Source organism: Glaciimonas sp. GG7 (genome assembly GCF_052976905.1).
In genome coordinates this window covers 1-41,239 of the sequence record NZ_JBRIIQ010000034.1, presented here as the reverse complement: position 1 = coordinate 41,239, position 41,239 = coordinate 1, and the positions used below count along the sequence as shown (strand labels likewise).

General features: G+C 48.3%; 31 protein-coding genes and 1 tRNA gene. 2 read left to right on the top strand and 30 right to left on the bottom strand.

Annotation, left to right across the window (positions count from 1 at the left end; all coding sequences use genetic code 11):
- The 5 genes from ACVBEF_RS10275 to ACVBEF_RS10255 all read right to left on the bottom strand — a co-directional run.
- A partial coding sequence (locus ACVBEF_RS10275) for an HD domain-containing protein (RefSeq protein WP_447123840.1) occupies positions 1–1,144 on the bottom strand: 1,144 nt, incomplete at its 3' end.
- 20 nt (positions 1,145–1,164) lie between these two features.
- Entirely contained in the window at positions 1,165–1,515 is a 351-nt protein-coding gene (locus tag ACVBEF_RS10270; protein ID WP_447123839.1) for a RidA family protein, read from the bottom strand.
- A 99-nt stretch (positions 1,516–1,614) separates the two neighbouring features.
- Positions 1,615–2,481 (bottom strand): alpha/beta fold hydrolase, encoded by an 867-nt coding sequence (locus tag ACVBEF_RS10265; RefSeq protein ID WP_447123838.1) that lies wholly within the window; start codon positions 2,479–2,481, stop codon positions 1,615–1,617.
- Between the two features lie 169 nt (positions 2,482–2,650).
- Positions 2,651–3,304, bottom strand: coding sequence for a 3-oxoacid CoA-transferase subunit B (locus ACVBEF_RS10260; RefSeq protein WP_447123837.1), 654 nt, complete (start codon positions 3,302–3,304; stop codon positions 2,651–2,653).
- A 97-nt stretch (positions 3,305–3,401) separates the two neighbouring features.
- Positions 3,402–4,097 (bottom strand): CoA transferase subunit A, encoded by a 696-nt coding sequence (locus ACVBEF_RS10255; RefSeq protein ID WP_447123836.1) that lies wholly within the window; start codon positions 4,095–4,097, stop codon positions 3,402–3,404.
- Positions 4,098–4,450: 353 nt separating this feature from the next.
- Between ACVBEF_RS10255 and ACVBEF_RS10250 the strand changes: the two genes are divergently transcribed.
- Positions 4,451–5,011 (top strand): LuxR C-terminal-related transcriptional regulator, encoded by a 561-nt coding sequence (locus tag ACVBEF_RS10250; RefSeq protein WP_447123843.1) that lies wholly within the window; start codon positions 4,451–4,453, stop codon positions 5,009–5,011.
- 89 nt (positions 5,012–5,100) lie between these two features.
- Here ACVBEF_RS10250 and ACVBEF_RS10245 read toward each other — a convergent pair whose 3' ends face one another.
- A complete protein-coding gene (locus tag ACVBEF_RS10245; RefSeq protein ID WP_447123835.1) occupies positions 5,101–5,505 on the bottom strand; it encodes an acyl-CoA thioesterase in 405 nt (134 codons plus the stop codon).
- A gap of 211 nt (positions 5,506–5,716) precedes the next feature.
- On the opposite strand from ACVBEF_RS10245, the gene ACVBEF_RS10240 reads away from it, so the two are divergent.
- Positions 5,717–7,399, top strand: coding sequence for an electron transfer flavoprotein-ubiquinone oxidoreductase (locus ACVBEF_RS10240; RefSeq protein ID WP_447123834.1), 1,683 nt, complete (start codon positions 5,717–5,719; stop codon positions 7,397–7,399).
- An 80-nt stretch (positions 7,400–7,479) separates the two neighbouring features.
- Here the strand turns inward: ACVBEF_RS10240 and ACVBEF_RS10235 are convergent, their stop codons facing one another.
- From ACVBEF_RS10235 to yaaA, 24 genes are all read right to left on the bottom strand, one after another.
- Positions 7,480–8,034 carry an NUDIX domain-containing protein gene (locus ACVBEF_RS10235; RefSeq protein WP_447123833.1) on the bottom strand — a complete coding sequence of 185 codons (555 nt, stop codon included), beginning with the start codon at positions 8,032–8,034 and terminating at the stop codon, positions 7,480–7,482.
- A gap of 213 nt (positions 8,035–8,247) precedes the next feature.
- Positions 8,248–8,556, bottom strand: a complete 309-nt coding sequence (locus ACVBEF_RS10230; RefSeq protein ID WP_447123832.1) for a DUF2818 family protein — start codon at positions 8,554–8,556, stop codon at positions 8,248–8,250.
- Positions 8,557–8,562: 6 nt separating this feature from the next.
- Positions 8,563–10,074 (bottom strand): NADH-quinone oxidoreductase subunit NuoN, encoded by a 1,512-nt coding sequence (gene nuoN, locus ACVBEF_RS10225; protein WP_447123831.1) that lies wholly within the window; start codon positions 10,072–10,074, stop codon positions 8,563–8,565.
- Positions 10,075–10,139: 65 nt separating this feature from the next.
- Positions 10,140–11,630, bottom strand: a complete 1,491-nt coding sequence (locus tag ACVBEF_RS10220; protein ID WP_447123830.1) for an NADH-quinone oxidoreductase subunit M — start codon at positions 11,628–11,630, stop codon at positions 10,140–10,142.
- A gap of 27 nt (positions 11,631–11,657) precedes the next feature.
- On the bottom strand, positions 11,658–13,715 hold the full coding sequence (gene nuoL / locus ACVBEF_RS10215; protein WP_447123829.1) for an NADH-quinone oxidoreductase subunit L: 2,058 nt from the start codon (positions 13,713–13,715) through the stop codon (positions 11,658–11,660).
- Positions 13,716–13,855: 140 nt separating this feature from the next.
- Entirely contained in the window at positions 13,856–14,164 is a 309-nt protein-coding gene (gene nuoK, locus ACVBEF_RS10210; protein ID WP_447123828.1) for an NADH-quinone oxidoreductase subunit NuoK, read from the bottom strand.
- A gap of 12 nt (positions 14,165–14,176) precedes the next feature.
- On the bottom strand, positions 14,177–14,824 hold the full coding sequence (locus ACVBEF_RS10205) for an NADH-quinone oxidoreductase subunit J (RefSeq protein ID WP_447123827.1): 648 nt from the start codon (positions 14,822–14,824) through the stop codon (positions 14,177–14,179).
- Positions 14,825–14,902: 78 nt separating this feature from the next.
- Entirely contained in the window at positions 14,903–15,391 is a 489-nt protein-coding gene (nuoI, locus tag ACVBEF_RS10200; protein ID WP_447123826.1) for an NADH-quinone oxidoreductase subunit NuoI, read from the bottom strand.
- A gap of 17 nt (positions 15,392–15,408) precedes the next feature.
- Positions 15,409–16,476 (bottom strand): NADH-quinone oxidoreductase subunit NuoH, encoded by a 1,068-nt coding sequence (gene nuoH / locus ACVBEF_RS10195; RefSeq protein ID WP_447123825.1) that lies wholly within the window; start codon positions 16,474–16,476, stop codon positions 15,409–15,411.
- Positions 16,476–18,818 (bottom strand): NADH-quinone oxidoreductase subunit NuoG, encoded by a 2,343-nt coding sequence (gene nuoG, locus ACVBEF_RS10190; protein ID WP_447123824.1) that lies wholly within the window; start codon positions 18,816–18,818, stop codon positions 16,476–16,478. The genes nuoH and nuoG overlap by 1 nt, the downstream gene beginning before the upstream one ends.
- Before the next feature lie 108 nt (positions 18,819–18,926).
- Complete coding sequence (gene nuoF / locus ACVBEF_RS10185) at positions 18,927–20,222, bottom strand: NADH-quinone oxidoreductase subunit NuoF (RefSeq protein WP_447123823.1); 1,296 nt, start codon at positions 20,220–20,222, stop codon at positions 18,927–18,929.
- Positions 20,219–20,722, bottom strand: a complete 504-nt coding sequence (gene nuoE / locus ACVBEF_RS10180) for an NADH-quinone oxidoreductase subunit NuoE (protein ID WP_447123822.1) — start codon at positions 20,720–20,722, stop codon at positions 20,219–20,221. The genes nuoF and nuoE overlap by 4 nt, the downstream gene beginning before the upstream one ends.
- A gap of 215 nt (positions 20,723–20,937) precedes the next feature.
- Positions 20,938–22,191, bottom strand: coding sequence for an NADH-quinone oxidoreductase subunit D (locus ACVBEF_RS10175; RefSeq protein WP_447123821.1), 1,254 nt, complete (start codon positions 22,189–22,191; stop codon positions 20,938–20,940).
- Positions 22,191–22,787 carry an NADH-quinone oxidoreductase subunit C gene (locus tag ACVBEF_RS10170; RefSeq protein WP_447123820.1) on the bottom strand — a complete coding sequence of 199 codons (597 nt, stop codon included), beginning with the start codon at positions 22,785–22,787 and terminating at the stop codon, positions 22,191–22,193. Before ACVBEF_RS10170 ends, ACVBEF_RS10175 begins: the two co-directional genes overlap by 1 nt.
- 9 nt (positions 22,788–22,796) lie before the next feature.
- Positions 22,797–23,273, bottom strand: a complete 477-nt coding sequence (locus ACVBEF_RS10165) for a NuoB/complex I 20 kDa subunit family protein (protein WP_014005578.1) — start codon at positions 23,271–23,273, stop codon at positions 22,797–22,799.
- 3 nt (positions 23,274–23,276) lie between these two features.
- Complete coding sequence (locus ACVBEF_RS10160) at positions 23,277–23,636, bottom strand: NADH-quinone oxidoreductase subunit A (RefSeq protein WP_108439673.1); 360 nt, start codon at positions 23,634–23,636, stop codon at positions 23,277–23,279.
- 157 nt (positions 23,637–23,793) lie between these two features.
- A tRNA-Leu gene (locus tag ACVBEF_RS10155) sits at positions 23,794–23,878 on the bottom strand.
- An 84-nt stretch (positions 23,879–23,962) separates the two neighbouring features.
- The gene (secG, locus tag ACVBEF_RS10150; RefSeq protein ID WP_447123819.1) at positions 23,963–24,394 is read right to left on the bottom strand and encodes a preprotein translocase subunit SecG; all 432 of its coding nucleotides are present in this window, start codon (positions 24,392–24,394) and stop codon (positions 23,963–23,965) included.
- A 131-nt stretch (positions 24,395–24,525) separates the two neighbouring features.
- Positions 24,526–25,272, bottom strand: a complete 747-nt coding sequence (gene tpiA / locus ACVBEF_RS10145; protein WP_447123842.1) for a triose-phosphate isomerase — start codon at positions 25,270–25,272, stop codon at positions 24,526–24,528.
- Between the two features lie 176 nt (positions 25,273–25,448).
- Positions 25,449–28,640, bottom strand: a complete 3,192-nt coding sequence (locus ACVBEF_RS10140) for a hypothetical protein (RefSeq protein WP_447123818.1) — start codon at positions 28,638–28,640, stop codon at positions 25,449–25,451.
- A 559-nt stretch (positions 28,641–29,199) separates the two neighbouring features.
- A complete protein-coding gene (locus tag ACVBEF_RS10135) occupies positions 29,200–35,643 on the bottom strand; it encodes an SdrD B-like domain-containing protein (RefSeq protein ID WP_447123817.1) in 6,444 nt (2,147 codons plus the stop codon).
- Between the two features lie 402 nt (positions 35,644–36,045).
- Complete coding sequence (locus ACVBEF_RS10130; protein ID WP_447123816.1) at positions 36,046–38,571, bottom strand: hypothetical protein; 2,526 nt, start codon at positions 38,569–38,571, stop codon at positions 36,046–36,048.
- 157 nt (positions 38,572–38,728) lie between these two features.
- Complete coding sequence (locus ACVBEF_RS10125; protein ID WP_447123815.1) at positions 38,729–39,289, bottom strand: hypothetical protein; 561 nt, start codon at positions 39,287–39,289, stop codon at positions 38,729–38,731.
- 1,086 nt (positions 39,290–40,375) lie between these two features.
- The gene (gene yaaA / locus ACVBEF_RS10120) at positions 40,376–41,152 is read right to left on the bottom strand and encodes a peroxide stress protein YaaA (RefSeq protein WP_447123841.1); all 777 of its coding nucleotides are present in this window, start codon (positions 41,150–41,152) and stop codon (positions 40,376–40,378) included.
- Positions 41,153–41,239: the final 87 nt, after the last annotated feature.

Genomic DNA, 41,239 nt, shown 5'->3' with positions numbered 1-41,239 from the left:
GGCAGTCGGTGATAGCTTCTCTAAGCGCCCGGTTCATCGAGCACGAATCGATTTCTTTATAGCGCCAGTGTGCGGCGACGCCGTATTCGGCAAAGTGATGCATTTCATTGGTACGAATCTGCACTTCCAGGGCGCGCTGATCGTCTGCCAGTACGACGGTGTGCAATGATTGATAACCGTTTTGCTTGGGCCGTGAAATGTAATCGTCGAACTCTTTTGGAATCGGAATCCAGATGTTATGCACGATACCGAGTACGGCGTAACAAGTCTTGACGTCGTCGACAATCACCCGGAAGGCACGGACATCGTATAACTCGGAAAAGTCGAGTTCTTTGCCGCGCATTTTGTGCCAGATACTGTAGATATGCTTAGGCCGCCCCGATACTTCGGCCTTGATCCCGGCTTGCGTCAACTCGCTGCGCAAGCGGGTAATGGCTACTCCAACAAAACTCTCGCGCTCGATACGCCGCTCTTCGAGCATCTTGGCGATGCGCTTGTAGGTGGCGGGATCAATGAAGCGAAACGACAGGTCTTCGAGCTCCCATTTGAGTTGCCAGATACCGAGTCGATTGGCTAACGGCGCATACAAATCGAGGGTTTCGCGGGCATATTGGCTGGTGCGCGCGTCCTCCATTTTGTGCTCGGCAAAATAGCGCAGCGCAGTCAAGCGGGAGGCAAGCCTAACCAACACCACACGCATGTCGCTGGCCATGGCGAGCAGCATTTTGCGTAGTGTTTCAACTTGGGTGGCCGCTTGCTGTGCAGCATTTTTACCGCGCATGACCTCTTGCGGCAACGCAAAGGTGAAACCATGCAAGCGCATGAGTTGCCGGATGCCGGTCACCAGATCACTGATTTCTTTGCCGAAACGCTGCTCAATGAGCACCGCATGGGCCGGGTCCATCAAGGGCAACTCGAACAAGAGTCCGGCGATACGGGTTTCGACATCGGTGTTAAGCAGTGCCAGCACGCTGGCCACACCTTGTGAAAACTCCAGCGCAGTCTGGCCTGTGGTGACAATCTTGCCCTCATACAAAGGCTCTACAAACGCTAACGCTTCTAACACGCGTGCGCTATCGTCTGCGTTCAAGCTAGCGCAGAGCTGAACTTGAGCGGCGTTTTGGGTTGAGGCAATGGCGACCATCGATTTTATGTATTTCCGATTTATTTCTGCGCTGCAACGATGACGATTTCAACCAAAATTTCCGATCGTGCGAGCTTGGCCTCAACCGTTGCGCGGGGTGGAGAATTGCCGATCGCAACCCATTCGTCCCATGCGGCGTTCATGCCTGCGAAATCCTTGATATCAGCCAGATAAATCTGGCATGAAAGAATGTGCTCTTTATCACTGCCTACCTCAGCTAACAAGCGATCAATGTGACCTAAAGTTTCACGGGTTTGCGCTTCAATATTTTGACTGAGATCTTCGGCTAACTGACCGGCAAGATAGATGGTGCCGTTATGAATTGCCACTTCTGACAATCTTTTTCCTACATGTAGACGCGTGATGCTCATAGGTATCCTTGACGGTGAAAATATTCTTTGAATCAGACTAACTGAGTTAGTTGACAATACAATACTTCAATGCAACATTTATTGTTACATCGCAATTATTTATTCCAGCAAAAAATCGCTGACAACCGCGATCTGATCCGCATGCAGGAACGTCGGGGCATGTCCAACGTGAGCGAACTCAACCAGCCTGGCTTTGGGACCGCGTTGGGTCATCAACAATGCCGCTTCGGGTGACAGCAAATCCGAGTCGGCACCACGAATCAATAATGTCGGACAGGTAATGGCATCATACGCGGCCCATAACATCGCTTCTGCTGCCGTATAAAACGCTTCATTAGAGGTTTTAAATGGCACGGCAAGTCCGAGATCGTAGTGGCGAACCCATTCTCCATCGGCATTTTGGCGCAGCACATCGGCTGCCATTTTGCGCCATTCGACATCGGTATGCTCTCCGAACGGGAGTGAAATCGATTTAATGTAAGCGGCGGCCAACTCAAAAGTAGGGAATCGCAGATCGGTCCCGATGTAATCAGCGATACGGACCAGCGCATCAGGGTTGAGATTCGGCCCGACATCATTGAGGACCAGTTTGCGCAGCGGATTATCGGGCAATGAGGCCAGTCCTAAACCGATCAAACCGCCCATCGATGTGCCCACCAGATCGACTGTATCGGCATTGAGCCTGGCCAGCAGTGTCACCATGTCGCTGACATATTGCGGAACGACGTAATAATTCGGGTCGCGCAAACGACCTGAGCGCCCACGCCCTACTACGTCGGGGCAAACTACGCGGTAGGTATCGCACAAGGCGCGCGCCAGTTGGTCAAAATCATCTGAAACGCGGGTCACACCATGCAAACACAGCAAGACATTGGGATTACGCGGATCACCCCATTCCTGATACGCCATTATGTGCAATCCGCCAGGAGAGAGGCATTGAACAGTCTTGTGTGCAGCTGAAGTCATGAGCGATATCCGGTTGAGGTGTGCAAATCGGCGTGCTAGCAGCGCCTATTTTACCGTCGCTTAGGCTTAAAAACTTGGTCTCAAAGAAAACTCTGCCCATCGACCTCAATAAAAGGGCGTAAAAAAAGCGCTGACAAGATTCGTCAGCGCTTTTTTCTACTGCATCGTCTTAATTCAAGCTGCTAAAGTCCAGCGTCGCGCCGGTCTTTTCGATCAACTCTGCTTGCGTCACGCCGGGCGCTATTTCAACTACTTTCAAGCCGTCCGGTGTCACATCAAGCACACCCAGATCCGTGATGATGCGGTCAACTACGGCAATCCCGGTCAAAGGCAAAGTGCAAGCCTCAATAATCTTATGCGAGGTTGAGCCGTCCTTGGCTGTAGCGACGTGCTCCATCAAGACCACCACGCGCTTGACACCGGCCACCAGATCCATCGCGCCGCCCATCCCTTTGACCATTTTTCCTGGAATCATCCAGTTCGCCAGGTCACCATTTTTCGATACCTGCATCGCACCCAATACAGCAAGGTTAATTTTGCCGCCGCGTATCATGCCAAACGAATCAGCCGAGCTAAAGAAAGACGATCCTGGCAACGATGTCACCGTTTGCTTACCGGCATTGATCAGGTCGGGGTCGACCTTGTCATCTGTGGGAAACGGGCCGATACCTAACAGACCGTTTTCCGATTGGAGCCAGACTTCAATATCTTTCGGTACATAATTTGCCACCAGGGTCGGCAATCCGATACCCAGGTTCACATAAAAGCCATCCTGCAATTCCAGCGCCGCACGGGCGGCCATTTGATCACGAGTCCATGCCATGTTTATTCTCCGTTCTTATACTATTTTTCTTGCCCTGAAAGGGCAAGTGAAGGCGTCGAAATTATTTAAATTATTTAAATTATTTAAATTATTTAAATTATTTACTCACCGTACGTTGTTCTATGCGCTTTTCAGGCGTCGCGTTGACCACAATGCGATGCACGAAAATGCCTGGGGTATGCACTTCATCGGGATCGATTTCACCAACTTCGACCAGATGTTCCACCTCTACGATAGTCAATTTTCCAGCCATGGCAACGTTAGGATTGAAGTTGCGCGCTGTTTTGTTATAGACCAGATTGCCGCTACGGTCGGCTTTATAAGCCTTCACGAGGGAAACGTCGGCCACTAGCGAGCGCTCCATGACATATTGTTCACCATCGAATTCGCGTATTTCCTTGCCTTCAGCAATCAACGTACCTACGCCAGTTTTGGTAAAAAATGCTGGAATGCCAGAGCCGCCAGCACGCAGTTTTTCCGCCAAAGTACCTTGCGGCGTAAATTCGAGTTCTAGTTCACCGGCCAAATACTGGCGTTCGAATTCTTTATTTTCGCCAACGTAGGATGCAATCATTTTTTTGATTTGACGCGTTGACAATAATTGCCCGAGACCAAAACCATCTACACCGGCATTATTCGAAATCGCCGTCAAATTTTGTACACCAGAATCGCGCAATGCCGCGATAAGTGCCTCAGGAATACCGCACAGACCAAAACCACCGACGGCGATAGTCTGGCCGTCTTTGACTACACCTGCCAACGCGCTAGCCGCGTCAGGATAAACTTTATTCATACTGCTATCTCCTTTGAGTAAATTCAGACTTAGCTAAGATTTAGAATTGACGCAAAACTGTTCCTGCAACACGTTCAGCCAACTCTGCCGAAGAAAATACTACGAATCGGTATCCAAACATACCAATTCGCTACTGCGCGCTGAAAAACTAACGTCGCCAGAACGATTTTACGTAGATCTTAAGACTATTATTGGCTTTAAAAGCGTCTAATAGCATATGATGAAGTGAGTGATCCGACAATACCGTAAAAATACGGAGCGCCGCATTTTCCGACGAAAATAGTGACGATTATTTCTTTCATTTGTCTCTGCCTCCTCCTAACTTCATTGCCGACGGCATCCGAATATTGCTCATGAATGACTTACCAGAGATCGATTATCAAGTCATTTTTGACCATGCCCCAGTGGGCATGTGCATCTCCAGACATCGCGTCATGCAAGTCTGTAACCAGGCACTGACCGACATATTTGGCTATCCGGCGGGTGTTCTGAATGGCAAGTCATTTCAAGTCCTGTATCCGACACCCGATGAATTTGAACGCACCGGGGCGCGTATTGTGCCGATTATGAATGCAAAAGGCGCGTATTCCGATGAGCGCATTATGCGTCGTGAGAATGGAGATCTTTTTTGGTGCCATGTCATCGGACACACGTTAGTGCCCAGCGACACACATGTTGCAGGGGTATGGACTTTTGAGGATTTAAGCGGAAAACGTAAAGTTTCAGCAGAATTATCGCCGCGAGAGCGGGAGATTGCCGCCTTGCTAGTGGAAGGAAAAACCAGCAAGCTCATCGGTAAGCAAATCGGCTTGAGCCCACGCACAGTAGAGACGCATCGCGCCAATCTAATGAAAAAATTTACTGCAGCAACTTCTAGCGAATTAGTACACAGACTGCTGGGAGTGGTGAGTTAGCGCAATAATGCTGAGTGCTCCATCAGGTACCAAGTTTGTCATCACCACTCTTTAGAAGTGATGAGTTCAAGCATATTTAATGCATCAAATTAATCCGTCAGCATTTGACGAATATTGTCCGGCAGAGGTATTGATTTTTCATGCTTGAAGTCGATCCATACTAATCTGGCAGATCCTTCCGCAAAAATAACGTCAGGAACATCGACACGACGAATTTCATACGTAGTGTCGAAGCTAGAACGACCGACTTGGCCAATGTAGCAATACACTTCAACCTCACCAGGATACTTTAACTGACGTAAAAAACTGCATTGCGCATTGACCAGTACCGGGCCTTGGATAGGGGTGATGACATTGCCCATTGTGCCCATCCATTCAATGCGCGCCTGCTCCAGATACCTGAAATAGACCGTATTATTGACGTGACCCAGTGCATCCATGTCACCCCATCGAATAGCGATCTTGCTGCGGTGAACTAATTTTTTACTTTCCATGACTTTTTCTTAACAAGAGGTTGGAGGGTTTTACGCAAAGTAATCGGCTACAAATTACGCCTGTACAGAGTGATACTTGCAACTGATGTTGTGGCGCAACAAGGAACACATCCTACGCACTGCATGCGCAAGGCAAGGCCTAGTATTCTGCAGCAAAATCCATGACAATTAGCACAATCGTTCGAAAATTAAATATATAGGTGAAGAGACAATGACCGAAAACCAGACGCAAAGCATCCTCGAGCAATATGGCCCGAGAGAGGCTATGGAATATGACGTGGTAGTAGTCGGCGGCGGCCCCGCTGGCTTGTCGGCGGCGATTCGCCTGAAACAGTTAGCGGCTGAAAAGGGACACGAGGTCTCGGTCTGCGTGCTCGAAAAAGGCAGCGAGATCGGTGCCCATATTTTGTCTGGCGCGGTCATGGATCCGCAAGCGCTGACTGAATTATTTCCCAACTGGAAAGAACTGGGCGCACCACTGAACACACAAGTCAGTGAAGATCGCTTCCTATTTTTAACTGCCACTAAAGCCTACAAGACGCCTAACTGGATGTTACCGTCTTGCTTTCAAAATCATGGGAATTACGTCATTTCATTGGCAAACGTAGTCCGCTGGCTGGGCCAGCAAGCCGAAGCCTTGGGGGTGGATATATTTCCTGGTTTTCCTGCGTCCGAAATACTCTATAACGACGATGGGTCAGTCAAAGGTGTGGCGACTGGCAATATGGGCATAGGTCGTGATGGCAAACCGACTGAGGCATTCCAATTAGGGATGGAATTGCATGCCAAATACACTTTGTTTGCCGAAGGCGCACGCGGCCATCTCGGTAAGCAAATCATCGAAAAATACGATCTGAACAAGGGCAAAGATCCACAAACGTATGGTCTTGGGATCAAAGAGCTATGGGAAATTGATCCGAAATTACATCAACCGGGTCTGGTTATCCACACTGCTGGCTGGCCTTTGGATAGCAAAACGTATGGTGGCTCCTTCCTGTATCACCTGGAGAACAATCAGGTGGCAGTTGGCTATGTCGTTGGTCTGGCTTACGAAAATCCGTATCTATCGCCATACGAAGAATTTCAGCGTTATAAAACCCATCCGGAAATCAGCAAATTTTTCGTCGGCGGCAAGCGCATTTCGTACGGCGCGCGCGCGATCACGGCTGGTGGTTTGCAATCGCTACCAAAGCTGACATTTAATGGTGGTGCATTGATAGGCTGCGAAGCGGGTTTCTTGAATACCAGCCGTATTAAAGGCAGCCATGCAGCGATCAAGACCGGCATGTTAGCCGCTGACGCTGCCTTCGACGCGCTTCTGAGCAAGCGACAGCATGATGAACTAACCGACTACGCCAGTGCATTTGAAAAGTCGTGGCTACATGCAGAATTGCACAAGGCGCGTAACTTCAAACCATGGATGAGCAAAGGTTTGTATTTCGGTACCTTGATGGTGGGGATAGACCAGGTTGTTTTCGGCGGCAAAGCGCCGTGGACCTTGCATCACAAGCATGCCGACCATGAGTGCATGAAACCTGCGGCAAATTATGCGCCGATTAAATATCCAAAACCGGATGGCAAACTAACCTTTGACCGCCTGTCATCGGTATTCATTTCGAATACCAATCACGCTGAAGAACAGCCAGCTCATCTGACGCTAAAAGACGCAAGCGTGCCAGTGAGTATTAATTTGGCAAAATATGCAGGGCCAGAAGCGCGTTATTGCCCGGCTGGAGTTTATGAGTTTATTACCGCGCCGGATAACACTGAACGGTTACAAATTAATGCGCAGAATTGCGTGCATTGCAAAACTTGCGACATTAAGGATCCAACGCAAAATATTGTGTGGGTGACGCCTGAAGGTGGTGGGGGACCGAATTACGCGAATATGTAGGTTAATTGCGTGTTCCCGATGTGTAAAAAAGCGCCAAAACTGGCGCTTTTTTTATGTCAAACCACGTTTGAGATTGACGACTATAACTTCCACTGCCCGGCAATAATTTTTTCTAACCAAAATGCACCTATTACCGTTTTAACATCAGTAATCTTGCCTTCTCTGATCCAGAGCAGCACGTCGTCCAAAGGGGCTTTAAATACGTCAAGAAACTCACCCTCATCCAGACGCCGCTCGCCAGCAGTTAAGCCACGGGCGAGAAAAATTTCCAAATGTTCATCCGCATAAGCAATCGCATTATGGATAGTACAAACATACTGCCAATCTGTCGCTGTATAGCCCGTTTCTTCCTGCAACTCTCGCTTGGCGCAGACTAAATGATCCTCATTTTGATCAATTTTTCCTGCAGGAAATTCAATAAAAACACGATCCAACGGATAACGGAACTGCCGCTCAAGCAAAACACTACCATCTTCAAATAACGGCAAAACAACGACCGCACCCGGATGCTTGATGTATTCACGTATTGTAGGCTTACCGTCAGGCAGCGCTACTGTATCACGCTGCACTTTAAGAAAATCACCGTCGTAAGCCAGAGCGCTGTCGATCTGCGTTTCTTTAAGATGTAGATCCATGCGACACTCCGAGAAGCTAAGAAAAATAGGTGGGAATAAGAGAAAGAGATATGCGATGGTGGTGATGCTTGAGACGCTTTGCAGGACGCTGCGCGCGTAATACTCTCCGACGCAACTACATCACTCTGAAGTAAGAATAAGACGTATGGCAAGCTGCGCAGAAAGTGAAAACCAAAAGTAAAGTCAGCTCGTAGAGGCCGACCTCATCAAGATTCAACCGTGGTTTTTCCGCAGATAACGATGTACATAACCTGGGAAAGCAAACACCAAAAACAAACAGCCAGTGACCGCGTAGAACTGCCAACCTTGCGGAAATGTATTACCAATGCGGGACTCAAGAAAATAAGCAAGACTACCGACAATCACATACCAAACAAATAACTCAATCAAACGCAGCCAAATAGGTTTGGATGCGTCTGACTTAAGCGCGATCAGTGCGAACAAGCGCTCATTGATGAACGGGAGGTTAGCAGCCAGCAGCGCAAAGACAATAACAAACCAGCTGGAAAAAGAAACGTTCACGTGATTCTAGGACGTCAGACGGCCGACAAAACTGGCCAGAGAACGCACGATCGCGGTTTGACTTGCTTCCATCAAGAATCCTGGCCACAGCCCTAAAGCTAAAACAGCGACGCCATTCAAACTCAACAGCACGCGTACATCACCGTGCGCGACAATCTTATTGGTGTCCTGAGCATCGTCAAAATACATGACTTTAATGACGCGCAGGTAGTAATAGGCTCCGATCAATGAGAACAGGACTGCAACTATCGCAAGCCAGATATGGCCAGTACCCAGTACCGCACGCAAGACCGATAATTTACCGAAAAATCCTAACAGTGGCGGAACTCCTGCCAGTGAAAGCATTAACAACAACATAATGCCGGCAAACCAAGGACTACGTTGATTCAAACCTTTAAAGTCATCAATATTTTCAGCCTCAAATCCCGAGCGAGTCAGCAATAAAATCACGCCAAACGTGCCCAGAGTCGTCAATACATAGGTAATCGCGTAAAACAGCGCCGCACTGTAAGCGCTGGTGGCCGAATACATATTGCCATCAACTACTCCTGACATCAGACCCAGCAGCATAAAGCCCATGTGAGAAATAGTTGAGTAAGCCAACATCCGCTTAATATTAGTCTGGGCAATCGCCGTAATGTTACCAATGGCCATAGACAATATTGCCAGCACCATCAACATTTGTTGCCAGTCAACCGCCAACAATAACAAGCCTTCAACCAATAAGCGGAAACAGATCGCAAACGCCGCTAATTTTGGCGCACCACCCAAGATCAAGGTGACAGCAGTCGGCGCGCCTTGATAGACATCAGGCACCCACATATGAAATGGCACCGCGCCCAATTTAAAGGCCAAGCCAGCGACCAGAAACACTACGCCAAATACCAAGGTATTGTGTTGTGTCTCGGTTCCGCCCATACCAATTGCGCGGGTAACTTCGATCAAATCGAGCGAGCCAGTGGCACCATACAGCATAGACATACCGTACAACAGAAAACCGGAGGCCATTGCGCCAAGTATGAAATATTTCATAGCGGCTTCGGTTGCACTGGCATTATCACGACGCAACGCTACAAGCGCATATAAAGATAATGACATCAGCTCCAGACCGAGATAAATGATGAGGAAATTATTTCCCGAAATCATCACCATCTGACCCAGCAGCGCAAATAGTACTAAAGGATAAAATTCGCCCCCGAGATGATTATTCACCATCTCGCGATCGCCAATATATTGACGTGAATACACCACGGTCGCAAACACCGCAACATACGAACAAAGCTTGAGCAAATGCGCTAATGGATCACTGACAAACATGTTGTGAAAGGTATAGGCCGTTTCACCAGCATTGAAGTCCGCTAATGTCAGTCCGAAACAGATCAGCAACACCAGCAAGGTTAAATAATATGTGATGTGACGTTTGGCATCCGAGAGAAACATATCTATCAGCAAGACTGCAGAAGTCGCAATCAGCAGAAAGATTTCTGGATAAACAGGGATCAGATTTATGTTATTCATTTATGTGCCGCTTATTTTTTTCACTAGTGCTAACCACTTTTTTGATTCTGCCTGGAGACAGGTCTTTAGTTCAATTTGGTAATGGCAACATGTTTTAACAGATCCGCTACCGATACTTGCATCGCGTCGGCAAATGGAGCTGGATACAGGCCCATCGCAATCACTGCAATTGCCAACAAACCGAGCATGAAGAACTCACGATTGTTAAGGTCGGTCATTTCTTTTACATGGGGATTCGTAATTACACCGAATATCACGCGTTTGACTAACCACAGCGAATACGCCGCACCCAAAATCAAGGCAGTTGCCGCTAACAGGCCGATCCAGAAATTGGCTTTGACCGCACCCAGAATCACCATAAATTCGCCGACAAAACCGGAGGTGCCAGGCAGGCCGCTATTTGCAAGCGAGAACAATACGAATAACGCAGCGAAACGCGGCATCACATTCACCAACCCGCCGTATTGTGCGATCTCACGTGTATGCAGACGGTCGTACATCACGCCGATACACAAGAACATCGCGCCGGAAACAAAGCCATGCGAAATCATTTGTACGATACCGCCCTGCACTGCCATGTCATTAAATAAGAAGAAACCCAGAGTCACGAAACCCATGTGCGCGATCGACGAATACGCGACCAATTTCTTCATATCATTTTGAACGAGAGCAACAAGACCAATATAAATCACGGCAATCAGTGACAGCGTGATCATGAATCCTGACAAATAGTGACTTGCATCAGGTGCGATTGGCAACGAAAAACGCAGAAACCCATAACCGCCTAATTTCAACATGATCGCCGCCAGTACCACCGAGCCGCCGGTTGGTGCTTCTACGTGAGCATCAGGCAACCATGTATGGACTGGCCACATAGGAACCTTCACCGCGAACGCCATCAAGAATGCCAGGAAAATATAGATTTGCACATCCAGCGCTAACGGCACTTGATGCCAGGTCAGAATGTCGAAACTGCCACCTGAAACGAAATACAAATACAACAAGGCGATCAGCATTAACAGCGAACCGAAGAACGTGTACAGGAAGAATTTGATCGATGCGTAGACCCGGTTGGCACCACCCCAAATTCCGATGATAATAAACATCGGTACCAATGTTGCTTCAAAAAAAACATAGAACAACATACCGTCAAGTGCGCAGAACACGCCGATCATGACGCCTGATAATATGAGGAATGCCCCCATGTATTGCGCAACGCGTTTCTCTATCACTTCCCATGCAGAGATGATCACCATCACGTTGATGAAGGCTGTCAGAGGAATAAACCATAACGACAAGCCATCAATACCTAAAGAGTAATTGATATTGAAGCGGGTAATCCAAGGGGCTTTTTCGACAAACTGCATGCCGTGGAAGCTATTATCAAAATTCGTTATCAACGGTATTGTCACAGCCAGACTGACCAGTCCGCCTAGCAACGCAAGCCACCGCACGAGTGTAGGGTTATCGTCGCGACCGATTGCCAAGACGAGCACGCCAAAGGCGATCGGACACCAGATCGCAAGGCTAAGAAGAGGGAGAGTTGACTGAATCATGGATATTATTTACTTTACTTCGCCAACTTATTTGGCAAACGGAGAAGGCATGAACCAAACCAGGAAACCCAGCACACCAATAATCATCACAAACGCGTAGTGATAGATATAACCAGATTGCCAGAGACGCGTAATTTTTGAGAACCAGTTGATCGCTTTGGCACTGCCATTCACAACCAAGCCATCAATCAGACTACGGTCACCAACGTTCCACAAGCCACGTCCAATTAAACGTGCACCACCAGCAAAAACTACCTCGTTGAATTTATCCATGTAGTACTTGTTATCCAACAATACGTAAAGCGGATGCAATTTTTGTTTGATTGCTGCTGGGACACGCGGATTGACCATGTAGAAATAGTAGGCAACCGCTACCCCGGAGATTGCCAACCACAATGGCGTCGAGGTCAGACTATGTATCACCATCTGCATTGGACCATGGAAGTCGTTACGTAACTCCTCCATTGCGCGATGCGCTTCGCCGACGATGATTACGTCCTTGAAGAAATTACCGTACAAAATAGGTTCAATAGTGAAGAAACCGATAATCGCTGATGGAATGGCCAGCAAAATCAAAGGCACGGTGACCACCCATGGCGACTCATGTGGTTTTTGTCCCGGTTGCAGACCGTGATGCCCGTGATCACCAATCTCTTCCTCATCGTCGTGATGCGCCCTGTGATGCGCATCATGATGATGCTGCTTACCAAAACGCTCTTCGCCGTGGAACACCATGAAATACATACGGAAGGAATAAAATGCGGTGACAAAAACACCTGCCAAGACGGCGAATTTTGCAAACCCTGCACCATATAAATGCGTCGCTTCAACGGCTTCGATGATGCTGTCTTTCGAATAAAAGCCAGAGAAGAACGGCGTACCAATCAACGCCAACGAACCTATCAGCGAAGTGATCCACGTAATTGGCATGTATTTGCGCAGACCACCCATATTGCGCATGTCCTGATCGTGGTGCATACCGATGATCACTGATCCGGCACCAAGAAAAAGTAATGCTTTGAAGAAGGCGTGCGTCATTAAGTGAAATACTGCGACCGAATACGCTGACGCGCCTAATGCGACCGTCATATAACCGAGTTGCGATAGCGTTGAATAGGCGACGACACGCTTGATGTCAGTTTGAATCATGCCCAAAAAGCCCATGAACAGTGCCGTAATCGAACCAATAATCAGAATGAAAGATAGTGCTGTATCGGACAACTCAAACAACGGTGACATGCGTGAAACCATAAAGATACCGGCAGTCACCATCGTTGCCGCGTGAATGAGCGCAGAGATTGGAGTCGGACCTTCCATAGAATCCGGCAACCAGACATGTAGCGGAAACTGAGCCGACTTACCCATTGCACCGATAAACAAACAAATACAGGCAACAGTCAACAACATCCAGTTACTACCTGGCAGCGTCATTTGCGCAAGCGCACCTTTTTGTGCGAACACTTCAGCGTAGTTCATCGAACCGGAGTACGCCAATAACAAACCAATTCCAAGAATAAAACCGAAGTCACCTACGCGATTGACCAAAAATGCTTTCATGTTGGCAACAATAGCAGTTGGTCTCGTGTACCAAAAACCAATCAACAAATACGACACAAGTCCGACCGCTTCCCAGCCAAAAAACAGCTGCAGGAAGTTGTTGCTCATGACCAGCATCAGCATTGAAAAGGTAAATAGTGAAATGTAAGAGAAGAAGCGGTTGTAGCCCTCATCATCCTTCATATAACCGATGGTATAAATATGCACCATCAGTGAAACGAAAGTAACCACACACATCATTAGCGCCGTCAGGCTATCAACCAGAAAACCGACTTCCAGTTTGATTCCACCGACAGTCATCCAAGTGTATAGGGTGCCGTTAAATGAAGCGCCATCAATCACTGCTAATAAGGTCTGAACAGAAATAATGAATGCGATCAGCACACCCAGTATCGTTACTGTATGCGAGGTTTTACGCCCTATCAGATTGCCAAAAAATCGCGTACCGAATAAGCCTGCTATCACGGCACCAATCAGGGGTGCCAACGGTACAGCCAGAAGTAATTGTGGGTTAAGTTGCCCCGCCATGATGAACCTTATCTTTATTCGTTGTTCGCGTTGTTCGCGTTGTTCGCTTAGTCACGATAAACTCGGCGGTAGCTATGACACTAGTTCCGCCGTTCTTTACGTTGTCACTTGTTTTTCCGAGCGCAATCTCAGTGCTGACATTAACCTTTCAGGCTATCGAGATCTTCTACGTTGATGGTGTCGAGATTTCGGAACAACACAACCAGAATCGCCAGACCAATCGCCGCTTCAGCTGCGGCAACTGTCATGATGAAGAAAACAAAAATCTGGCCAGCAGCATCGCCCAGGTAATATGAAAAGGCAATGAAGTTTATATTCACCGACAACAACATCAATTCAATTGCCATCAGCAAAACAATAATGTTCTTCCGATTTAGAAAAATCCCGACTATCGCGATCGCAAAAAGGATCGCTGCGAGAATCAAATAATGTGACAGAGATAAAGTCATGAAGCGTTCCTTTTATTTTTTTTCTGGCGCGGGCGTTGCCGGACTCGATGTTATTTCATCAAACGGCCGCTGTTCCGATTTCATCTTGACCAGTCTTATACGATCGCTGCTTCGTGCTTTCACAGCCTCGGAGGGCGCCATGTTCTTCGTGTCTTTTCGACGGCGCAAAGTTAATGCAACTGCAGCCACAATAGCAACCAGCAACACAACAGCAGCAATTTCAAACGCATAAACATATTGCGTATAAATCAATAATCCAAGCGCTTTAGTACTACCTATATTTGCTGAAATTGCAGGCACTTCACTTTCTGGGGCCCAAAAGCCACGCAGTAATACGGCGGTCATTTCGAGAACAATAATCACGCCTACTGTGGCAGCCAGCGGAAAGTATCCCCAAAATCCCTCTCGTAATTTATCAAGATTAATATCTAGCATCATCACGACAAACAAAAAGAGCACCATTACTGCGCCGACATACACCAGTACCAAAACTATCGCGAGAAATTCAGCTTTTAGCAGCATCCAGATACCGGCTGCGGAGAAGAACGCTAACACCAGAAACAAAGCTGAGTGCACTGGATTGCGCGCCGTGATAACTCTTAATGCGGCAATCACCAACACCACTGAAAACGCATAAAACAAGAATGTCTTAAATTCCATAATCAACCAAAAAGTCAGCTAATAAGCTTTAAATTCAAGCTTGAGATCAATCCACTCTCAAGCCGGGAGCAACACCGATTAACGGTATGCAGCATCCGCCGCACGTGCAGCAGCGATTTCAGGTTCATAACGGTCACCAACTGCCAGCAGCATTTCTTTGGTGTAATACAGATCGCCACGCTTCTCACCGTGATATTCGAGAATATGTGTTTCAACAATTGAATCTACCGGACAGGATTCTTCGCAAAAACCACAAAAAATACATTTGGTCAGATCGATGTCATAACGTGTTGTGCGGCGTGAACCATCTTCACGTTGTTCAGACTCAATCGTAATCGCCATTGCCGGGCACACTGCTTCACACAACTTGCAAGCGATGCAGCGCTCTTCGCCGTTGGGATAGCGGCGTAGTGCATGAAGACCACGAAAACGCGGCGACTGCGGTGTTTTTTCCTCAGGAAATAACACCGTAATTTTGCGTTTGAACAAATAGCGGCCGGTCAACCGCAATCCCTTGAGTAACTCCAGCAGCATTAAGCTACCGAAAAAATCCTTGATCGCTTCCATTTACAATAAACCTTCCATTACTTCCAGATATTCCACGGACTTTGAATCCAGGCAGCGACGATCACGAGATACGCGAGTGTCAGCGGGATAAATACTTTCCAGCCCAGCCGCATGATCTGGTCATACCGGTAACGCGGGAAAGATGCTCTTATCCAGATAAACATTGATACCACCAGGAACGTCTTTGCACCTAACCAAATCCAGCCAGGGATAAAATCTAAGATTTGCAGTGGCGATGCCCAGCCACCTAAAAATAACAATGCCGTCAGAATCGAGATCAAGATCATGTTCGCGTATTCAGCCAGGAAAAACATGGCAAACGACATACCCGAATACTCAATCATGTGACCAGCAACGATTTCAGATTCGCCCTCTACCACATCGAATGGATGGCGGTTAGTTTCGGCAATACCTGAGATAAAGTAGATCACGAATACTGGTAACAACGACAGCCAATTCCAAGACAAAAAACCTAAGCCCATATCGTAGAAACGCCCTTTACTTTGTCCCATAACAATATCCATCAAATTCAAGCTACCGGATACCATCAAGACAATAACCAAAGCAAAACCCATCGCAATTTCGTACGACACCATTTGGGCAGAGGCCCGCATAGCGCCAAGAAATGCGTATTTTGAGTTAGAGGCCCAACCAGCAATGATCACGCCGTAGACTTCCATTGAAGTTATCGCCATCACGAACAACAAGCCCGCATTCACATTAGCCAATACGGTTTCAGGACCAAATGGAATCACCGCCCATGCAGCAAGTGCAGGCATGATCGTCATAATCGGAGCAATAAAGAAAAGATATTTATTTGCGCGCGATGGCAAAGTTACTTCTTTAAGTAGCAGCTTTAACGCATCTGCAATCGGTTGCAATAATCCCAAAGGTCCGACACGATTTGGGCCGAGCCGAATGTGCATCCAACCGATTAGCTTACGCTCCCAATATGTCAGGTAGGCAACACACAGCAACAGAGGCACAACTACAATAACAATCTTGATGACGTTCCAAATCAACGGCCAGACAATCCCCAGATGATTTGCGCCAGCCGCATTGATGGTCGCTATAAATTGATCCATCATGCTTTCTCCACAACGATAGGACCAAACATCGCACCAAGTGCAGTAGTCGATGCATGTGCCACAGCTACACGTACAACATTACCAGGCAAGCCATGATCGATTACCGCTAGTAATGATGCGACACCCTGACCTTGTTTTACATTAACCCGATCACCGTTCACGATACCTAGTTTTTCAGCAAGCATTGCAGGCAACCACGCTCGTGGAGGTTGTCCATCGGTAGTGTTTTGCAGCGATACGGCACGACGAACTATTGCATCCGCGAAATAGATAGGAACATCAGCGACACGCTCAACAGGGCCAATCTCAACTTGTGGTGGTGCTTGCAACGGATCATCGGAGGAATTATTGAGGATATTTTGCAGATTTACTCCCGCAACGTTAAGGTTACCGAGTACTTCAGTCCGAATCGCTTCGGAAGTATCGTAATCAAAACCCGGCAAACTGAGTAAATTCCCCAATACGCGTAATACTTTCCACGCAGGTCGTGCATCCGCCAATGGGCGCACAGTGCCATTAAAGCTTTGCGGACGACCTTCGCAATTGATAAAAGTCCCGGAAGTTTCTGTAAATGGCGCGATAGGTAGCAGCACGTCAGCATAATCTGCTCCGTGCTTATAAGCGGATAAAACTACGACCATTTCGGCCTGTTCAAGTGCGGCACGCGCTACTTGTGGATTAAAGCTATCGAACTCTGGCTCAGCATTCAGCAATACATATACCTTGCGTGGTTGCGCAAACATACTTTGCGCGTTAGCACCTTTACCGCTGGCAGGAATTGCCTTAGCCAAATAACCACCGACCGTATTGCCAGCCTCAGTCATGTACCCAAATTTGGCCCCAGTCTGCTCTGCGATCCATTGTGCCGCAACATGTAGTTGCGAGGCTTGTGGATGTTGCGCAGCCGCATTACCGAGTAGCACTGCTTTCGATGCTCCCGATAACAAACTAGTCGCAATTTGCTTGGCGCTGATCGATGGAATTATATTTTCGAAACCGACAGGTGCATCGACATTTTTAGCCTGGCTAACCGCGGCCACAACTTCACCAAGCATAGCTGCCCAAGCGGATGGTGAAGCAATCATCTTATTAGCAACCGGCATTAACAAATCGTCGTCAGTAGCATGAAGGATACTCAACTTCGCACCACGTTTGACACTCAACCGCAGTCGCGCAGACAACAACGGGTGATCTTTGCGCAGGAATGAACCAATCACGAACGCACGATCAAGTTCGGCGAATTCATTGATTGACATTCCGAGCCAAGGGGTGACCTTGCCATCTAAGGCAAAGTCTGATTGACGGGTGCGGAAATCGATATTTTCAGATCCAAGTCCACGCACTACTTTTTGCAATAGCGACAGTTCTTCTAGCGTTGAATACGGCGTACCTAACGCGGCAATCGCATCGGCTCCATGTTCGTGACGGACGTTACGCAATCCATGCGCGACATATTCCAGCGCTGTTTGCCATTCAACTTCTTGCCATTTCCCATCTTGCTTCAACATTGGCTTGGTCAAGCGCTCGGCGCTATTTAAACCTTCGTAAGCAAAGCGATCTTTATCTGATAACCAGCATTCGTTAACATCGTTATTTTCCAGCGGCAGTACACGCATCACTTTGCCAGACTTAACCTGAACAATCAGATTAGCGCCTAGGCCATCATGTGGGCTGACTGACTTGCGACGCGACAATTCCCAAGTACGTGCGCTATAACGGAAAGGCTTGGAAGTCAATGCACCGACCGGGCATAGATCAATCATATTGCCAGAAAGCTCGGAGTTCACCGTCTTACCGACAAAAGTCGTAATTTCGGAATGCTCACCACGACCAACCATCCCGAATTCCATCACACCAGCAATTTCCTGACCAAATCGAACGCAGCGCGTGCATTGAATACAGCGGCTCATCTCCTGCATTGAGATCAATGGCCCGGCATCTTTTGGAGTGACCACACGTTTATCTTCGTCGTAACGCGAGGAAGATTTACCGTAGCCAACTGCCAAATCTTGCAATTGACACTCGCCACCTTGATCGCAAATAGGACAATCAAGCGGATGGTTAATCAGCAGGAATTCCATCACACTCTTTTGTGCAGTAACTGCCTTTTCGCTGGCTGTACGCACTATCATGCCAGCACTAACTGGCGTGGCGCAGGCAGGCAAGGCCTTCGGCGCTTTTTCCACCTCGACAAGACACATGCGGCAGTTAGCTGCGATGGATAGTTTTTTGTGATAGCAAAAATGGGGGATATAAGTACCAATTTTGTTGGCAGCATCCATTACCATGCTGCCCTCTTGGACTTCTACTTTTTTGCCGTCTATTTCGATTTCGACCATGACTTTTGCTTTTCTTGCCTAAGTATTTTTGCTTACTATTCTGAGTTACGCCGCCACAAAGACAAATGATTTCGCCAAATGGATATTCATTGAATTGTAGCGATGTCCTTAAACATAAGCCGGCACTAAGCAGTGCTTGTGCTCAATGTGATATTCGAATTCTTCGCGAAAATGCTTCAAGAATCCGCGCACCGGCATCGCGGCAGCATCTCCGAGAGCACAAATCGTACGGCCCATAATATTGCCAGCAACTGTATCTAATAGCTCAATATCTTCCGGGCGACCTTCACCTGATTCAATCCGATGTACCAAGCGATACAACCAGCCGGTTCCTTCACGGCATGGCGTGCATTGACCACAGGATTCTTCGAAATAAAAATACGATAACCGTTGCAATGCCTTGACCATACAACGTGTTTCATCCATCACAATCACAGCACCAGAACCGAGCATCGACCCTGCTTTAGCAATTGCATCGTAATCCAAGTCGGTATCCATCATTACGTCGCCCCGAATAACTGGCGCCGAAGAACCGCCAGGAATAACGGCTTTAATTTTCTTGCCGCCGCGCATCCCACCCGCAAGCTCTAGTAACTTGGCAAATGGCGTACCTAGTGGCACTTCATAATTACCTGGCAATTCGACGTCGCCTGATATTGAGAAAATTTTAGTCCCACCATTGTTCGGCTTACCTATACCAGCATAAGCCTCGCCACCCATGTTCAACAGGAAAGGAACGGCTGCGAAAGTCTCAGTGTTATTGATCGTAGTTGGCTTGCCGTACAAACCGAAACTGGCAGGGAATGGTGGTTTAAAGCGCGGCTGCCCTTTTTTACCTTCAAGCGACTCCAGCAAAGCAGTTTCTTCACCGCAGATATATGCGCCATACCCGTGGAAGGCATGCAATTGAAAGTTGAAACTGCTACCGAAGATATTATCCCCGAGCGCATTCTCAGCTCGGGCTTCGTCCAAAGCTTCTTCGAAACGGGCATAGCCAGACCAGATTTCGCCATGAATATAGTTATAACCGACAGTGATACCCATCGCATACGCACCAATGGCCATACCCTCAATCAATGCATGCGGATTGTAGCGAATGATGTCGCGATCTTTGAACGTGCCGGGCTCGCCTTCGTCGGTATTACAAACCAGATATTTTTGCCCAGGGAATTGACGGGGCATAAAGCTCCACTTCAATCCAGTCGGAAAACCAGCACCACCACGTCCACGTAGGGAGCCAGCTTTCAGTTCTGCAATGATTTGCTCCGGCGTAATGCCTTCGCTCAGAATCCTCTTTAATGCAGAATAACCACCACGTTTGACGTAATCTGCGTAATGCCAATTGTCGCCATTTAAATCTGCAAGTATCAAAGGATTAATGTGGCGATTGTGAAGACTAGTCATGTTGGGCTCAATTCTTTCAATTCCGCCAGCAAGCTATCAATCTTGTCATTCGACATCCAGCTACACATGCGCTTGTTATTAACCAAGAGCACCGGAGCATCACCACAAGCGCCCATGCATTCGCCTTCCATCAACGTGAATTGACCATCTTCAGTCGTTTCACGGTAATTAATTCCCAACTTGTGCTTCAGATGCGACGCGGCTCTTTCGCCGCCAGACAATTGGCACGGCAAATTGGTACAAATCGTAATCTTGTGTTTTCCGATTGGCTTGGTGTTGTACATGTTGTAAAAGGACGCGACCTCTTGCACCGCGATTGCTGGCATGTCGAGATAATCAGCGACATCTTGCATAGTTTCTGGCGATAGCCAGCCCTTTTCATCCTGAGCAATCGCCAATGCGCCCATCACGGCCGACTGTTTTTGGTCAGTAGGAAATTTCGCTACTTCGCGATCAATTTTTTTGTAAGTTTCTTGACTTAACAACATATTGTTGGCCATTCGTACGCTGTGTTCTGCGCTAGTTATCGGTAAATTCACGGTAAGCACGGTAAACGCGCTAAATTCACGAAGAATTGCTTTCGCTCAAAAATCTCTAAAGACCAATTACTCCACCAGATATCATATTCGTGATACTCAGGATATTTTCCGGCTGTGCTCCTCAACCGGAAATTAGCTAGTTAGTATTGTTTTTGAAGAAGCACCTAAATAGGTTATTAACGGTCAATCTCACCAAACACAATATCCTGAGTACCAATGATAGTAACGGCATCGGCAATCATGTGACCTTTAGCCATCTCGTTCAACCCTTGCAAATGTGGAAAACCAGGCGCACGAATTTTCAGACGATATGGCTTGTTCGCGCCATCCGAAACAATGTACACGCCGAACTCACCTTTTGGATGCTCTACAGCTGCGTAAGCTTCACCTGGCGGGACATGAAACCCTTCGGTAAAGAGCTTAAAGTGATGAATCAGCTCTTCCATGTTGGACTTCATATCAACACGCGACGATGGGGCGACCTTATGATTGTCTGTCATCACAGGACCGTCATTATTCCGCAACCACTCTACGCATTGTTTAATGATACGATTTGACTGACGCATTTCTGCAACACGGACCAGATAGCGGTCATAGCAATCACCATTTTTACCTACAGGAATATCAAAATCGAGCAAGTCGTACACTTCGTATGGCTGCTTCTTACGCAAATCCCATTCAATGCCTGAACCGCGCAACATTGGACCGGTAAAACCCATCGCTTTTGCACGCTCTGGTGAAACAACACCGACACCAACCAAACGCTGTTTCCAAATACGGTTATCTGTCAACAGAGTTTCATACTCATCAACGTATGTAGGAAATCGAACGGTAAAATCTTCAATGAAATCCAGCATCGAACCCTGACGATTTTCGTTCAAGGCCTTTATCGCTTTTGCATTACGAACGATCGACACTTTGTGCTGTGGCATTTGATCTGGCAGATCGCGATACACACCACCGGGGCGGTAGTAAGCCGCATGCATACGCGCGCCAGACACCGCTTCGTAGCAATCCATCAAATCTTCGCGCTCTCGGAATGCATACAACAAGACCGCCATCGCACCAACATCCAGCGCATGTGCACCGATCCACATCAAGTGATTGAGCAGACGCGTGATCTCATCGAACATTACGCGGATGTATTGCGCACGCAAAGGCACTTCGAGCCCTAACAACCTCTCAATAGCCATCACGTAGCCATGCTCATTGCACATCATCGACACATAGTCGAGGCGATCCATATAAGGGACCGATTGCAAATAAGTTTTTTGTTCTGCCAGTTTCTCGGTGCCACGGTGCAGCAAGCCGATGTGTGGATCTGCACGCTGGATCACTTCACCATCCAACTCCAATACCAAACGCAAAACGCCATGCGCGGCAGGATGTTGCGGCCCGAAGTTTAGTGTGTAATTCTTAATTTCTGCCATTATTTGATCCCGTAATTTTCTTCACGAATCACACGCGGCGTGATTTCACGCGGGTCTATCGTTACAGGCTGATAAATAACGCGTTTTTGTTCAGGGTCATAGCGCATCTCGACATAACCGGAAACAGGAAAATCTTTGCGGAACGGATGACCGATAAAGCCGTAGTCGGTCAAGATGCGGCGTAGATCGTCATGCCCTTCAAACAGAATACCGAAGAAATCGAATGCTTCTCGCTCATACCAGTTAGCTGCAGACCAGATACTTGTCAACGACGCCAACAATGGCATCTCGTCGTCTGGCGCAAATACACGTACGCGCAATCGCCAATTATGCTCAATCGAGAGCAAATGCGAGACAGCGGCAAAACGTGCACCATCCCAAATTCCATCACCATAAGTTGAGTAATCAACACCGCACAAATCGATCAACTCTTCAAAACGCGTTTCTACATGATCGCGCAACACACGCATGACCGATAAATAATTCTCAGCCTTGACTATGATAGTTACCTCTCCAAAGGCTACATTCAGACTTTGCAGATCATCGCGCAATACATTGCGTATGGCGGCTTCGAGGGTTTCAAGTTTCGTCGTCATTCTATTCTCTTAACGCGCAATCGTATTTGTACGGCGAATCTTATTTTGCAATTGAATAATGCCGTACAGAAGCGCCTCAGCGGTAGGAGGACAACCAGGGACATAAATATCAACTGGCACAATCCGATCACAACCGCGTACCACAGAGTACGAATAGTGGTAATAGCCGCCGCCATTCGCGCACGAACCCATTGAAATTACCCAACGCGGCTCCGGCATCTGGTCGTACACTTTACGTAATGCGGGCGCCATTTTATTGCATAGCGTACCAGCAACAATCATCACATCCGACTGACGTGGCGAGGGGCGAAAAATCACACCAAAGCGGTCCATATCATAACGTGAGGCACCTGCGTGCATCATTTCAACCGCGCAACAAGCCAGACCGAACGTCATTGGCCATAAAGAGCCGGTACGGGTCCAGTTGATTAGTTTGTCAGCTGTTGTAGTGACAAACCCTTCATTCAATACACCTTCAATTGACATGACTTACTCCCAATCCAACGCGCCCTTCTTCCATATGTACCAGAAGCCGACAACAAATTCAGCGATGAATACCATCATCGTGATGAAGCCAGCCCAGCCGAGGTCCCGCATTGCAACACCCCAAGGGAAGAAAAAGGCAGTTTCCAGATCGAACAAAATGAACAAAATGGCGACAAGGTAATACCGCACATCAAATTTCATGCGCGCGTCTTCGAATGCTTCAAAGCCACATTCGTACGGAGAATTTTTTTGAGCATCGGGCCGATGTGGCCCAAGGATACGACCGAGCAATTGCGGCATAACACCAACCGCAATACCAATCAGAATAAACAACAGGACGGGGAAATAATTTTCGAGGTTCACAATTTTCGCCAATAGTTTGCACGTTTTAAAAAGTGATCAGATGGTAAGCGCGTGCAGCCCGTAACAAAAATCGCAACACACGACACCTTCACAATCAACCTCTGAATTCCTCGATAAAAAGCCAGCATACGAAATAACTTTGCTGGCTTTTATAACTTGGTGCCGACGGCGAGACTCGAACTCGCACAGCTTTCGCCACTACCCCCTCAAGATAGCGTGTCTACCAATTTCACCACGTCGGCGTGAGGCCGTATTCTAACCTGTTTTAGTATTTTTGTTCAATGCACAATTTGATTAAAACCCAGCAATTTGCACTCTAAACCTACTTATTTTGGGATTTGATTCGACTGATCAGAGCCATGCCCTGCAGGAGTCGAATTTATCGGCGCCGCAGCCGCGCTTGAAGCAGAACTAGCAGCAGCTGATGCACTTGCCGCAGGAACCGAAGTTGACGGAATTGAGGCTGCAGGCGCAGTTACAGCCGGCAAACTATCCATTACACCGCCAGTTGCTGCAGTGCGATGACTACCCAAATACACTAGAGCTAGTGTTGCGCAGAAAAAAATCAGCGCAGCCAGACCCGTAGATTTCGACAAAAAATTAGATGAGCCAGTTGCTCCGAATAAGCTGCCTGAAGCGCCCGAACCAAACGCCGCGCCCATGTCAGCACCCTTACCGTGCTGCAACAAAACAAGGCCAATGATCGTCAACGCCGACAAGACTTGAACGACAACGATAATAGTAAGTACTGAGTTCATTTAGTGAGTTTCCAATGGATAGTTAATTCTATTTTTTTACGAGTCAATACTCTTAAAACTTGTTAATACCGTGACATCGTTTTTCATCTCAATTGCCACCTGCAATCTACGCACAACCGGACCACAGTGATTCAGGCCGCTACTGCAATGGAAAGAAAATCAACTGCCTTCAGCGAAGCACCACCGATCAGGCCACCATCAATATCTGGCATTGCCAATAATTCAGCTGCGTTATCTGGCTTCATGCTACCGCCATACAAAATCTTTATAACCGATGCAGATTCACCGTCTACAAAGGCCACTCTGCTGCGCAAAACTGCATGCACGTCTTGCGCTATCTGCGGCGTTGCCGTCATCCCTGTACCAATCGCCCATATGGGTTCGTAAGCGATAACTATTTTCCTGATCAAGGAAGCATCTAACAACGCCAATACAGCATCTAGCTGACCGCCAACCACTGCATTGGTTTTCCCCGCCTCACGTTGCGCCAACGTCTCACCAACGCAGACTATAGGCGTCAGTCCTGATTGTAGAGCGCTCAGCGTTTTTTGCGCCACCAACTCACTAGATTCACCATGATACGCACGTCGCTCAGAATGGCCAACAATGACATATTTACAATCGAATTCAAGCAACATGGATGCGGCAACTTCTCCTGTGTATGCACCGGAAGTATGTGCCGATACGTCTTGCGCCCCTAACATCAACGCGGTCCCCGCAAGCGCAGATTGGCATTGGGCGAGATACAGCGACGGAACACAAACAGCGATATCGCAGCTGACCTTCCCAAGGCCTGCCTTAATCTCTGCCAATAATGCGGCATTGGCAGGGAAGCTACCGTTCATTTTCCAATTACCAGCTACGAGATTACGGCGCATCATAGGTAAAACCTAGTTTTTTAATAACCCAGCATTCTAACGCGTCAGAACTAAAAAGGTCAAACCACACCAATGCAGCAATTATTATCTATCGTCAAATCAACTAATAGATAATAAATACATATCCATTAGTGCACTTAATGCTAGTAGATTAATCATTACTGAAAGCTACCAGCTTATTGAATTCGCACTCTGTACAAAACCTGGCCAAATTCTCCAGGGGCAAGTTGACCGCTAAACTCCCATATTAGCGCTCCCGCAGTGGGCGTCAAAGGCTTACAGTTTAATCCTGTCGGCATCTCACCACATTCAGGCATCCCCTGCAAACGTGTATGTCTCGCAACGCTATCGGCTATTTCGCGCATGCTCAAATGTTGTTCTGAAATATTGTTAAAGATGATAGTGTAGGTCAGATCCTCACCCGGTGCGGCGCTGTCCTTATCAACCTTTTTTTCAAATCGCAGCGCGCCCTGCTCTGGCATGACTGTAAAACTGGCTATTTGTACCAATGCAATTGGTCCAGTTAAACCGTCTGCTGTAGCGTCGATTCGGCTGATGGCCGTCTGTCCGCTAGCGTTGGTCGCGATGACCAGCGGTATGTCAACGGTCAGTGATTGGCCTGCACAGAGATTGATCCCGGCAGCCAGCAGATTTTTACGACCGAGCCCACCGGTCCATGTCGGCTCAAGCGTCGCCACAACAGTGGCTGGGTTAACGTTAAGCGTAAGCACTGTATTGACCTGTCTTTGTAACTGGTCTGGAAGTGCGTAACTCAAATGACTATTCAACGCACAGGCAGAATCTGCGGCCACCTCCAGCGTCAACCGATAGACCACCGTTTCATTGACAAACCATGCGTGGCGCGGTGTTTGCAACTGCTTTACGCTCAGGGTTAATTTCGGTATCGGTGAAATAACCGCTACTTCTGTTGCCGCACTCGTGTTACCAGCCTGATCGCTGGCGGTCACCGAAAAGGTTGCACCATTAGCAGTCGGGAATACACCTGCTGCAAATGTATGCGAAAAACTTACCGCACCGCCGACACCCGTGCCATTGGCATCAACCGTGCGCTGACCATCGCTTTCCGCTTGCCAGCGCAATACAATCGCACCTTTACCTTTACCGTCTGTGCCCAGTCCCGAGGCATCGTCGCTGACCGTGCCACTGACTGTGAGACTGCCATCGGCCTGCCATTTGGCGCTGGCGAGTGTTATCTCTGGCGCTTTGCCGTCGTAACGCAAAGGCAGCCCGACGCCGTTGGCCTGACCATTCGCAGTGGAATACGTTTCGACGCCGTGTACATCCTTGGCCAACACAACAATTTCGACGTCTTTTTTCAAAAGCGGTTGGTTATATTCAACGCCATCGAAGCGGTAAGTATTGTTCGCTGCCCGGCAAGCTTCCTTGTTGCTGCAAAGGTAGTGCCAGGAACCATACTCACCCGTAGCGCCTAGACGCTGGCCGATGCTCACCGATGCGATTTCAGCGGCAGCGTTGATCACTCCGCTGACGTTGATTTTTTGACCGTTGTGCCAACTGTTCGATACTGGTTTACTCAGGCTCACGACGGGCTTGCTCACGGTTACGGTGTGTTGGCGATTGTCTGCGTAGCCAAGCACATTGCCAACGTTATCGGTGGCTTTGACCTGTAGCGTGAGCTGTTCCCCATTTTTGGTGATTGCCGGTATAGCGATGTGGGCCGTATAGCGGTCCCCGGTCCCATTGATCATCAACTCATCGCTCGACCAATTGCCTGCGCCTGTTTTCCAGCGCAATTTAACTGTCGCCGGATCGACACGGCTGAGCGCATCGCTGACGTCCACTTTGACCGTAAATGGTTTGCCCGGACTAGCGTGGCCGACCATCGGGTCTGTCCCTGTGGCCCACACAATGCTTGGTGGCGTTGTATCAATTTTAAAGTCACGGCTCGCCCATCCAGACTGCTGAGCATCGCGCTCAACACGGAATTCGACGGTGTAAATCTTGCCGTTTTCCCAGCTCTTACTGGCCGCAATCGGGATGTCCTTCACCATTTGATCAGCACCAACTGGCACAGAGTGACTCTCCGTGGCTGTCCAATTGTCCTCGCCGCTCACTTTGGTCCGTACTTCGACCTTATTGACGCCTTCGATACTCCGACCATTAAAGGTTAGGGGCGCGCTGGCAGATGGCTTTTGCCAACTGCCGGCAGCCGGACTGATCCAGCTCGGCGTACCAGGCGCTGGGCGTACCAATGTGACCGTTTTATTACCAAGACCAAGGAACTGCGTCCCGCGATAAGCATAGGCATTGAGGGTATGTGTTCCCGGCGACAAATCATCAATAGTGAAATCAAAATTACTAGTGAGGTTCTGTACCGTCTTGGCAGGATTGTTCCAGTCAGTGCTTTTGTATATACGAATCTCATTGGCGTCGCCTTGAACATTACCGGTTATACGTACATTAGTGCCTTGGACGGATGCTGTAACGAATTGACCACCGAGTACATATGGCACGTTAAACTGGCGTCCAGCCGACCATTCAGATGACCGACCATCCCGCGTAACTTGGAATCGCACTTCGTAACTTTTGCCTTTTTCCCATGTCTTGCTGTCAGTAACCTCGATGTTACTAAAAAGACCATCAGAGCCAACTGAGACAGTTTTGTAGCTAATGCCAGACCAATTGGCGGCACCCGAAACTCGTGTCTGTACGTTGACATTAGTAACGCCGACAACGGTCCGTCCGCTGATTTTTAAGGGATTGGCGCTAGTTGGCTGTTGTGGACCACTGCTCGGACTGATCCAGGTCGGGGTATCTGGCGTTGGCCGCACCAATGTAACCGTTTTATTACCAATATTAAGAAACTGTTCCCCGCGATAAGCATAGGCATAAAGGGTATGTGCTCCCGGCGACAAATCATCAATAGTGAAATCAAAATTACTGGTGATATTTGTTAGCGACTTAACGGGGTCGTTCCAATTAGTGCTTTTGTATATGCGGACCTCAGTGGCACCACCTGCAATATTGCCGGTTATGCGTACCTTATTGCCTTCGACCGTAGCCGTATTGAACGTACCACCGAGTACATGTACGGTTTGCTCTTTGTTAGCCGGTGTTTCATGAAGGTCGTTGTAAAAGACATAAGCTCCTAATTTATGCTCACCCGGCGTCAGATCTTCCAATATGATGGTATCGCCCGAAACGGTGGATTTAACGTACTTGCTGTCCTTAAAACTCCATATCTTCATGCTGTTTGCGCCGTTGCCTTTAGTGACACCGCTAATTGTCACTTTTCCCTTTACACTGCTATCCGGTGTGGCGGAGGTGAAGCTGCCAATGAGGGGGCGAACTTCAACATCCTTCCACACATAACTTTTTGCACTCATATTCGGATTGACGTAACCCACTATTCTGAATTTTTTTCCAGGGGCTATATGGGATACATTGTTTTCTACCGCAAACGTAACACTGCCCTGGATAGGGACATAGTCGTTTTTAAGTTCGCAGCTTCGCGCACCTTCGCCAATATTCCAGTTATTTTTCCAAAGATAGATAGCATTTTGACCATTATGGTCCTCCCAATAAATTTCACAATCAACGAGCCATGCATCAAAGCTTCTATCTGAATACTTCAACTGTATCGATATCGAATCTCCCATATTTACATAGTCAGGGACGGTCGAGTGCCATTGAACCTTTATAGCATTCGCAAACAATGGCATCAACATTCCAAAGCCCACCAACACCCAACAACACAAATTATATTTGGCACGAACGGCTAGCGACTCCCTCGTCAGTTTTTTCACGTGACGATCAGACAAGTTTGCGGGCCTAGTAGGCAATGCTGACCAGTTAGAGCAAAGAAAATCATGCATCCTCAACACAAAAAACAATAGAAATCGTATCAACAACATATTGCAACCTTATTAAGAAATCACTGCAAGACTAGAAACTGTTCTCATCGAATTTGTATCTGAGGCGCAGATACACACCCTGTGTAGTTTGAGCAATATCCCTAAAATCACGGTCGGTGAAGCCAAAGAAGTTATACCCACCGGATATCCACAAATCATTGCGCATCTGATATCCGACTTCGCCTCCCAAGGCATATCGGCGTTGACCTGCATTGTCGGCAAACAAGGACGCGGCAAGACTGGTATCCCATTTTTGCGTTAAATCGTGGCTGACCCGACCAGAGAACAAATGCCCCTGTAATTGGCTGTCGATCACGCCACCTTCACTGACATGTTTGTAGGCATACCTGCCGGAGAGAGTGAGTGGTCGGCTTGGTTTTACGCTGGCATGGGTCGACAGCAAATGGACCTGACGTCGTGCATCCGGTAGCAAGGTTAAGCTGCCGCTTTCCAACCTGTGTTCGTAATAGCCGAGCGCATTGATGGCGTTGTGGTCGGTCTGCCGGTAGGCGAAGCCGACGCGCTGACGCATCCGCATACCGTCACCTGTCGTAGCATCGCGTCCGGTGGTTTGATACAACGTGTTTTTTCCTAAAAAAGTCCAATCGTGGTCGAGCTTAAAGGCAATACCTAGCGTGTTGAGCGTGCCGCGCTCACGCTCGCTTTGACGTACTTCCATACCGGCGCTGCCTTTCCAGCGTGGACTAGCCAGATAATCGATCTGACCGGTCACTGCGGTGGCATCAGCATTGCTACTGGCGCTAGTACCATTATTGGAAAGTCCCCGAGTCCGTTCATAACTCGTATTTAAGCGCAATCCTTCTGCCAGACTCCAGCCGTTGCGCAAACCAATCGCAGCTTGCGCATCGCGGCCATCCATAGCACTACCGAGACGGTACTCGCTGAAGAAGCTGGCGTCTTTCATGTATTCGGTTTCCACCCCTGCGAAGCTGCGGTATTGGCTGCCCTGCTTTTGGTCACCCAACTCATACAGATTACCCAAGCTCGACACCGCTTCGTGTCGAGCATAGAAGCGCGTGCTGGCGTTGTATTGATAATTGCCGCCGAAAGCGAGCATGCGTTGATCGGCATGGCGCAGATCACGTTCGTATTCAGTGTAGACACTGGCGCTGGCGAAGCCTGGTACTGGTGTAGTAAGTTTGCCGCGCATCGTGTTCAAGTTAAGATCGTTTGCCACTGCGGCGCTGGTGGCTTGTCCTCGGACGATACGACTGCCGATTTCAGCGCGCACACCACCTTCAAAAACATGCTCTGCGCTGACTAACAATCCTTTTAGTTCAGTACTGACGGAGTTGGAGATACCGCTACCTAAACTTGAAGAAGAACCAATACTTGAACTGATTCCTGAACTGGCACCGATACCTGAGCCCAGACTTGTATTTTGTCCCGCGCTTGTACGCGACTTCACCAATTCGGCTTTCAACGTATCGCGCTCAGTCAGACGATAATCGACTTGAGCTCGAATATCGGTCTTACCTGCAGGCACTGCGGCGTTGAGGTTGTCGAATCCGGCATCGGTATGCACCGCTTGCAAGCGAGCTTTAACATCGGCCGATTGATGCTGGAGTTCGATTCGCGCGCCTTGTCCGTGCACATTCGCGGTTTCGGTTTGTGCCAGTTCGGCGGCCAACGTTGTTCCGGGTGCGATTTCAGTTTGCAAGGTTGCTCCGCGCAAGGTTCGTACCTGTGCTGGATTGCGATCTTCGACTGCGATGGCACCAACAGTAACTCCGTTGGCGACCTTGACTTCGACGTCGCCGCCATACAGCCAGAACTTAGCGCCATTGCCATTCGATTCGTAAGTCACGCGAATATAGTTGCGATTGCCGTTGGAATCGAGGCTCGGTACTAGCACTTTCATGAGCAAAGTACCGCTCAAGGGCTCAATGTCATAGTCGGCAAGGCGCGCCTGCATGCGCGTGGTCAGCACGATCCCGGGTTGGTTACGATCGTAGGTAATGATTTCTATACGCTCGCTGTTTTCGACGAAATCAGCGCCAAACATGGCGAACGGTCCACGCGTACCGTCGGCGGCAATTTCCTTGACCTGCTGCACCAGACTGTCGCGGCTGGCGAATACATTGGCGTTGATCGTACCATCGGCACTTTGATAGTGGTGTTTCAGTCCTGTGACGCCACGCTGATAGCGGGTTAATTGGCGCACCGAATTGACGTCCTGTGTCAAGAAATCGCCATACACCAGATAACTATTTTCCTTGTCCACGCGCAAGTAAAGACGGCTGGTTGACTGCGCATCAAAGCCGCGCTGACCGGAGTCGCCGTAGACTGGATAGTAGCGATCAGGCTGGATATCCCGAAACAATCTGTCTTTGACTTCTTTTTCACTATCGTAAGCGGTCGTCAGCAGATATTCGCCTTTGACCTTGCCTTTGAGGAAAAAAGCAGCGCGTGCACCGGCTTGCGTTTTACCGCCATCCCAGTCACGGCCCATACGGCTGAGTTCACGCTCAAAACCATCGTGAGAACCAGCAGTTTCGATCTGACCATTACGCAAGCTAATGACACCTTCAACTATGCCGGCGGCGATCATCGGCCGCATTTCGGCACTCAAGCGCACGGTATGCCGGGCAGAAACCGGGCCGCTGACAACTTGCACAATCGCGTCGCCCGGCACGCTCGGTGGCAACAATTGGAATACTGCGCTACCGCCTTCGATGACAACCTGAACGCCAGCTTGGTCGGGTGTGCTGTCGAGCACATCCCAGCGACCCGCCGTAGTGGTCAAGGTGACCAGATGCGGTGCGGTAATCGGCAGGCCAGCGCTGTCAGTCGTTGTCACTTTCACCCCGATCGGTGTTTTACCATCGGCGATGGCCTGTTCTGCTGCTGTAATAACTACATGTGCAAGATCACCAGGGGCAATAACGGTAATGGTTTTGGTCTGCGCGCCAGCTCTGATGGTAAGCGTGTTAAGACCGGCCTGAAGGGCTACACCGACATACTCCACCGCAGCAATCTGACGCGATACGACTTCGCTACGCGTGCCTATACGATCCATATTGATCAGTAAGCCATTGACATCAAGCCGCAGATCAGACCCTATTGGCCCTTTGACGCGGACGTTAACCTGACGTCTTGGTTGTTGCTGACCTTCTTGCAAATCGATGAAGTCTAAGGCCGGATCGGCGCTCTGCAATAACTGATCAAAATCTGCCGCTGCTAATGTTGCTTGCGCGGCCTCCGCTGAGGTTTCTACAACGGCAATGTCAGCAACTACAGCAATCACGGCGGATTGCGCTAACTGCTTCGGCTGCACCGTATTGGTTGCATTAACCGTATTAGTTGCGACCGCGTTGAGTAAACCGCTCGCAGTGCGTCCTTTGACATCGACCACGTTAGTTTCGACCCCGCGCACATCAAACTGACGTTGCAACGCTGTCTGGATTTCGGGTACGCGTTGTTGTGCTTGCTCACGGCGCATTTGTACATCTGCCTCAATCGCGGCGTTGCACGTCAGCGAAAAATCAGCGCGTCCCAGCTCACCATTACGCAGATCGACAAACTGGCTGCCAGCGTTACCAGCTTGCCGATTCACCAGAAGGATAGGCGCGCTACCGGGCGGCAGTGTGGTCGGATCAAGTTTGATCACATGGGTAAGCGGTTTGACACCATAAAAACTGTATTTTCCATCTTCATCGGTATCGACAAAACTGCCGTCTTCCAAATACAAACGTACATTAGGCACACCTTGCGGTTCTTTTTTAGCGTTGCTGTCATTACACGCTAAAACTACTTGACCAAGAATATAAGCATCGCTGGTAAAGACGCCACCAACCACGCGCAGACTGACCATTGCCTCATTCGACACCAGATTGGTGCTGCTGGCTTTCGCCCGACTGACCGCCAACATGCCTTCACTTGCACCCGCGCCGACTCGGGCACGGTAGCTGATCTCTATCGCCGTATCGGCCGTCCATTGGGTCTGCGGTGAAGTAAAGCGTAAACGCCCTTGGTGCACTTCGGGTTGGATCGACGTTTGCCCGGATCCGCTAAGGCGCATACGCGCTGAACCATCGACATACGCAAAGCCCACAGGCAGGTTATCGAGAATTTCGAAACCGTCTAGCGACCTCGCCCCCTTATAAGTGAGTTCGAGTTTGTAATTAACGAAATCGATCAATTCGACCTCGGGACGGTCTGCACTTTTACGCAGCATCAGCCCACTTGTAGCGTCCGGTATTAAATCGATAGCAAGCAGATTGTTGACCAACCGCGGTGCGCCGACATCACGTTGCATTGCACTGTAATAACGGACAACCTCACCGACAGCAGGCAAGTTAAAACCAGGTGAGGCCTTGAACACTCCCGGCACTGCGGCGCTCGTAGCACGCAACTGTATCGGAGCCTCTTGCGGCGGCAATTGCTTGGAAAACCCCTCACTATAGCCGGCTGCACTCACCGCGAAACGGTATTCCCCGCCCGGTGCCCGCGGCGTCAGCGCAAAGTAGAAAAATCCATCTTCATCAGTCATGGTCTCACCGGTGTGATCGATACCAATCAAATGTTTGGCCGGATCAAAAGCCGTTTGATCGGTTGACATGCGCACCGTGGCTTTATCCACTGGCATACGGGTGGTAGCGTCATAGACACGTCCGCTGGGCGACACCGCCAGACTTTGCCCGGTGTAAGTGCGACCGGCAGTGATGTGCATATATTCCATCTCGCCGCTATTGAAGTCACGCTGCGCCTGGGCTTGCGGCTGTCCATCTTCACCATCCATCGGCGTACCTGTCAAAATCCCTTGCGGCGACAAAAAACGTAGGCGATAAGGTCCGCCCGGTGGGATGGCGGTGAGCTGATACGCACCTTGAGCGTCGGTGTTAACCGTTTTGATGACGGTGCCAGGCTCTCCGGCAAGGTTCGCCGCACGCAGTTCAACCTTCCAGCCGGAAAGCAATTGATCGCCAGCATCGTAGCGGCCATTTTGCGCAGTATCGCGCCAGACCCGACCGCTCAGCGTCGCGCCAACGCCGACGTGACTAACATACGTCAACCGATTATTGCCTGTATTCTGGATTGGTTCACCACCACCTTCGACAGTAACCGTGCCTTCTAATATCGTTTCAAGAGCGCCTTCTGGCAGCGCATTTTGTTCGGCCCGCACGGTCAGCGTCAGCGCGGTGCTCGCGTTACCGGACTCAAGTATTTGATTAGTGCTGCACTGCAGAGGTGTGCTGCTAACGTCACATTCCCAAGCTGCGCCCGCAGTGGCGTTGACGATACTTAGTCCTACCGGTAGCGTAGGTCGGATCACCATCACTTGCGCCGGATCGGTCGCTTTTCCACCTATATTGCGTGCACTAAAAGAATACGTTGCTATCTCGCCGACTGCTATGTCGACAACCTTTGCCAGCGGCACTACATCAGGTGTCTTGGCAGCACCGGGCTGCAAGCTAATCTGGTTACTGCGTACGCTTCCTTGGTTGAAATAAGCTTCAACCACGGCATCAATGATCGCCTCGGCATCAGTCGCTAAACGCATACTGAAATTGGCCTGTAGCGTAGCATCCATCGCCAATTGATCAAGGGCTACAGCCAACTCAATGGCCGACGCAGCATCATCTGCTTTCGGTGGGGTTGTTGATAGTTGGCGATAGTGACCGGATGGATCGCTAGCCAACCGATACAGACTTAATCCTTTAGCAGCGTTATGACGCAACGTACCTGGCACATAAAACGCGCCCGTTGGCACCATATGCCGTAACAAAAATACCGTTTTAAGTTGTCCATCAATATGGATTTTTTCAGCATTGACCTCATTCGTACCTGCGGCCTCACGATCGCCATGATTACGTGCGATTACGCTGAAATCAACCGTTGCGCCGGGTTCAGGCCACAACGAAGAAACTTGCTGTTGCACAGTCACCAACGCGCCATCGGTGATGTTAAGCGTCAACTGCGCGCTTGCACGTACAGCTTGCAATTGCGTCACTGTATTGAGTTCCAGCGTTATACGACCGCTGGCGTCTGCCGGCATGCGACCGACCAGCAACAGGGTCGCGTGCTGACCAGCGGCGAGGGCTAATGGGGTTCCTGCATGGGAAGGATCGGCATTGGCGCTCAAGGCTGCTATTAATGGCGAATCTGGATCGAACGCCCCGTTTTGCCTGACGTCGAGATACAGCTTTGGATCCGCTATTTGAAAGGCACCCGCGCTGTTAAGTGAAAACTGGTAGTGCGACATCACGTTACCAAGATTGCGCAATTGCATCAGAATCACAACCCGCTGACCTGGTAATGCCTGCACAGATTTAGCAGCGTCGAACATCGCATGCTCAAGCGGCAAAATAGTTATCTGAACAGGTTTCGAAACGCTATCGCCCGTCACTCCAGAAACATACTGAAAAGCCGCCTTGGCTTCTGTCTTAATTATTGTTCCAGCCAGTGGTGCAAGCGCGTAGGCCTGCAACGCGATTGACAGGAGAAATAACAAACTCATACCTCGTATAAAACGAAGCCATTGCAGTGATGTGCGCATAATTTTTACTCATTAAATTTAAGCCCGCGACATTTAAGTCAGCGACTTAAATCACGTAATTCTTAGGGGCGAGTACTAATGAACCGATGACGTTTGCAAAAAAACGCTCGCAGAAGATGGCCGTCAGTTTCCTGAGAATCTGCACAAAATCAGCTACTAAGTAGCTGATTTTGAATTTTTCTTCTATGAATCAGTTAAGTAGCTGTAACCTCAGCCACTGATTAAAGCTTCAGCGATGAAGAACAATACGAAACCGAAATTTGCTTAGGTTGAACGGGCGTACAAGTGATATTTCATACGCCATTCATTGTTAAGCGGTCGTCATACTCGAACAGGTTGACACAATGTCGGTGATACTTACTTCTTGATCTTTATCTGATACTCGAGAGTAAGCGTACCGTTTGGCTTGATCTCAGCACTATTGAACACGGCATTGATGACGCGGTTAGCTACGCTGATTTCTCCAACACTTTTCCCTTCCGACTTCAGCGTTTGGGTGCCGTCAACCAATTTCGCGTGGGTTGATACGCTGTCGACAATCGTGACCTTGTCAATTGCAGCAGTACCTGTATTGGTAAATTGAACTTGATACCAAACGCACTGATCTGGCGTAGCATCGATTGCTGCCTGACCGTAGGTTGATGGCAGAGTTTTGCTACATTCCAGGTCAAGAGCCTGTTGCTTAACCAGCGCCCCACCTTCAGTTTGCACGTGAGTCGTGTACTTAAGGCCTGAGAATAATGTACGTAAGGTGCTTGAATGTGCATACGTCCCCTTGGCTGACATGATAGTTTCCGCGTACGCACCAGGATTGGTAGTGACGGGAACAGTAACCGTTAGTTGTATCCGGCCTTTCGCTTTCGGCTGCATTACCAACGTGTCAATGTCTGCTTTAGTATCGGTCGCGCCTTCAAACAGTGCTATTTTTGTAGGCCATCCCTGGTTATTCTCTGGAACGACATCCGCTTTCAAAATCGTCAGTGTGGCGTCACCGGTATTTTCAATTTCATAGACGTAGGAAATGGAAGATCCGCGGGCGATTTTCTTCTCAAGTTCTCCAGGCTTAGTATCGATTTTTCCGGCGTATAAGTTGAGAGTTAAGACAGCGGGAGTTGCACTAACTAGTTTCGGTGTAGCAGTCACTGTGAATGCACTGCTGTTCAGATCACCCAAACCACCATTTTTTCCGACCACCGCTACACAGATATCTGTCGAGCCACCCGCTGGAAGCTTAGTACCCTCCAAGATTGCACTCGCTACATCTGGAACAACACCGCACTGTGCTCCGTCGATTGCATACACATTTAGAACCAGCCCCTTTTCAGACTTAGCCTCTAGCGTGTACAAATCGTGTGATGTCGCACTAGTGGTAGTCGTATTATTTTTCAGTGTCAATTTGAGGATGGTGGCCTCATTGTCTGGCTCAACCAGATGATCAAGCTTGTCACCCTCACTACTCAACGCTACGCTACGCTTACCCAGTACAACCTTATATTCCAGTGTTTTTTGTTCAACCTTTTCCGTGCCTTTTGGTTGCGCATGCAGACTAACCTTGAGGTTCACATCTGGAACATCCGCACGTAACGCAGTGGGAGGAGTTGGGGCACTCGGCGGTAATTTGATAGAGAATGTAACTAAAAGCTCTTCTTGACTATCCAATGCCAGTTCGTGTTGCCCTGTCAGGCTGGTTGTTACTCTGGAGTCATCCCAGGTAAATATAGTGCCGGCCGGGAATGCAGCATCGGTCGTTTGACCAAGGATCATGGTATCGGGCAAACCGCCCGTGTTTTTAACCAGTGCGCGGAAGTTGATAATTTGTCCGGCAACGGCAGTAATGGTCGTGAGAGCATCCGCCTGATGCGTCATAGTGACAGCACGCAGGGCGGCATCAGGATTTATAACAGTGGCTTGCACCGGAGCAGACAGCGAGACACGGCTCTGATTAACAAAAGCACCAGAATCCCATACAGCCTCGCCATAACGTGCGTTGAATCTATTTACGCCGAAGGCAGCATCGCTTTTTGCGGCGACTTTAAAGTTCAGCATCGCCCGTCTATTGCCAACTTCGTTCAACTCAATAACCAAGCGTAGGGAAGTATTATTAACAAGCATGAGCTTGGCATTAAGCGTCTCTCCGCTTTCAGACCAGGGTTTTACATCGTTCAATTTAAAGCTGGTGACTTTAGAGCCACCACCATCTTGAATTGTCAGTTCGTAGTCAGTTGGTAGAAACTCAAGGCCTTTAGCGTCTTTGTCGTTTAATGCAATCTCAAACGCCATTGTACGTTTCTGTTTAAGAGCATCTCGCGCCGTCAAACCCAAATCAAAAGTAACTTCCTTCTCATCCTTGCGCAGTAAATTAATACTGGATGTTTGTGGCGTTACATGGAATGCCAAGTCATTAGTGAAACGCGATGTTTGCTCCAAATCAGCATGAGCGACTTCTGCATTATCCGCGTCATAACCAATAACTTTGATCGTCGCTTTCGCATCTTTTTCGGCGTCAATGACAGATTTAAAACTGAACATTGCACCCGCTTCGATAGTCGACGCAGAGAATGCGAAACTTTTTCCAACTGACACAGGCTTACCATCAACTTTATAGGTTTTTCCATCGATTAATGAGACGAGTTTAAGTTCTAGCCTGGTGATCTTGGTATTACCAGTATTGACCACGGAAGTCAGTAATTCTTGCTTACCCTCAGCATATTGCGATCCTTCCAGACTCAAACCATATACTTTCTTAATGAACGTTTGAACCGGATTTGATAAGACTTTTACCTCATGTCCGGACGCAACTGAATAAGTAGCAGATGCCTGCGTGCCAATCGAAGTACCACCCAGTGGTGGCAGGGCCGCATGCACAGCTGATGAAAATAGCATCGCGCAGAACAAAAAAACACAATAAAACAGCAGGAGGGGTGAAATGCCCCGAGTGTCGTTTCGGCTAGAAGCCGCTGTCAAATAAGGGGGTGGAAACATCTTTTATGCACTCCTAATTAAAGATATAAATAAAATTTATTACTACGGACAATATTAATTATGGTGCGGTAATGACTGCACCTATGCTTACGCGTGCAACGACCGTTTTCTTTTCACCGGCTTTCAAACTACCAAGATCCCATTGCAAACCACGGTAATCGGCGTAAGGAACATCGACGTTTTTGCTACTGCCATCTGCTGCAACAATCTGTTGTTGTAGAGGGACTGCGGCAAATGCATCGCCGTCTTTGGTATGCGCCATCACCTTAGTCGGCTTGGCGCTTTGTGCGATATACACTGCACCTGGAGATATAGGCAATGTTGCCAATACCCCACTTAAAGCAACGCTGCCGGTGTTGCTATACACCGCGCGATATTCGAGGGTCTCGCCGGGTTCGGCTTCAACCGCCGCACTTAATATTTCTTTTCCATTGACGTAATGCACTTTGTGTACGGTCAGATGAACTTGTATTGGTTGCTGTGCGCTCTTTGATGCCTTGATAGCATCGCTACCAACACTCAGCTGCGCGTGCGCAACCGATGTCCCGCCGAGTATTAACAGGGGCAAATAAAGCGTACGTACAGTACGAACTACCAGATTTTTTAAGTCAAATTTCATATCAATAATCCTTATTTTTGTTACTGAAAATCCGCTCTGTGCATAACCTAAAGTCACATCAAACAACTATGCCTAAGCCAATAAATAAGTAGCGCGTTATGCATACAGAAGTAAGACGAAATTAAAAGCGGGATAATATTAATTTTTTAAAGCGGCATTCAGAACGCGTAGAAATCAGCACCCAACATTTTTTTAAAACTGTTGACGTCACTGAATTACCCAGTGCGACAGTTCTAGTACGAGACCGCTCTATTTAAAAATGGCACAAGAAATTTTTTTATGGCGACATAAAGACAAACCATAAAAACCACCATAGGTAAGAAAGGTGAAAGTATAAAAATGTTGGCTTCTCAAAGATACGAGAAAATTCTTATTTCAATGCAGATAAATGCCATTTATTAATAAGAATTTCCCTTTAAATAACCTAATAATACTCATTGAAATATTCGTAATTTATTCATCAAAGACAACGAAAAAATCATCTGCCAACGGCAAGTAATTTCTACATATTTTCATGAGTTTAAAACGATCTTCAGAATGAATTCTGATGTAATTATTTTCTAAAAATAAAAATCGCCACTCTTCAAACTCATCAGAAAATGCGCCGAAGGAGGGAGTAGATAGCCGAAATAGCTAATATTGATAAGTAAGTCCGCATAATTGTTTAGACTAGGCACCCCGACGCAGACAGTACGACTGTACGGCCAGAAGGAGCAACGACGTATAAACGATTATGCGGACTTACTTAAGGAACGACTCGGGTAGGGAAAGGCAGGAGGGAAGAGATAGAGGAAGAAAGTCAATACGATTAATTCAAGCAGATATACATCAACTTGACTTTCTCATTTGCAGAAGGAACGATGGAACACTTATTAAGATATTGACTAAATTTTGAATATAACTTGAGCTAAGTAAGACCGCGTAATTATTTAGATAAGCCCCCCTACGCAGACAGTACTACGGTACGGCTACACGGATGTAATGACGTATAAACGATTATGCGGACTTACTTAAGATAAATACTTAAATTCTCTGGAATAAATCCATTGTTAAGCATCAGAAAATTGATATTTTTTTGAAATAGCCTCAATCAATCAGACGTCGTCGAAATATCCAACGGCTGGAATCTGAATCTTTCGCATAAAACTGATAACCCTCAACATTAAAATCTTTCAACTGTTCAGGGTCGGTGACTTTATTGACGGTCGCATAACGTGCCATCAAGCCGCGTGCGCGCTTGGCATAAAACGAAATAATCTTGTATTTACCATTCTTCCAATCCTCAAACACCGGGGCGACGATCTTCGCAGCCAGTACTTTCGGCTTGACTACCTTGAAGTATTCATCGGACGCCAGATTGACCAAAACATCAGCCTTCAGCTCAGCGAGTTGCTGATTCAATCCCAGCGTCACAGTATCGTGCCAAAACGCATATAAATTTTTCCCACCAGCGTTCGCTAACTTAGTACCCATTTCTAGCCGGTATGGCTGCATCAGATCAAGCGGTCGCAACATCCCGTACAAGCCGGATAAAATGCGTACCCGGCTTTGTGTATAGGCTAACTGCTTAGCATTGAGCGAGCTGGCATCAAAACCCTCGTAGACGTCTCCGTTAAATGCCAGAATTGCCTGCCTGGCGTTAGCGTTACTGAATGTTGTCGACCATGAAGAGAATCGTGTGGCGTTGAGGTGCGCCAATGTGTCAGAAATATGCATTAGTCCGCCAACTTCGGCTGGCGATAACTTTTTAAGTATCTCAACCAAATCTGCAGAATGCCCAATAAAATCAGGCAAAGTGTGAACATCGGTTGTCACTGGCGTGGTGTAATCGAGCGACTTGGCTGGCGATAAAACAATTAACATCATTAGCACCCATAAATTAATAGAAATAGGACTGACGCGTGTGATCATGACGATCGCCGTGGTCTGGCTGTTGAAAATTCCCGGCTT

Coding starts and splice junctions, on each gene's coding strand:
- nuoI (WP_447123826.1), bottom strand. CDS start 15,391: ATGGAAGCGATCAAGGATTTTTTCGGTAGCTTAATGCTGCTGGAGTTA.
- ACVBEF_RS10260 (WP_447123837.1), bottom strand. CDS start 3,304: ATGGCATGGACTCGTGATCAAATGGCCGCCCGTGCGGCGCTGGAATTG.
- secG (WP_447123819.1), bottom strand. CDS start 24,394: ATGAACTCAGTACTTACTATTATCGTTGTCGTTCAAGTCTTGTCGGCG.
- nuoH (WP_447123825.1), bottom strand. CDS start 16,476: ATGGATCAATTTATAGCGACCATCAATGCGGCTGGCGCAAATCATCTG.
- ACVBEF_RS10270 (WP_447123839.1), bottom strand. CDS start 1,515: ATGAGCATCACGCGTCTACATGTAGGAAAAAGATTGTCAGAAGTGGCA.
- ACVBEF_RS10220 (WP_447123830.1), bottom strand. CDS start 11,630: ATGATTCAGTCAACTCTCCCTCTTCTTAGCCTTGCGATCTGGTGTCCG.
- ACVBEF_RS10240 (WP_447123834.1), top strand. CDS start 5,717: ATGACCGAAAACCAGACGCAAAGCATCCTCGAGCAATATGGCCCGAGA.
- ACVBEF_RS10170 (WP_447123820.1), bottom strand. CDS start 22,787: ATGACGACGAAACTTGAAACCCTCGAAGCCGCCATACGCAATGTATTG.
- nuoG (WP_447123824.1), bottom strand. CDS start 18,818: ATGGTCGAAATCGAAATAGACGGCAAAAAAGTAGAAGTCCAAGAGGGC.
- ACVBEF_RS10235 (WP_447123833.1), bottom strand. CDS start 8,034: ATGGATCTACATCTTAAAGAAACGCAGATCGACAGCGCTCTGGCTTAC.
- yaaA (WP_447123841.1), bottom strand. CDS start 41,152: ATGTTAATTGTTTTATCGCCAGCCAAGTCGCTCGATTACACCACGCCA.
- nuoK (WP_447123828.1), bottom strand. CDS start 14,164: ATGACTTTATCTCTGTCACATTATTTGATTCTCGCAGCGATCCTTTTT.
- nuoN (WP_447123831.1), bottom strand. CDS start 10,074: ATGAATAACATAAATCTGATCCCTGTTTATCCAGAAATCTTTCTGCTG.
- ACVBEF_RS10165 (WP_014005578.1), bottom strand. CDS start 23,273: ATGTCAATTGAAGGTGTATTGAATGAAGGGTTTGTCACTACAACAGCT.
- nuoF (WP_447123823.1), bottom strand. CDS start 20,222: ATGACTAGTCTTCACAATCGCCACATTAATCCTTTGATACTTGCAGAT.
- ACVBEF_RS10250 (WP_447123843.1), top strand. CDS start 4,451: ATGAATGACTTACCAGAGATCGATTATCAAGTCATTTTTGACCATGCC.
- ACVBEF_RS10205 (WP_447123827.1), bottom strand. CDS start 14,824: ATGGAATTTAAGACATTCTTGTTTTATGCGTTTTCAGTGGTGTTGGTG.
- tpiA (WP_447123842.1), bottom strand. CDS start 25,272: ATGCGCCGTAATCTCGTAGCTGGTAATTGGAAAATGAACGGTAGCTTC.
- ACVBEF_RS10125 (WP_447123815.1), bottom strand. CDS start 39,289: ATGAAATTTGACTTAAAAAATCTGGTAGTTCGTACTGTACGTACGCTT.
- ACVBEF_RS10130 (WP_447123816.1), bottom strand. CDS start 38,571: ATGCTATTTTCATCAGCTGTGCATGCGGCCCTGCCACCACTGGGTGGT.
- nuoE (WP_447123822.1), bottom strand. CDS start 20,722: ATGGCCAACAATATGTTGTTAAGTCAAGAAACTTACAAAAAAATTGAT.
- ACVBEF_RS10265 (WP_447123838.1), bottom strand. CDS start 2,481: ATGACTTCAGCTGCACACAAGACTGTTCAATGCCTCTCTCCTGGCGGA.
- ACVBEF_RS10245 (WP_447123835.1), bottom strand. CDS start 5,505: ATGGAAAGTAAAAAATTAGTTCACCGCAGCAAGATCGCTATTCGATGG.
- ACVBEF_RS10175 (WP_447123821.1), bottom strand. CDS start 22,191: ATGGCAGAAATTAAGAATTACACACTAAACTTCGGGCCGCAACATCCT.
- nuoL (WP_447123829.1), bottom strand. CDS start 13,715: ATGGCGGGGCAACTTAACCCACAATTACTTCTGGCTGTACCGTTGGCA.
- ACVBEF_RS10140 (WP_447123818.1), bottom strand. CDS start 28,640: ATGAGTGCAAAAAGTTATGTGTGGAAGGATGTTGAAGTTCGCCCCCTC.
- ACVBEF_RS10255 (WP_447123836.1), bottom strand. CDS start 4,097: ATGAATAAAGTTTATCCTGACGCGGCTAGCGCGTTGGCAGGTGTAGTC.